Genomic DNA, 55,743 nt, shown 5'->3' on the forward strand with positions numbered 1-55,743 from the left:
CGTCCGGCTTGTGCTTGATGATGTATTTCGCGTAGACGCGCGCCTCGTCCTGGTAGGACGGCTGCCAACCCATGGTCCACGGATAGTCCTTGGGGTCGTTCCACTTCGAGGAGCCGGAAGCGACGAACAGCTGCGGCACCTGCTTCTCGTTCATGTATTTGCGGATCGCGGCGTTGGTCGAGGTGCCGAGCGAATTGAAGATCAGCAGCACATTGTCGCTCTCGACCAGCTTGCGGGCCTGTTCCACCGTCTTCGCCGGCGAATAGCCGTCGTCATAGGAGACGAAGCTGACCTTGCGGCCGTGGATGCCGCCGTGCTCGTTGAGCATCTTGAAATAGGCGGCCTCGATCCTGCCGATCACGCCATAAGCCGAGGCGGGACCGCTGTAAGGCATGATGTTGCCGATCCTGATCTCGCTGTCGCCGGCGCCGGTGTCGTAGGCCTTCTGGGCCATTGCGACGTTGCAGGTCGCCGCGATCATCACGAGCGCCGACGCGAGCGCGGTCAGCAACTGGCGTGCCGCAGTCATGGTTTCCCCACCTCGTACTTCTTGGTGCGCGTATTCAATACGATCGGCACAAAGCGTCAACAAAAAGCCCCCGCGACATTGGTCGCGGAGGCGTTGGTTTTGTTTCCGCAGTGCAGCGCAGCGTTACTGGGACGGAACGTCGCCGGAGATGATGTCGCCGAACAGCTCCCACTTCTGGCCCTTGAAGCGCTGCATCTGCAGCTGCGCGATCGGGGCGAAGTCGGTCGGCGAGGTGTTGATCTTGACGCCCGGCAGCAGCGTGTCGGGCGCAAAATCCTTCAGGCTCGCCGCCTGTTTCATGACGTTGGCGCGGGTGAGGTCGTCACCGCACATTTCGAGCACCTTGGCGAGGGTCTGGGCGGCGCCGTAACCGTAGACGATGCTGCCGTCGGTCTTGTCGGCGCCCGGCATGTACTTGTCGAGGAAGGCGATCCACTTCTTCATGCCGGGATCGTCGTTCCACTGCGGATCGGCGCCGTCCTTGGCATAGGCCGCCGACAGCACGCCCTGCGCATTGTCGAAGCCGGCCGGCTGCATCACGCTGCCGACCGAGGCCGACACGTTGGTGATGATCTGCAGCGGCTTCCAGCCGAGCTCGGCGGTCTTCTTGATGGTCTGCGCGCCGAACTTCGGCGTGGTGTAGATCAACAGCACGTCGGGATTGGCGGCCTTGATCTTGACGATGTGGCCGTCGATCGACGGCTCGGAGACCTCATAGCTCTCCTCCATGATGATGGCGGAGGATGCCTTGGCGCCGAAGCCGTCCTTGGTGCCCTTGAGGTAGTCTTTGCCGAAATCGTCGTTCTGATAGAGGATCGCGACCTTGGCGTCGGGCTTCTCCTTCAGCAGCCACTTGGCGTAGATCTGCGCTTCGCTCTGGTAGCTCGGCTGCCAGCCCATGGTCCACGGGAAGTTCTTCGGATCGTTCCACTTGGTGGCGCCGGTGGCGACGAACAGCTGCGGGACCTTCTTGGAGTTGAGATACTTCTGGATCGCGGTGTTCGACGGCGTGCCGAGCGGATTGAAGACGAACAGCACCTCGTCGCTCTCGACCAGCTTGCGCACCTGCTCGACCGCCTTCGGCGGCGAGTAGGCGTCGTCGTAGGAGACGAAATTGATCTTGCGGCCGTTGATGCCGCCCTGATCATTGATCATCTTGAAATAGGCTTCTTCGGTCTTGCCGATCACGCCATAGGCGGACGCCGGGCCCGAATAGGGCATGATATTGCCGACCTTGATCTCGGTGTCGGTCGCGCCGGTGTCGTATTTCTTCTGGGCGAATGCGGTCGTCGACGTCGCGGCAACAGCGACGACCGCCGCGGAAATCGCGGCGATCCGTAGAGTAGAAAGCATAGTATCTCCTGGTTCTATCTGGTCTCAGTTCTTCTTGAGCTTTGCGATCAGCTGCTGGGCAACGATCGCGACCTGCCTGGCGCCATGCGGCACGAGGAAGATGACGAGGAACAAGAGCACGCCGAACACCGCGCCCGACAGGCCCTTGGAAATGCCTTCGGCGATGTTGGGCACGAAGATGATGAAGGCCGAACCGACGATCGAGCCGGGCAGCCAGCCGACGCCGCCGACGACCATGCCGAGGAACAGCGAGATCGCGAGCTGAATGGTGTAGCCGTCGGGCGCGACGAACTGCACGGCGATGGCGCCGAGCCCGCCGGCGACGCCGGTGATGCCGGCCGAGACGCCGAACGCCAGCGTCTTGTACAGCGCGACGTCGACGCCCATGGCGGACGCCGCGATCTCGTTGTCGCGGATCGCCATGAAGGCGCGGCCGGAGCGCGAGCGCAGCAGGTTCACCGAGGCGATGTAGATCCCGATCGAGACCACCAGCGTGAAGTAGTACAGCCACATGTCCTGCGACATCGGCAGGCCGAACGGCGCGTCCGGCTTGGTGACGACGAGGCCCTGCACGCCGCCGGTCCAGTGCTCGAAATAGCCGAGCTTCAGGAGCTGCGGCATCGCGGTGGCGAGCGCGAAGGTCGCCAGCGCGAGGTAGACGCCGGACAGCCGCAGCGCCGGCTGTCCGAACAGGAAGCCGAAGCCGAAGCAGATGATGCCGGCGATCGGCAGCGTGAGGGCGTAGTTCATGCCCGCATGCTCCATCAGGATCGCCGATGTGTAGGCGCCGACGGCGTAGAACGCGCTCTGGCCGAGCGAGAACTGGCCGCTGCCGCCGGTCAGGATGTTGAGCGCCAGTACCGCCAGCGCGTAGATCAGCAACATCGTCATCTGGAAGATGATGAAGTTCTTGACCAGCAGCGGGATGATGACGAGCGCGGCCAGCACCACGAGGGAGGTGCCATAGCCGAGGGTCATGGCGCGCTTGGGAACGGCCTCGACGGCCGGGGCTTCTGTGACGACTTCTTCAGCGGCGCTCATGATCAAACTCGCTTGACGATGGCCCGGCCGAAGAGGCCTGCCGGTTTGACGACCAGGACGGTGACGATCAGCGCAAGCGCGATCGGGAGTTTCAGCTCATTGCCGACGCCCGGGATGTAGGTGCCGACGAGGTTCTCGAAGACACCGACGAGGAAGCCGCCGACCACCGCGCCGAACGGGCTGGAGAGGCCGCCGAGCACCGCGGCGGCGAAGCCGTAGATCAGCACGCCCAGCATCATGTTGGGCTCGAGGAACACCACGGGGGCGATCATCATGCCGGCGATCGAGCCGATCGCGGCCGCCATGCCCCAGCCGAGCGCGATCATCCACGAGGTGTTGATGCCGACCAGCCGGGCCGATTCAGGCAGCGAGGCCGCAGCGCGCATCGCAAGGCCGACCCGCGTGAATCGGAAGAAGAAGAACAGCAGCACCAGCATCAGCAGGGTGATGCCGATCATGCCGGCCTGGTGGGTCGAGATCAACTGGCTGCCGAGGAACGGCGAGGAGCCGAACGGCGTCGGATACTGCTTGATGGTGAAGTCCCAGATCAGGCCCGCCACCGAGTTGATGATGGCGTAGAGCGCGATGAAGCCGGCGACGTTGGTCAGCACCGGCGCCTTGGCCAGCGGCTTGAACAGCAGCCGCTCGATCGCGATGCCGGCCGCGAACGAGAACGCGACGGTGAGCACGAAGGCGCCCCAATAGGGCACGCCCCACTGCATCAGCTGCCACGAGATGAAGGTCGAGAACATCGCCATTTCGCCCTGGGCGAAATTCAGATGGTCGATCGCCTGGTAGATCATGACGACGGCGAGCGCCATGCAGGCATAGATCGCGCCGGTCGCAATGCCGGCCAGGACCTGGTTGGCAAAAAGCTCCATGGTGCCTGCTCCCTCAGTAGCCGAGATAGGATTTACGGACGTCTTCGTTGTTCGCGATGTCCTTGGCATTGCCCGACATCACGATCCGTCCGGTTTCGATCACATAGGCCTGGTCGGCGAGCTCGAGCGCCAGCTGGGCGTTCTGCTCGACCACCAGGATGGTCACCTTCTCCTCGCGATTGATCTTGCCGAGGATGCGGAACAGGTCGCGCACGATCAGCGGCGCGAGGCCGAACGACGGCTCGTCGAGCAGCATCAGCCGCGGCCGCAGCATCAACGCGCGCGCCACCGCGAGCATCTGCTGCTCGCCGCCGGACAGCGTGCCGGCCTGCTGGGTGTAGCGCTGCTTCAGCACCGGGAAGTGCTCGTACATCCGCTCGATGTCGGCGACGATCGCCTTCTTGTCGGAGCGGCTGATGGCGCCGAGCTGCAAATTCTCCTCCACCGTCATGTTGGTGAAGGTGCCGCGGCCCTGCGGCACGTGGGCGATGCCGAGGCGGACCACGTTCTCGGTCGAGCGGGTGCCGATCGGCTTGCCCTCGAACTCGATCGCGCCGGTCGAGCGCACCATGTTGCAGATCGCGCGCAGCGTCGTGGTCTTGCCGGCGCCGTTGGCGCCGAGCAGCGTGGTCAGCGAACCCTCGTTGAGCGAGAAGGACAGGCCGTGCAGGGCCTGCACCTGACCGTAATAGGCGCGCAGGTCCTTGACGTTGAGCATCGCGGTCATTGGTCCTTGCTCCCCAGATAGGCCTTGATCACATCCGGGTCGGCCTGGACCTGGGCCGGCGTGCCCTCGGCGAGCTTGCGGCCGAAGTTGAGCGCGACGACGTGGTCGGCGATCGACATCACGAGGCCCATGTGGTGCTCGACCAGCAGCACCGTCATGTGGCGCTCGTCGCGGATCTTGCGGATCAGGTCGCCGAGCACATAGACTTCCTCATGGTTGAGGCCGCCGGCCGGCTCGTCGAGCAGCAGGATCTTCGGATCTGCGGCCAATGCGCGCGCCAGCTCGACGCGCTTCTGGGTGCCGAAGGGCAGCCCCGAGACCACGGTGTGCGCGACGCTCTCGAGATCGAGATAGGCGAGGATCTCGTGCACCTTCTTGTTCATCTCGGATTCGCCGCGGCGAACCCAGGCGAGCTTCAGCGAGTCGCTGACGATGTCGCTCGAGGTGCGCGCATGGGCGCCGACGCGCACGTTGTCGATCACGGACAGGTTGGGAAACAGCGCAACGTTCTGGAAGGTGCGGCCGATGCCGATCTCGGCGATCTTGTGCGGCGGTCGCGTCAGGATGCTGGTGCCTTCCATCAGGATGTCGCCGGATGAAGGCTGGTAGAGTCGCGACAGGCAGTTGAACAGCGTGGTCTTGCCGGCGCCGTTCGGCCCGATCAGGCCGAGGATCGCACCCTTGTGCATGTCGAAGGTCACGCCATTCAGCGCGATGATGCCGCCGAACACGACGCTGACGTCGCGAACCGCGAGCAGAGGCGCATTGCCCTGCGCGAGCTGTGCCTGCGTCATCTCGTCTCGCCCGCCATCGTCACGCGGTGCGAGCGACCCAGCGATGTGCCTCGCCGGTCGTGATGGCGGATGTCAGATCCCCTCGGCCAAACGTGCAACTTTCCCTCCTACTCTGGACTTCTTGCCGTCTTCTTTTTTGGATTGCGGCGCTATCCCACCAAGCGCCAGTTCAATGTTCCTTACCATCGCGACAAGGCGAGGTCCAATGTCGTTGAGCAATCTGTCTTCCGTGAAGCGGAATGCCGGTGCTCCGCAATTGAAAGCGTAGGGACCGGTTCCGTCGTTCAGCTTCAAGGCCACGCCGACCGCGGCCACATCGTCCTGCCAGTCGCCGGTGGACATCGCGAAGCCGTGCTTCGCCACCGTCTCGCCGGAGCGCTCGATGCCGTCGCGCATCTTGGCCCAGCGGCTGCCATAGTGATCGCGCAACTCGCGCAGTAAAGCCGCACGGTCGTCCGGCTGCAATGACCAAATGTAGGCGCGTCCCATCGCGGTGGTCGCGATCGGCACCCGCGAGCCGACGTCGAGCTGCACGCCGAGCGCAAGGCCGTTCCGGCTCTGCCCGAAATAGATCATGCTGTGACGGTCGCGGCCGCCGATCGCGACGGCGCCGCCGGTCGCGCGCATCACTTCCTCTCGATACGGCTCGGACAAATGCCGAACGCCGAGATTGGCGAGCGCCGCGTAGCCCAGCGCCATCGCCGACGGCGCGAGCTGGTACTTCTCGAACCTTGGAACAGGTGTAAGGTATCCCAGCTTGGTCAGCGTGTAGGTCAGGCGGGAAATGGTCGGCTTCGGTAATTTGGTGCGGGCCGCAATCTCTTGATTGCCAAGCAGCCCGTCATTGGGCTGGAATGCGCGCAACACATCGAGGCCGCGGGAAAGCGCGACGACGAAGTTGCGATCAGTCGCTGCCTTCTTAACTGGACGTTTCATTCCCTGCCGCTTTGTCATGCTCGTTGACAACGCACGTGCTTCAAAATAACCCTCGCTGTCAAGATGTGGAATTTAATTTCGCAGTGCGAAATTAGTATGAAGCAGCCAGGAACGTAGCTTCTCGACGCAAGTCGCGCAGCTACTCAACACAAGTTCAAGAACAAGCATCCAGGGAGAGTCCCGGTGAGTGAAGTCGTCAAGCTCGAGCGTCGTGACAACATTGCCGTCATCACGGTTAACAGCCCCCCTGTGAATGCGCTGAGCGCAGCAGTGCGCGGCGGCATCTTCGATTGCGTGAAGAGCGCGGTCGCCGATCCGCAGGTGCAGGGCATCGTGCTGACCTGCGACGGCCGCACCTTCATCGCCGGCGCCGACATCACCGAGTTCGGCAAGCCGCCGCAGCCGCCCGGCCTCGCCGAGGTGCTGGCGCTGATGGACGAGTCGCCGAAGCCGATCGTCGCCGCCATCCACGGCACTGCGCTCGGCGGCGGCCTCGAGGTCGCGCTGGCATGCCACTACCGCGTCGCCGTCAAGGATGCGCGGCTCGGCCTGCCCGAGGTGAAGCTCGGCCTGCTGCCGGGCGCCGGCGGCACCCAGCGGCTGCCGCGCGCGGTCGGGCCCGAGCTGGCGGTCAAGATGGTCGTCGGAGGCGATCCGATCGGCGCGTCGGAAGCGCTCAAGGCCGGCCTGATCGAGGAGATCGTGGAAGGCCCCGCCGAAGGCGGCATCGCGTTCGCCCGCAAGGTCGTGGCCGAGAAGCGTCCGCTGCGCCGGCTGCGCGACGACGACAGCAAGCTCGCGGCGGCCAAGGCCGACCGCTCGATCTTCACCAACGCGGTCGCCGCGCTGACCAAGAAGGCGCGCGGGCTGGAGGCGCCGTTCGCCGCGGCCGACGCCGTCGGTGCCGCGATCGACTTCCCGTTCGATGAGGGCCTGAAGAAGGAGCGCGAGGGCTTCCTCAAGCTGATGAACGGCCCGCAGTCGAAGGCGCAGCGCTATGCGTTCTTCGCCGAGCGCGAGGCCAACAAGATCGCCGGCGTGCCCGACGGCACCAAGTCGCGCAACGTCGCGCGGGTCGCGATCCTCGGCGCTGGCACCATGGGCGGCGGCATCGCGATGTCGTTCGCCAATGCCGGCATTCCGGTCACGCTGATCGAGACCGGCGAGGAGCAGCTCAAGCGCGGCATGGGCATCATGCAGAAGAACTACGAGGCCACCGCGGCGCGCGGCGGCATCCCGGCCGATGCGCCGGCCAAGCGCATGGCGCTGATCAACGGCGTGGTCGGCATCGAGAACATCGGCGACGCCGATCTGGTCATCGAAGCCGTGTTCGAGACCATGGCGGTGAAGAAGGAAGTGTTCGGCAAGCTCGATCAATACGCCAAGCCCGGCGCGGTGCTCGCCTCCAACACCTCCTATCTCAACATCGACGAGATCGCGCAGGCGACCAAGCGTCCGCAGGACGTGCTCGGCATGCATTTCTTCTCGCCGGCCAACGTCATGAAGCTGTGCGAGATCGTGCGCGCCGACAAGACCGCGCCGGACGCGCTCGTCACCGCCGTCTCGATCGCGCGCAAGATCGCCAAGGTGCCGGCGGTGGTCGGCGTCTGCGACGGCTTCGTCGGCAACCGCATGCTGGCGCAGCGCGGCAAGCAGTCCGAGAAGCTGCTGTTCGAAGGCGCGCTGCCGCAGCAGGTCGACGCGGTCGTGACCAAGTTCGGCATGCCGATGGGCCCGTTTGCGATGGGCGATCTCGCCGGCCTCGACATCGGCTGGCGCTCGCGCAAGGACCGCGGCATCAAGTCGGAGATCGCGGACGCGCTGTGCGAGGCCGGCCGCTTCGGCCAGAAGACCGGCAAGGGCTACTACAAGTATGAGCCGGGCTCGCGCGCGGCGCTGCCCGATCCGGAGGTCGAGAAGCTGATCGACGAGACGCTGGCGCGGCTCGGCCGCAAGAAGCGCGTCGTCAGCGACGACGAGATCCTCGAGCGCATGATGTACCCGATGATCAACGAGGGCGCGAAGATCCTCGCCGAGGGCATCGCGGCGCGGCCGTCCGATATCGACGTGGTCTGGCTCTATGGCTACGGCTGGCCGATCTATCGCGGCGGCCCGATGTACTGGGCCGACACCGTGGGTCTCAAGCACATCGCCGATCGCCTGGCCTTCTACGCCAAGGAGACCAACGATCCCTCGCTCGAGCCGGCGCCGCTGCTCAAGAAGCTCGCGGATGAAGGCAAGACCTTCGCCTCACTCGCCGCGCCGTCGAAGGCGGCGTGATCTGCTTTGCGAGACGGACTCGGTGTTAGGGTTCCCTCTCCCCTTGCGGGAGAGGGTTAGGGAGAGGGGTGGCCGCATCGGGACTACCCGTGTGGACCCCCTTCCCCCAACCCCTAAGAGCGAGCTCCGCTCGTCTCGACCCCACAGGGAGGGGAGCCCGCGCAGCGGGGTCACCTCACGGAATCAAGAACCTTCATGACCTATCCCGGCGAACGATATTATCCCAAGGGCGTGCAGTGGAGCGACGAGATCACGCGCGGCACGCTGCCGGACCTGCTCTCGCGCGCCGCCGCTGAATTCGGCGCCCGCCCGGTGCTCGAATTCCGGGAACGGCCGATCAGCTACAGCGAGCTGGAAGCGCTGGTCGAGACCGCCGCTGCCGCCTTCCTGCGCGCCGGCTATGGCAAGGGCACCTCGGTCGCGCTGTTCCTCGGCAACTCGCCGGATCATCCGATCAACTTCTTCGGCGCGCTGAAGGCCGGCGCGCGCGTCGTGCACCTGTCGCCGCTCGACGGCGAGATCGCGCTGTCGCACAAGCTGTCCGATTCCGGCGCGCGGGTGCTGGTCACCAGCAATCTGTCCGCGCTGCTGCCGACCGCGCTGAAATTCCTCGACAAGGGCCTGCTCGACCGTCTCATCGTCTGCGAGGACGATCATTGGGGCAAGGTCGGCACACAGCAAGCCGCGTTGCGCGACGATCCCAGGATCGTCACGCGCAGCAAATTCATCGACGGCGCGTCGAAGCCCGCGCAATGGCCGGCGGTCGACGTCGAGGACGTCGCGCTGCTGCAATATACCGGCGGCACCACCGGCCTGCCGAAGGGCGCGATGCTGAGCCACGGCAATCTCACCGCGGCAGTCTCGATCTACGACGTCTGGGGCAGGCCGGCCCGCCTCGAACGCAACGCGATCGAGCGCGTGATCTGCGTGCTGCCGCTGTTCCATATCTACGCACTGACGGTCGTGCTGCTGTCGGTGATCCGGCGCGGCCACCTGATCTCGCTGCATCAGCGCTTCGACGTCGAGGCCGTGATGCGCGACATCGAGGTCAAGCGCGCGACGGTGTTCCCCGGCGTGCCGACGATGTGGATTGCGATCGCCTCGCTGCCCGATCTCGACAAGCGCGACCTTTCGTCGCTGGTGGTCGCCGGCTCCGGCGGCGCGCCGCTGCCGGTCGAGGTCGCCAATATCTTCGAGCGCCGCGTCGGCATGAAGCTGAAGAGCGGCTGGGGCATGACCGAAACCTGCTCGCCCGGCACCGGCCATCCGAAGGAAGGGCCGGAGAAGCCCGGCTCGATCGGCCTGATGCTGCCCGGCATCGAGATGGACGTGGTGTCGCTGGAGGATTCCACCAGGGTGATGCCGGTCGGCGAGGTCGGCGAGATCCGCATTCGCGGCCCGAACGTCACCAAGGGCTACTGGAACAGGCCCGCGGAAACCGCGGAGGCTTTCGTCGGCGACCGCTTCCTCACCGGCGACATCGGCTACATGGACGCCGACGGCTATTTCTACCTGGTCGACCGCAAGAAGGACATGATCATCTCCGGCGGCTTCAACGTCTATCCGCAGATGATCGAGCAGGCGATCTACACCCATCCTGCCGTGCAGGAAGTGATCGTGATCGGCATCCCCGACGATTATCGCGGCGAGGCGGCAAAGGCCTTCATCAAGCTGCGCGACGGCGAGACGACGTTTTCGATCGACGAGCTGCGGACGTTCCTCACCGGCAAGCTCGGCAAGCATGAATTGCCGGCGGCGGTGGAGTTCGTCGTCGAGCTGCCGCGCACCCCGGTCGGCAAGCTGTCGCGCCACGAACTGCGCCAGCAGCAGCCCAAGATACCTCAACCCACGCCAGAGCAGACTGCTGCGGGGTCGCGCTCATGACCGATGTGGCGCACCAAAATGTGCTGCCGTCGTCCCGGCGAAGGCCGGGACCCATACGCCGCGGCCTTGGCAAAGGGCACAAGCCGCAGTCGGCTTCTTCAACCAATCAAGGCCGGTGGTTATGGGTCCCGGCCTTCGCCGGGACGACCGAGTAGAGATACGAACCAAGATCATTCGTTCAAAGGAGGATCCGATGGATCTCGCTTTCACCAAGGAAGAGATAGCGTTCCGCGAAGAAGTGCGGGACTTCTTCAAGAACAACGTGCCGCCGGACACCCGCCGCAAGCTGCAGGAAGGCCGCCATCTGTCGAAGGACGAGATGGTCACCTGGTGGCGCATCCTCAACAAGAAGGGTTGGGGCACCACCCACTGGCCGAAGGAATATGGCGGCACCGGCTGGACCAGCGTGCAGCACTACATCTTCAACGAAGAGCTGCAGTCCTATCCGGCGCCGCAGCCGCTCGCCTTCGGCGTCAGCATGGTCGGCCCGGTCATCTACACCTTCGGCAACGAGAAGCAGAAGAAGGAATACCTGCCGCGCATCGCCAATGTCGACGACTGGTGGTGCCAGGGCTTCTCGGAGCCGGGCTCGGGGTCGGACCTCGCCTCGCTTAAGACCAAGGCCGAGCGCCGTGGCGACAAGTGGATCATCAACGGCCAGAAGACCTGGACCACGCTCGCCCAGCACGCCGACATGATCTTCTGCCTGTGCCGCACCGATCCGGCGGCGAAGAAGCAGATGGGCATCTCCTTCATCGTGTTCTCGATGAAGTCGAAGGGCGTCACGGTGCGCCCGATCCAGACCATCGACGGCGGCCACGAGGTCAACGAAGTGTTCTTCGACGACGTCGAGGTGCCCTACGAGAACCTGATCGGCGAGGAGAACAAGGGCTGGGATTACGCCAAATTCCTGCTCGGCAATGAGCGCACCGGCATCGCCCGGGTCGGCGTCTCCAAGGAGCGGCTGCGCCGCATCCGCGCGCTGGCGTCGAAGGTCGAGGCCGGCGGCCGCGCCATCATCGAGGATCCCGCGTTCCGCGAGAAGCTCACCGCCTGCGAGATCGAGCTCAAGGCGCTCGAGCTGACGCAGCTGCGCGTCGTTGCCGACGAGGGCAAGCACGGCAAGGGCAAGCCCAACCCGGCGTCCTCGGTGCTGAAGATCAAGGGCTCCGAGATCCAGCAGACCACCACCGAGCTTCTGATGGAAGTGATCGGCCCGTTCGCCGCGCCCTATGACGAGCACGGCGATGCCGGCTCCAACGAGAGCATGGATTGGACCGCGCAGATCGCCCCAAGCTACTTCAACAACCGCAAGGTTTCGATCTACGGCGGCTCCAACGAGATCCAGCGCAACATCATCAGCAAGGCGGTGCTGGGGCTTTGATTTCTCCTCCCTCTCCCCGCTCTTCGCGGGGAGAGGTGAAGGCGCCCCGGTTTCGCCAACGACTTTCAGTTTAAGGGAACGAACATGGATTTTGATCTGTCCGAGGAGCAGCGGCTTCTCAAGGAAAGCATCGACGGGCTTCTGACCGACGCCTACGACTTCGATGCGCGCAAGAAGTACATGAAGGAGAAGGGCGGCTGGAGCAAAGCCGTCTGGGGCAAGCTCGCCGAGCAGGGCCTGCTCGGCCTGCCGTTCGCGGAAACCGATGGCGGCTTCGGCGCCGGTGCGGTCGAGACCATGATCGTGATGGAGGCGCTCGGCAAGGCGCTGGTGGTCGAGCCTTATCTCGCGACCGTCGTGATCGCCGGCGGCTTCCTGCGCCATGGCGGCTCGGCCGAGCAGAAGGCGAAATACATCCCGGGCATCATCGACGGCAGCCAGACCTTCGGCTTCGCGCAGCTCGAGAAGAACTCGCGCTACGACCTGTTCGACGTCGTCACCACGGCGAAGAAGAAGGGCGACGGCTGGGTGATCGACGGCGAGAAGTTCGTCGTGCTCAACGGCGAGAACGCCGACGTGCTGATCGTCACCGCGCGCACCAAGGGCGGCCAGCGCGACAAGAGCGGCATCGGCGTGTTCCTTGTGCCGGCTGACGTAAAGGGCGTGACGAAGAAGGGCTATCCGACCCAGGACGGCCTGCACGCGGCCGACATCACCTTCACCAACGTCGAGGTCGGCGCGGACGCTGTGATCGGCGATGGCGAGAACGGACTGGCGCTGATCGAGCGCGTGGCAGACGAAGCCCGCATCGCGCTGTGCGCGGAAGCGGTCGGTGCGATGGATGAATCGCTGAAGGAGACCGTCGAGTACATCAAGACCCGCAAGCAGTTCGGCGTTGCGATCGGCTCGTTCCAGAGCCTGCAGCACCGCGCCGCCGACATGTTCGTGGCGCTGGAGCAGGCTCGCAGCATGTCGATGTTCGCGACCATGGCGTCGGACTTCGACGATGCCAAGGAGCGTTCATCGGCGGTCGCCGCGGCCAAGGTGCAGGTCGGCAAGTCGCTGAAGTTCGTCGGCCAGCAGTCGATCCAGCTCCATGGCGGCATCGGCATGACGATGGAGGCCAAGATCGGCCACTACTTCAAGCGGCTGACCATGATCGAGAATACGCTCGGCGACACCGACTACCATCTGCGTCGCGTCAGCGAGGGCGGCGGGCTGCTGGCCTGATCACGCTCCAACCGTCATTCCGGGGCTCGCGCAGCGAGAACCCGGAATCTCGCGCCATAACATCCGGATTCCGGGTTCGCGACTGCGTCGCGCCCCGGAATGACGTGTGAACCCCCAGGGAGGCAACAACAATGAAGAACACGCCATTCGATCTCACTGGCCAGGTCGCCGTCGTCACCGGCTCGAGCCGCGGCATCGGCCGCTCCTCGGCGGAACTGCTGGCGAAGCTCGGCGCCAAGGTCGTGATCTCCTCGCGCAAGGCGGATGCCTGCCAGGAGGTCGCCGACGGCATCAACAAGTCCGGCGGCGAGGCGATCGTGATCCCCTGCAACATCGCGCGCCGCGCCGAGGTTGAGGCGCTGATCTCGGGCACCATCAAGCAGTTCGGCAAGATCGACATCCTCGTCTGCAACGCGGCGGTGAATCCCTATTATGGCCCGCTGCTCGACATCACCGATGAAGCCTTCGACAAGATCATGGGCTCCAACGTGAAGAGCAACATCTGGCTCAGCGCCCTCGCGATCCCGCAGATGGCCGAACGCGGCAAGGGCTCGGTCGTGATCATCTCCTCGATCGGCGGTCTTCGAGGGTCGACGGTGATCGGCGCCTACGGCATCTCCAAGGCGGCGGACTTCGCGCTGTGCCGCAGCCTCGCCGGCGAGTGGGGGCCGAAGGGCGTGCGCGTCAATTGCGTGGCGCCGGGCCTGGTGAAGACCGATTTCGCCCGCGCGCTGTGGGAGGATCCGGACAATCTGAAGCGCCGCACCGCATCGACGCCGCTGCGCCGCATCGGCGAGCCCGACGAGATCGCCGGCGCCGTGGCTTATCTCGCCTCCGACGCCTCGACCTTCATGACCGGCCAGACCATCGTGGTCGACGGCGGCGTGACGACAGCCGCGACGTAGCCAGTCAGTCCACAAAATCAGTGTCGTCCCTGCTTTCGCAGGGACGACGGCTTGTGGCAGCGGCTTCTATCTCGGCCTCACACCTTCTCCAGCGCCCGCACCAGATCCTCGATCAGATCGTCCGGATGCTCCAGCCCGGCCGAAAGGCGAATAAAGCCCTCGCTGATGCCGAGTTCGGCGCGAGCCTCCGGCGCCAGCCGCTGGTGCGTGGTGGTTGCGGGATGCGTCACGAGACTCTTGGAGTCGCCGAGATTGTTGGAGATGCGCGCGATCTTCAGCGCGTTGAGGCAGCGGAAGGCGCCGGCCTTGCCGTCCTTCACCTCGAAGCCGACCAGCGTCGAGCCGGCGCCCATCTGCTTCTTCACCGTCGCGGCCTGCGGATGGTCGGCGCGGCCGGGATAGATCAGCCGGGTCACCTTCGGATGCGTCGCCAGCGCCTCGGCGATCTTCGCCGCATTCTCGGTCTGGGCGCGGACGCGGACGCCGAGTGTCTCGAGGCCCTTCAGCAGCACCCAGGCGTTGAACGGCGACAGCGACGGGCCGGTCTGGCGCATGAAGTTATGGATGTGCTCGGCGATGAAGGCTTCCGACGACAGGATGACGCCGCCGAGGCAGCGGCCCTGGCCGTCGATGTGCTTGGTCGCGGAATAGACCACGACGTCGGCGCCGAGCGACAGCGGGCTCTGCCAGATCGGCGTCGCGAACACGTTGTCGACGATCAGCCGCGCGCCGCCGCTGTGCGCGATCTTGGCGATCGCGGCGATGTCGAGCACATCGAGCGTCGGGTTGGTCGGGCTCTCCAGGAAGAACGTCTTGGTGTTCGGCCGCAGCGCGCGCTCCCACTGGGACAGATCGAGGCCGTCGACCAGCGTGGTCTCGATGCCGTAGCGCGGCAGCAGGTCCTGTACCACGTAGAGGCACGAGCCGAACAGCTGCTTGGACGCGACCACGTGATCGCCGGCCTTCAGCGGGGCGAGGATCGCGGTGGTGACCGCGGCCATGCCGGTCGCAGTCGAGCGCGCGGCTTCGGCGCCCTCGAGTTCGATCATGCGGCGCTCGAACATCGCAATGGTCGGGTTGGAATAGCGCGAATAGATGAAGCCGGGGTCCTGGCCCTTGAAGCGCGCCTCGCACTGCTCGGCGGTGTCGTAGACGTAGCCTTGGGTGAGGAACAGCCCCTCCGAGGTCTCGCCGAATTGCGAGCGCAGGGTGCCGCCATGGACCAGGCGGGTTTCGGGACGATAGCGGGTGACTTCAGACTCAGACATGTGACCTCCGACGCGGCCATCCCTTCGGGAAATGGCCACAAAAAAACCGGCCTGGAGTTACCTCCACAAGCCGGGATCACACTGTCCCCGGCCTGTTTAGCGACTTATTTAACGTGGCTGCAAGCCGGCCGGCTCAAATCACCACGGGATAAGTGGTGCTGATATTCCCTCGCGCCCTTTCCGTCAAGGCGGTCATCGGATAACCCGTAAAAGCCCATATTTTGAGGCTTGGATGGCCATCCAGGCATCATTTTGGGCCATTCCCGAGGGACCCGCGCCGTGTCGTTCACGCTGGAAGATGAATCCAACGGAATCCTGCCCGACCGCATGATCGCGGAGATGGCGGAGGCCGGCCTCATCCTGCCCGCCTATGACTTCGTCGAGAGCCAGATCCAGCCGGCGAGCCTCGATCTGCGGCTCGGCGACATCGCCTACCGGGTGCGGGCGAGCTTCCTGCCCGGACCGGACGCCACCGTCGCCGAGCGGATCGACCAGCTGAAGCTGCACGAGATCGATCTGTCCGACGGCGCGGTGCTCGAGACCAACTGCGTCTACATCGTGCCGCTGCTGGAGAGCCTGGCGCTGCCGCCGCAGATCGTCGCGGCGGCCAACCCGAAGAGCTCGACCGGCCGTCTCGACGTCTTCACCCGCGTGATCGCCGACGGCACCCGCCGCTTCGACATGATCGGCGCCGGCTATCACGGCCCGCTCTATGCCGAGATCAGCCCGAAGACATTTCCGGTGCTGCTGCGCGAGGGCTCGCGGCTCAGCCAGGTCCGCTTCCGGATCGGCGAAGCCATCCTCAGCGCGGATGAGCTCGATGCGCTGCATGCCGCCGAACGGCTGGTCGATGTCGACGATGCCGATCTCGCGCAGGGCGTCGCGCTCTCGGTCGATCTGTCCGGCGAGAACTCGAACGGCTTCGTCGGCTATCGCGCCAAGCGCCACACCGGCGTGGTCGATGTCGATCGCCGCGCCGGCTATGCCGTCGATGAGTTCTGGGAGCCGATCAAGGCGCGCCCCGACGGCAGCCTCATTCTCGATCCCGGCGAGTTCTACATCCTGGCGTCGAAGGAAGCGGTGCAGGTGCCGCCGGACTACGCCGCGGAGATGGTGCCGTTCGATCCGCTGGTCGGCGAATTCCGCGTCCACTATGCCGGCTTCTTCGACCCCGGCTTCGGCTATGCCGGCGCCGGCGGCAAGGGCGCGCGCGCCGTGCTCGAAGTGCGCTCGCGCGAGGTGCCGTTCATCCTCGAGCACGGCCAGATCGTCGGCCGCCTCGTCTATGAACGCATGCTGGAGCGCCCCGATGCGCTCTACGGCCAGCGCATCGGCTCCAACTATCAGGCCCAGGGCTTGAAGCTCTCCAAGCATTTTCGCGTGTAGCGATTTCTCTCCGCTGTCATTGCCCGCGAAAGCGGGGAATCCAGTACGCCGCGGCGTCTCGATCGAAAACGACTGCCTCTGGAATACTGGATCGCCCGATCGAGCCGGGCGATGACAGCGAGTGTGTGAATGTAATTCCGTAGCCCGGATGGAGCGCAGCGAAATCCGGGGCCGCTGTATCCGCAGATGCATCTCCCCGGATTGCGCTTCGCTCCATCCGGGCTACGATCATGCGCGTGAGAACACGGGAGCGAACATGACCGGAGAGCAGGACGCGCGCGAAGCGCAATGGCGGAAGTGGCGCAGCGTCGCCGATCTCTATCATGCCTTCTTCACCGGGCTGATCCTCACCGTGGTGACGCGGCGCGGCACTGCTGATGCCGCCGAGTTCGTCTTCCGTGTGTTTCGCCGTCAGCAGCAGGAGCGCTTCCTGCCCGGGCTGGCGAAGCTTGGCCTCGATCACCTGCCGCCGGCGGTCGCGGCCGCGCGGTATCACTATCTCTCCAACTGGATCGGCGGCGTGCATGTCGAATACATGTATGAGACCGACCGCAAGGCGTGGATCCGCTATCCGCCGCCGCGCTGGATCTGGAAGGGCACCGCGATCTGCGGCGTGCCCGGCGAAGTGTCACGCGCGATGCTGCGCGGCTGGCACGCCAACAATGGCGTCGCGCTCGGCGACCTCAGGCTCGGCTTCGTCTGCACCAAGCAGAGCGTCGACGGCCAGGATGGGCTCGAAGGCTATTACTGCGAATACGATCACCCGCTCGAGCTCGACCAGCGTCTCGTCTTCGCGCGCCATCTCGAAGCGCCGCTATTCGACCCGAACACCGCGCCGGCACTGCCGGTCGACAGCTGGCCGAAACCGCGGCTGGAGAAGGCCTATCGCAACTATGCGATGGAATATGTGAAGACGGCCGCGCCGGTGATCGTGCAGGTGTTCGGCCCGGAGGATGCGCGCTATCTGCTGCATCTCACCGGCAGACTGATTGGCATGCAGTATTTCGACGAGGTCGCGCACGCGCTCGGCGGCAGCCGTGGCCGTGCGGCGGAATTTGCGGCGTTCCTGCGCGTGCTGTTCGAGGCGCAGGATGATGTCGTCGAGATCAGCCAGTCGGAAGGCCAGTTCGAAATCCGCCAGCAGGGCTGGAAGCTCATGGCCGATGTTGCCGATTATCATCCGGCCTGCGCCAGCGTGCTGACGGGGCTGTTAGAGGGGCTGGCCGCCGGTTGCGGGCGGCATATTCCGGTGCATCTGAAGCCGAACGGCGCTGCCGGCGCGCCGTTGATCTGGTCGATCGGCTAGCGCCGAGGTTCATTCAAGTTCGCCTGCAATCGCGCAGGGCCCCCTTGCGTCCCGCGCACATGGAATCCCGCCTTGCCATGGTAGGGAAACACCATGGCGCGGCTCCTCAGATCGCGCGGGGAGTGGAAATGTCCGATCTCGGCCTCGCCGAAATACCCGTCGACGAAGAGGAGCGGCCGCTGCCGCCGCCGGTGAGCAAGCCGGCGCGCAATGCGTTGCTCGACGGGCCGATCCTGCGCACGCTGCTCCGGCTGGCCTGGCCGAACGTGATCGCGCTCTCCGCCGGCACCTGCGTGGTGATCGCGGAGACCTCCTATATCGGCCGGCTCGGCGTCGAGTCGCTCGCGGCGATGGCGCTGCTGTTTCCCTGCGTGATCCTCACCATGACGATGTCCGGCGGCGCGATGGGTGGCGGCGTCGCGTCCTCGATCGCGCGTGCGCTCGGCGCCGGCGAGATCGAGCGCGCCTCGACGCTCGCCGCGCATGCGCTGCTGATCGGTCTGACCTTCGGCGTCACGTTCATGCTCGGCATGCTGATCTTCGGCCCGCGTTTGCTCGAGCTGCTCGGCGGCCGCGGCAATGTGCTGGCGCAGGCGATCGGCTATTCGCAGATCTTCTTCGGCGGCGCGATCCTGCCCTGGCTGATGAACACCATGGCCGGCATCCTGCGCGGCACCGGCAACATGAAGCTGCCGTCGGCGATGATCCTGTCGTCGGCGTGCTGCCAGATCATCCTCGGCGGCACGCTCGGGCTCGGCCTCGGTCCGGTGCCGCAGTTCGGCATGCGCGGCGTCGCCGCCGGCTCGCTGATCGCCTATACGATCAGCATCAGCGTGATGGGCTGGTACCTGTTCTCCGGCCGCGCCCGCGTCGTGCCGAAGATCAGGGGATTGCGGGTGCAGTGGTCGATGTTCATCGACATCCTCAAGGTCGGCGCGGTGTCCTGCTTCTCGCCGCTGCAATCGGTGCTGACGATCTCGATCTTCACCCACATGCTGGCGCAGTTCGGCACCGCGGTGCTGGCCGGCTACGGCATCGGCGCGCGGCTCGAATTCATGCTGACCTCGGTCGCGTTCGCGGTCGGCATCGCCTCGGTGCCGATGATCGGCATGGCGGTCGGCGCCGACCGCATCGCGCGGGCGCGGCGGATCGCCTGGATCGCGGGCGCGCTGTCGTTCTGCTCGGTCGGACTGGTCGGCAGCTTCATCGCAGTATTTCCTGATCTGTGGGTCAACCTCTTCACCAGCGATCCGCATGTGCGGGCGACCAGCCACGAATATCTGTCGACCGCCGCGCCGATGTACGCCTTCATCGGATTGGCGATGTCGATGTACTTCTCCTCGCAGGGCGCGGCGAAGGTGATCGGCCCGGTGCTGGCGCAGACCGCGCGGCTGATCTTCATCGGCACCGGCGGCTGGTGGCTGTCGACGCATGAGGCGAGCGCGCAAAGCTTCTTCGCCCTCGCGGCCGCATCGATGGGCGTGCTCGGCGTGCTGTCCTGCCTCAGCGTGATCCTGACCCGCTGGGGCAAGCCAGCGCCGGTTACCAAGGTGCGGCCGGCGCTGTCTTGATAGGCACCCACGGTGTCGTCCCGGCGAAGGCCGGGACCCATAACCACCGAAGGTGATCGTTGCGCATCGCCCCGGCCACAGCTCGTTTCAACAACCTGACCCTGTGGTTATGGGTCCCGGCTTTCGCCGGGACGACGCGTGGGAGATTACGCCGCGCTCTTGGCCTTGGCCGACTGCGCCAGCGCCTGCTGCATCGCAGCTGCCCCCTGATCCATCTGCGCGTCGATATAGGGCGCGACCTCGTTCGGCAGCACGTCGGTGATCCACAGCACGCGGCAGCGTCCGTCGGCCTCAGTGAACACCTGGGCGGAGGCCGAGTGCTGGGTCAGGCGCTCGCTCTTGATCGCATAGACCAGCCGCCGCCGGCCGTCGTTGCAATCGACCAGCGTCTCGCGCGCCACCGAGCCGTTGGAGAACGTGACGATGCGCGCATCGCCGTCGAGCTTGGTGTCGGTCACGAAGCCCGGCGCCAGCCGCGTATGCACCGCGCCGAAATCGCGCAGCGCGTCCCAGACGTGGTCGGCCGGGGCGTCGATCGGGATGTCCTTGTAGATGGAAGCCATGGAGTTGAATCCTTTGTGAGTTGGACGATCGTCATTGCGAGGTGAACTTGTAGGGTGAGCAATGCGCAGCGTGCCCACCATCCGCGCTGTGCTCGTGAAGGTGGGCACGCTTCGCTTTGCCCACCCCATGATTCAGCGCATCGCGCGCACCTACGTGCACACCGCCTCGACATTGTTGCCGTCGGGGTCGATCAGGAATGCGGCGTAATAGGTCGGGCTGTAGTCCTTGCGGTGGCCCGCGGCGCCGTTGTCCTTGCCGCCGGCCTTGATGCCTTCGCCGTAAAATTTCTTGATCGCATCGTGATCAGGCGCGCGGAATGCGACATGGGCGCCGCCGTTTGCCTTGCCCTTGTGCAGATGCAGCCAGAGCGCGGGCTCGCCCTTGGGGCCGAAGCCGGCGCCGCTGTCGTCACGCGAGCACAGCACGAAGCCGAGCGGCGCCAGCGCCGCGGTGTAGAAGCGCACGCTGGCGTCGAGGTCGGCAACGCGCAATCCGATATGGTCGTACATGATGGGGTCTCCAGTCGTTGCGCGCGTCCATCGACGCGCGGCGTGGAGCAACCCTAGCTATTGCAGTGCAAGGCGTTCTTGGAAAATCTTGCGGTCGCCGCGCGAGGCCTGGCGGAACTTGAGCGGCGAGGCGCCGGCGGCGCGGTGGAAGCTGCGCACGAAATTGGAGAGGTCGCCGAAGCCGACGTCATAGGCGATGTCGGTGATCGGGCTGTCGTCATCGGCCAGCCGGCGCGCCGCATGGCGCAGCCGCGAGCGCACCAGATATTGATGCGGGGTGACGCCGAGCACGGCGGAAAACAGCCGCAGGAAGTGGAAGGTGCTGAGCCCGGCCTGCTCGGCGGCATCGTCGAGATCGATGGCGCGATGTGAATTGGCGTCGATCCACAACGCGGTCTCCACCGCGCGGCGGCGGTCGCGCAGCGTCGCCGTCAGCTTGTTCGCCTTGCGGTCGGACACCACCTCGACGAACCGGCTGGTCAATACCTGACCGATCTCATCGAGGCCGACGTCGCTGTTGCCAGCTGCTGCCGTTTGCGCGAGCTCGCCGAGCACCATCAGTTCCGGCAGTGGCGGCACCGAGCCGACCTGCCAGACCGCCGTGCGGTCGCCGATCGTCTCCACCAGCTCCGGATCGAGGAAGAACGACAGACATTCGTCGCCGACGACATGGTCATGGGTGCAGGTGTATTCGTCGCCGGGATGGCCGATCAGCATCGAGCCCGCCACCAATTCATGGAAGCGGCCGCGGCAATGGCAGCCGAAGCTGCCGCTGCGCACATAGGATACCGAATGGCTGGCGAACTGCTCGGTGAACGGCTTGTCGCCGCGTTCCGCGGTGCAACGAAACTCGTTCACGGTGATGCGATCGCGCTTCAGCAACGGGGTACGGTTCATACCCTCAATTTAGGGAGAGGGCCGCGGCGGTGCAACGGACAGCAGCGCGTCGAACAGCGTCTTGCTGGCGCTCGGCGGCGCGCCCTCGATCGAGAGCAGCCGGCGCCGCGAGACGCTGCCGCCATGCGGCGAGATCCGGTCGGCATAATGGCCCGCCTCGAGCACACGGTGGCAGGGCACGATGATCATGAAGGGATTGCGGGAGAACGCCTGCGCCACCGAATAGGTCGCGCCGGAGGCACGCAACGCGCTTGCCGCCTCGGCATAGCTGCGGGTCTCGCCGCGCGGAATGGTACGGGCAAACTCGTAGACGCGCTGGTTGAAGGCCGGGATGCCGGTCATGTCGAGCGCGACGCCGGTCAGGTCGCTGTCGCCGCCGCGCAGCGTCGCGGCAATGCCCTCGATCGCCGCCCCGATCTCGTCGGGCGGCCGCATCTCGCGCGCATCTGGGTAGATCTGGAACAGCCGCTTGCGGGTCTCGATCTCGCGCGGCTCGGGAAGCTGCACGCCGACTATGCCGAGCTCGCCCCATGCGATTCCGCATCGGCCGATCGCCGTGTCGAAAATGGAGTACCCACGCCCCGCCATTGAACGCCACCAACCCCTGCAAGGATCATAACATCATCGCCACCGCGCGCATCCGAAATCTTGACGATTGATTAAGCATGTCGCGGCCATTCCGGACCTTTCGCTGTGTGCGGCGGTCACACATCTCAAGTCACGCATCTTAAAGGCTTGCGCGCTATCCGTTCGTGGCCATGTCGCTCCCCGAGGCTCCCGCGCTCCCCGATACGATCGGCGGAACAATGACGAGAACGAGCGCCGATCCATCGTCCGGACGCGCGGGCGAAAAGAGTCTTGTGACGGCACGGATTCATCCGCTCGCGCTGCTGTTGCTGCTGGCGCTGGCGGTTCGCCTGCCGCTTGCGTTCTGGCCCAACACCATCCATCCCGACGAAATCTTCCAGTACCTCGAGCCGGCCTGGCGGATGCTCGGTCATGACGGCATCGTGACCTGGGAGTGGCGCTACGGCATTCGGGGCTGGTTCCTGCCGACCTTGATGGCAGGGCCGGTCGCGCTTGGGGACTGGGTGGCGCCCGGTGGCAGCGGGGCCTTCGTGGTGCCGCGTCTCGTCGCCGTGCTGGCATCGCTCTCGATCGTGGTGAGTGCGTGGTCGTTTGGCGCGCGGGTGTCGCGCACTCATGCCATCGTCGCCGCATTCGTCGCGGCGATCTGGTTCGAGATCGTGATGCTCGCGCCGCACACGTTGAGCGAATCGATCGCGACGGCGCTGATCGTGCCGGCGGCGTTGATGCTCACTGGCGCTCCGTCGCGCACGCGCCTGCTCGTCGGTGGCGCCATGCTGGCGATCGCGTTCGTCTGCCGCTTCCAATATGCACCGGCCACCGCCGTCCTCGTCATCGGCGTCTGCTGGCGCCACTGGCGAAATCTGCTTCCGCTGATTGCCGGCGGTGTCATTGCGCTGCTGGTCGCCGCGATGATCGATCTCGCCCATGGCGCGGTGCCGTTTGGCTGGCTGGTCGCCAATATCGAGCAGAACCTGCTGCACGATCGCGCCGCCGGGTTCGGCGTGTCGTCGATGATCACCTATCTGTCGAGCTTCTGGATCACCTGGTCGGTCGCGATCGTGCTGCTCGTCGCCGCGATCTGGCGCGGCTGGCGCCATGCGCCGCTGCTGCTGGCGATGGCGCTGACGGACATTCTCTTTCACAGCCTGATCGCCCACAAGGAATACCGCTTCATCTTCCTGTCGGTGGTCCTGCTGATGATCCTGGCGGCGCTGGGCTCGGCGGACTGGGTGCAGTCGCTGCGCGGAAAACGCGCATGGCGACCATGGGCGTTACCGGCGATCGCCGGCGGCTGGGCGCTGCTCTCGATCGCGCTCGCCGGCGCCAGCGAGCCGATGCGTGACCACTGGATGCGCGGCGTCAGTGCCGCGCGACTGGCCGCCGAGTTGCGCGGCGATCCCAAGCTGTGCGGCCTTGCGCTCTACAACGTCCCCTTCCATCTGCTGCCGGGGCGGGAGCGGTTGACAGGCCCGGCGCCGCTCTACGCGCTGATATCAGGCGATCCCCTGGCGAAAGGCCGCCTGCCGGCCACGCTGCAGGCCGCGAGCCCGGCCTTCAACCGCATCCTGGTGCGCGCGGATTCGGTGGACGATCTTCCGGCGGACTATACGCGGCGCGATTGTGATGCGGTCGGCAACGCCACGGCCTGCATCTACGCGCGCGCCGGCACCTGCGAGCCCATCGCGGCCGCAGCGCCGTTCACCATCAATGACGTGCTGGGACGGAGCGGCGAATAGCGGTGCAAGGAGCTGATATCGAGGACCAATCCCACGTGATCGCGACAATGCACGCTTGATCCGCCGCCATGGGCCGGGCTATGGTCCGGCAGGTCGCATTCGGTAAGATCGACCCAAGCGATTGAGATCGCGGGCGTAGTTCAATGGTAGAACGGCAGCTTCCCAAGCTGCATACGAGGGTTCGATTCCCTTCGCCCGCTCCATCGCACCCTCCATGCATTCGGATCGCACCGCATGCGTCGTTGCGCGGCTTGCGATGACGCGACGGGCCGCCTAGCTTCCGGCTGCCATTTCCACGCTTCCGCAAGGTCCCAATGTCGCAGCCGCTTCTGTTTCAGCCGATCACGCTTCGCGGCGTCGCGTCCTGGCCGAAGCAGGATGGCTGGTGGCTGGAGCGGCGCGAGCCGGGCCTGCGCAAGCTCGAGGGAGCGCCGCTGCCGTTCCGCAAGATGTGACACGAGGTTCGACATGACATCACAGGCACAACGTCCCTATCGCGGCGTCTTTCCGGTCGCGCCGACCATTTTCGACGCCAGCGGCAATCTCGACCTCGACGGACAGCGCCGCTGCATCGACTTCATGATCGATGCCGGCTCGCACGGCATCTGCATCCTCGCCAATTTCTCCGAGCAGTTCGTGCTGACCGATGCCGAGCGGGAGACCGTGATGCATGCGGTGCTCGAGCACGTCGCCGGCCGGATTCCCGTCATCGTCACGACGACACATTTTTCCTCGGCGGTGTGCGCCGCGCGCAGCCGGCAGGCGCAGGCCGCCGGCGCCGCGATGGTGATGATCATGCCGCCCTATCACGGCGCGACGTTCCGGGTCCCGGAAGCCGGCATCTACGACTTCTTCCGCGTGGTCTCGGACGCCATCAGCATCCCGATCATGATTCAGGACGCGCCGGTGGCCGGCACGCCGCTGTCGGTGGATTTCCTGGCGCGGATGGCGAAAGAGCTCGCCAATGTCAGGTACTTCAAGATCGAGGTGCCGATGGCGGCCGCCAAGCTGCGCGGCCTGATCGAGAAGGGCGGCAGCGTGATCGAGGGACCGTGGGACGGCGAGGAGGCGATCACGCTGATGGCCGATCTCGACGCCGGCGCCACCGGCGCGATGACCGGCGGCGGCTATCCCGACGGCATCCGCCAGATCATGGATCCGTTCTTCGCCGGCAAGCGCGAGGAGGCGATGGCCGCCTATGCGCGCTGGCTGCCGCTGATCAATTACGAGAACCGGCAATGCGGCCTATCGGCCTGCAAGGTGCTGATGCGCGAGGGCGGCGTCATCAAGTCTGACATGGTGCGTCATCCGCTGCAGCCGCTGCATCCGGCGACACGCGCCGGCCTGATCGAGATCGCGAAGTCGCTGGATCCGGTCGTGCTGCGCTGGGGGCGGTGAGCGTTTGAGATTAGGTCGGATACGACCGCGACGGCGCTGTGCTCCCTCGCCCCGTTCTTACGGGGAGAGGGTTGGGGTGAGGGGCTATGTCCGCGCATTGGGTGACAGACGCGTTCGCGGAGGCCCCGCACCCGGATTGCATCTTTGATGCAATCCGACCTCTCCCCGCAAGCGGGGCGAGGTGAGCTGCAGCTCGATCGAAGTAGACACTACGCGTCCCACGTCACCGGCAGGTCCAGCAACCCGCGGAAGGCCCAGCCGCCGATCCGCGGTGGGCGGTCCTCGACCAGGCGCAAATTCTTCAGCCGGCTGAAGATCAGCGGCAGCGCGACGTCGGCGACCATGGCGCGCGAGGCCCAGGCGCCGGCGCAGAAATGCGGGCCGGCGCCGAATGCGATGCTCTTGCTGGCGTCGCGGCGGATGTCGAAGGCGTCACCCCGCTCAAAATGCTTCTCGTCGCGGTTGGCCGAGCCGAACATCAGGAACACGCGCTCGTTGGGCTCGAACGCGACGTCGCGGATCGTCCACGGCTTTGCGATCCGCCGCGGCGACATCCCGATCGGCGAGATCCAGCGGGCGTATTCCTCGAACACCTGCAGCCACGGGATCGCGCCGCTCCGCGCCAACGCAAGCTGGTCGGGATGGGTCAGCAGCGCCCACACCGTGCCGGCGATGGCATCGCGCGGCTCATTCTGGCCGCCCGAGATCGCGAGCTTGATGTTGGCGCGGACGCTCTCCATCGGCATGTCGGTCTGCAGCATCACGCCGAGCAGGCTGAGGTCCGGCGTCTTGCGCCGCACGGGCACCATGTCGTCGATCGCGGCATCGATGCCGGAGGTCGCCGCATGGCAGCGCGCCTCGATCGCGGGATCGCCGGTATAGTTGGCGATGCCGTCGATCATGCCTTGCGACCAGGCGTTCATGTCCTGGAAGCGCATGTTGGTGAGGCCGGTGATGGATTTCAGGCATTCCGCCGAGAACGGCAGCGCGAAGGCCTGCACGAAATCGACAGCGTCCTCTCGCTTCAACTCGTCGAGGATGCGCCGCGCATGGCCTTCGAACTGCACGGTCCAGTGCGACCTCACCGTCTTCGGCGAGATCGCTGGGAAGATCGCCTTGCGCTCGTTCATGTGCGCATCGCCATCCTTGCGCATCATGTTGTGGCCCATCAGCTTGTTCATCAAGCCTTCGGGCTGATGCGACGAGAACACGTCGATCTGCTTCTCCGAGACGAAGATGTCGTCGCGGTTGCACAGCAGCGTGCTGCCAAGCTGCGGCACGAAGGCGATCGGCGCCTCTTTGCGCATGCGCGCCAGCGCCGGGTAGGGGTCCTGCCAGAAGGCGGCGACGTCGATCTCGAAACGGGGTGCGGTGCTCACGGCGTGGTCCTTTTGTCTCGCCGCAGGATAGTCCAGTCATGCGCGGTTTTCTGTCCCCACGCCTTGGGACAGGAGCGCCCCGATCAGTTCAGCGGCCGCGACGAGGCCACCAGCCGCAATGCGATCGCGAACAATTCGTTCTGCGAGGAAATGCCGAGCTTGTCATAGGCGCGCTTGCGGTAGGTGAGGGCGGAATGCAGGCCGATGCCAAGCTCGGCCGCGATCGCTTCCGAGCTGAGGCCGGAGAGGATGCGCAGGCACACCTCTTTCTCACGCCCGGTCAGGACGGTGAACGGCGCCGCGGTTTCGAACAGTGTCTTCAGCCGATCCATCGGATCGCTGTCCGGCGCGGCGTCGCGCTGGAAGTGCCGCGCCACGGCGGCGCTGACGGCGGGTGCGACCGCGGTCAGGCGCGCGATCTGGTCGCGGGTGAAGCGGCCCTGCGCGGTGATGCGATAGAAATTGACATAGAAGCAGGTGTCATCGACCCAGATCGCCGAAGCGAATTTGTCGACGATGTCGGAATCGTCGAAGAAGATCTTGCGGTAGCCGTCGCTGTACATGCGGCGGGCGAAGGTCGGCAGCACGATCGGCGCGGCCTGCGCCTGGCCCTCGAACACCGCGTCGCGGTTCGGATCGCTCTGGTGAAAATGCTCGGAATAGGCGATGCCGAGGTCGCGCCCGGTCGGGATGTTGCCGGCGTCGAGCAGGCACGCGGCCGAGCGCGGGCCGGCGAACGAGAACACCATGCAGTGCCCGACATCGGCGACCCGGCGCAGCGCGCCGATCAGGGCCTGCGGAAAGCCGTCGCGCCCGATCGCGAGCAACGCCGGCGTGATGTCGCTGACGACAGACGGCGTGAAGGCCCGGGCCTTCATGGTGTCCTCCCTTTGGTTGCGGGAAGACTATCAGCGACATCGCCGGGGTGGAAGCTGCCGATACAGCCGCACTCCCTGCGTCATTCCGGGCTGTCGCTCCGCGAGCCCCGGAATGACGGTCAGGGTTAAGCGCCCGGGACCTGATCCAGGAAGCCGGTGATGCTCCTGATCCGCCCTTCCTTCAGCACCGCGAAGTCGGTGCCCTTGATCGGGCTGTCGACACCGTCGGGGCCGAGACCCCAGGAGAAGCGGACATGGTCGCCGAAGCCGTTCGGCTCGCCGAGCAGCTTGAATGAGAAGTCGGGAAACTTCTGCTGCACGCCGGCGATCAGCGCGTCGACGCCCTCATGGCCGTCGCCGCTCATCAGCGGATCGACATAGCGCGCGTCTGAAGTCCAGTTCTCGCTCAGCATCTCGCGGCGCCGGCTCGGCGTGCGCTCGTTCCAGAGCTCGATGTAGCGGCGGGCGATGGTGGCGTGGTCGGTCATGGCGTTCTCCTTCGATGCGGCCGGATGGTTCGGCTGGAACGACTATCGAAGGTTCGCGGCGCGCGATCGATTACCTCGCAGGTCATCGTCCGCGTTATGGAGCGATCTTGAGCACCGCCTTCATGTTGGGATGATAGCGGCAGTAGTATTCAACCGTGCCGGCCTTGCCGAGGACCGAAGTGACCGTCTTCTTCGGCGCGATCGTGACGTCGAAGTCGCCGTTTTTTGCCGTGGCGGTGTGGGCAAGGATGTCCTTGTTGATCCATTCGATGGTGTCGCCGACCTTGGCCGATACCTCGGCCGGCGAGACCGCGAGATTCTCCATCACGATCTGGATGGTGGCCGCATGCGCCGGGACGGCCAGCGCACCGAGCGTCAGCAACATCAGCGTGAGATGGCGTCCTGGCGACATGGATGGCTCCTATTTCAGGCTGGCCGCGACATGCTCGGCATGCTGCTGGTGGCCCTGGAAGAGTTTCAGGCCGGTCTGCAGCAGGCTCTTCAGCTCGGGGTTGCTCGCCGCCGGAATCAACTGGGTCTCCAGCGCGCCGTTGACCGCCTTGTGGTAGGCGACCTCGTTGGCGATGTAGGCCTTGTCGTACTCCGCGCCCTTCAGCTTGCCGAGTTCGGCGAGCTTGTCGGCGGCCTGCTTCGACAGCGCCTTGCTGGTGTCGTTGTCCTCCGGCGTCACCTTCAGCTTCTTGACGAGGTCGAGCGCCTGCTTGTTCACGGCCTCATGGTCGCGCGCCATGTCCTGGGCGAACGCCTTGACCTCCTTGCTGGAGGCCTTCGCCTCGGCCTGCTTGGCGGCGTTGATGTCGATCACGCCGGCGGTGTAGGCGATGTGCGCGATCTGCGGATCGGTCGGCTTTGCGCCCTCTGCGAGCGCGGCGCCGCTCAACAGGCTCAGCGCGGCGGCTGCGATGCTCAAGCGAACGAACATGGTTTGATACTCCTGTGGCGTCCGGCTGGACGCCGGCGCTTGGTTGATTGCACAGGAGTTGGATGGCGCAGCCGCGCCGAGGTTCCCGGAAAATTTATCCGATGTAGCCGAGCCGTTTCAGCACGGCCTCGGTCAGGCGTTCACAGCGTTTGCCGGCGAACGGGAAAGCATCCATCACGACGGGGCCGATCTTGCGCTCGACATTCTCGCGTAGCATGGCGCGGGCGCGATGCAGCCGCGTCTTCACCGTCTCCGGCTTCAGGTCGAGGATCTCGGCGGTCTCCTCGACATTCATACCCTCGATCACGCGGGTGATGAAGACGAGGCGGAACGCCTCGGGCAATTCGTCGATCGCGTGTTCGACGACATGCTGGATCTCGCGCTGGGCCATGGAGCGTTCCGGATCGTCCGCTGACGAAAGGGGAAACTGGATGATTTGAGCGTCGAGACCACCGTGCGGCAGCTCCGACCATTCGACGGCGGGCGGTTTGCGGCGGACGCGGCCGAGCGCCTCGTTGATCGCGATCCGCGACAGCCAGGTCGACAGGCCGGACTCGCCGCGGAATCGGTCGAGATGGGTGAAGGCGCGGACATAGGTGTCCTGGACCACGTCCTCGGCCTCGCCGTCGTTGCGCAGGATGCCGCGGGCGAGGCGGAACAGTCGGCGGTTGTTGGCCTGCATGATGGCGCGCACCGCGGCCTCGTCGCGGGCCAGCGCGCGCTGCACCAGCTCAGCGTCGCCTGAGCCGGTCGGCGGAACGGTCGTTGCCTGGGCCTGACGCATGGCGGGATCACCCTCACGGTTCACGGGATACTGGCATTGGATGCGCTTCCGACGAACAGGTTCCCGAAAAAAAGGCGGCCGGCCGAAAAACGATTGATCCTGGATCCCTACGGCTTGATATAGGCCTCCGGATCGCCCCGCGCATGCGCCTCCATAGCGTCGAGGAAGCAGCGCACCTTGGCCGGGACGAATTGCCGCGCCGGCAGCAGGGCATGCACGTTGAGCGGCTCGCAGACATGGTCCGGCAGCAGCCGCTGCAACTCACCGGCCGCGACCGCGACGCGGGCGTAGGCCGCGGTGACCCGCAACACGCCGTGGCCGGCGAGCGCGGCCTGCAGGCGGACATGGGCGTTCGATGAGGTGAGGCGCGCCCGATCCACCGCAAGATGCTCGACGGCGCCGCCGGGTGCGGTGATCGCCCAGGGCGGATCGCTGGGCCCGGTCAGCAGCGGCAGCCGCCGCAGATCGTCCAGCGTGCGCGGCTCGCCGAACTTCTGTAGCAGGGCCGGCGCTGCGAACAGGCCGCGCTCGAGGGTGAAGACACGGCGGATCACGATGCCGGCCGACGGCAGCGGCGCCTCCAGCATCGCGAACACGATGTCGTAATTCTCGGCGACCGGATTGACGATGTCGTGCTCGACATCGATGCGGATCGCAAGCTCCGGATAGCGGCCCATCACCGCGCAGGCGACCGGCCCCGCATGGTGCGCGCCGAATTCGTAAGGCGCCTTGATGCGCAGCGTGCCGGCGACCGCGCTGCTCATCGCCAGCGCCTCGCTGTGGGTATCGTGCAGGGCGGCGAACAGCGGCCGCACCTTGCGATAGATGGTCTCGCCGGAATCGGTGAGGCGCAAATGCCGCGTGGTGCGCTCGATCAGCCGCAGCCCGAGATTGGCTTCCAGTCGCTGCACCGCAGCACTGAGGCTCGATTTGGGATGGCCGAGCACGCGCGCGGCGGCGGTGAAGCCGCCATGCTCGACAACCTCGCAAAACAGCTCCCAATCGCGCCATTCCATGGCCGATTGTCCATGCAGCGGTACAGTGTGTCCAGCCAAATCGGATTATCGGGATGACCGCAATCACCTAACCTCGCCGCGACAAATATTGCATCGGGAGGGTGACATGGCCAATGACGACGGAATTTTCCTGCGCAACACCTGGTACGTGGCGGCGTGGAATCACGAGCTGATCGACGGCAAGAAGGTCGCGCGCACCATTCTGGAGCGGCCGATCGTGCTCTATCGCGGCGCCAGCGGACAGGTGGTCGCGCTCGACGACCGCTGCTGCCACCGCGCCGCGCCGCTCTCGATGGGCCGCGTCGAGGGCGACGACATCCGCTGCATGTATCACGGCATGAAGTTCGCCGCCGACGGCAAGTGCATCCAGATTCCCGGCCAGGACGTCATTCCGGCCAAGCTCGGCGTCCGCAGCTATCCCGTGGTCGAGCGCTACAATCTGATCTTCATCTGGACCGGCGATCCGGAGAAGGCCGATCCGAAACTGATCCTCGACTATCCGCCGCTCGAGGACCCCAGATGGCGCGGGCTGCCGGGCTATATGCACTACAAGGCCAACTGGCTCCTGATCGTCGACAACCTCAGCGACTTCGCGCATCTCGCCTTCGTGCACACCAACACGCTCGGCGGCTCCGAGGAATACGCCTACAAGACCAAGCCGGTCGCGATCGAGAAGCTCGACGACGGTTTCCGCGTCGAGCGCTGGCATATGGGCGCCGAGCCGCCGCCGTACCACAAGAAGGTGATCCCGAACAAAACCGACAAGATCGATCGCCGCAACATCGGCCGTATGATCGTTCCCGGCATCTTCACGCTGGATACGACGTTCGCACCGGCGGGGCAGGGGGTGGAGAAAGGCGTCCAGGTCCCGGGCACGCGCTCGTATCGCAACGCGCAGTTCATGACGCCGGAGACGCGCTCGACCACGCACTTCTTCTGGAACTATCTGCACGATTTCGACATCGACAACCCGAACATCGCGCTGTCGCTCCGCCACAGCCTCGAGGAAGGCTTCAACGAGGACAAGGACATCATCGAGGCGCAGCAGCGCGTGTTCGATGCCGATCCGGACTATCAGCTGCTCGCCATCGGCGCCGATGCGCCGCTGACCTATTTCCGCTGGCTGTTCGCACGGAAGATGGAGGCGGAGAAGGGGACGGCGCGGGCGGCATAGAGCACTGCGTAGCCCGGATGCAGCGAAGCGAAATCCGGGACCTTGCTCGCCGAGAGACCGGTCCCGGATTACGCTTCGCTGCATCCGGGCTACGAGGCTTCGAATCGAGCGGCGTACTCCGCTTACCTCGCCCCGCGTGCGGGGAGAGGTCGGAGCGCAACGTCAGATGCGTTCCGGGTGAGGGGGTGTCTCCGCGAGTCCAACTGTAACCGTCTACGCGGAAGCGGCCCCTCACCCCAACCCTCTCCCCGTAAGAACGGGGCGAGGGAGCACAGTCCCGTTGCCGCGCGACTGAACCTCATCACGCTCAATCAAAATGACGAATGGCGCGGCTGCCCTCGGCTGCCGCGCCATTCGCAAGACAACAAAGTCGATCGCGGTTACTTCGCCGCGACCACCATGATCTCGACATTGTACTGCGGGGCCGCGAGCTTGGCCTCGACGGTGGCGCGCGCCGGCGTGTTGCCCGGCGAGACCCAGGCGTCCCACGCCGCGTTCATCTCGGGGAACGTCTTCATGTCGGTGATGTAGATGTTGGCGCTGAGCAGCTTCGACTTGTCGGTGCCCGCCTTGGCGAGATGGCTGTCGATGATCGACAGGATGTCCTTGGTCTGCTCGGTGACGCTGCCGCCCGCGGCCTTGCCGGCGACGACGCCGGCGAGATAGACGGTGTTGCCGTGCACGACGACCTGGCTCATGCGCGGGCCGGTTTCAAAACGCTGAATGCTCATTTGGGTCTCCACTGAATGGCGGGCACTTCTAGCCTGCCTGCGCGGCCGCCGCCACTGTGCAAATTGCAGCACGGCTCACGGAAATTGCCGGAAGAACGCCCAGATCGTCTCGGCGCCGTCGATGTCATGGTTCTGCGGCCCGAGGATGTTGTCGGCGAGGCGCACGAAACGCGCGTCGGGCGCGCTGCCGGGCATGCGATGCCCGCCGCCATTGACGCGGTAGAGCACGACATCGCGGCCCGCCGGGCAGCGTGAATCGATCCTGGTCACCGTCGATCGATCGGCGCGGTCGCGATCCTCGAGTTCGCTGCTGCCGGCGTCCTTGCTCTCGCAGCCGTTGACGCGGCGCCAGAACGCCAGCGTCTTCTCGGTCGACCAGAAGCCGTCGGCCGCGAAATGGCTGGTGCCGCGCCCGCCCTGATACGGGACCAGCGGATCGCTGGTGCCGTTCATCATCAGGAGCGGCACCGGTCGCGGCGGTTGGCAGGCGCGGGCGGAGCCGTTGGTCAGGTTCATGATGACGCTGGCCGCGGCGGCGAACAATTCCGGCCGCTTGCACAGCAGCGCCATCGTCATCGCGCCGCCGTTGGAGACACCGGTAACGTAGACCCGCTTCGGATCCGCGGTGCCGTCGTCGATGAATTTCTTGATCAGCTGCGCGATGAAGGCGATGTCGTCGGTGTCCTTCGGCGGTCCGCCGCTGGCGCGCTCCTCGTCGAGCCGCAGGTCGGCCCAGGCGCGGTTGAGCCCGTCGGGAAACAGCACGGCGAAATGCTCGCGCCTCGCGACCGCGGGCCATGACGTTCGCGACATCATGTCGGCGCCGCTCTGCGTCTTGCCGTGCAGCACGATCACCAGCGGCGCGGGCCTGGCATCCGGCAGCTGCACCCTGAATGTCCGCGTGGTGCCGTCGATCGAGATCATCTCGGCGCGCGCGGGCCCATAGCCGAGCGCCAGCGCGGCAACAGCCAGCATGCCGATCAGGCGCCATCGCATCGCCGAAACTCCGTCTGCGCGGCCGCGATTGCATCATGGCCGCGTGCGGGATTCAATCGGCGCCTGCGCTCCGGTACGTCACCTTTCAGCTGGGCGCATCGGCCCAGCGTTCGAACAGCGCGATGCGCTCGGGCGGCCACGCGCCGTCGCAGGGCATCGTCCCGGCCTGCAGCCGCGCCAAAATCTGCCGGCGATGCGCGCGTACATGCTCCTCGTTCCAGAGATCGAAGGCGAACAGCATCGAGTTCCGATCCATCGGCCGGAACAGCGGCCGGATATGCTGCTCGAACCGCACGGCCTCGCCGGGGCCGGGCATTGCCGGGCCGGCATCGCCGACGGCCGGTATCTCGTCGCCGCTTGCCGCCGGCCGGGCGCCCGGGGTGGCGTTGCAGACCCACCACCAGCGCGGCACCGGCATGTTCGGCGGCGGCTGGGCGCCGTGCGCGGAATTCTCCACCGCGATGCGCGAGCCCCATTCGATATAGGCGACGAAGGCGGCGCGGAATTCGGGATCGGACGGCAGACCGGCATCGTCGGCGCTCTGCACCATGTAGGTCGCCCACAGCGCGCGCTGCTCCGGCCGGATCTCCTTGCCGATATGCTGCGAGACCATCCGCTGATAGCCGCCATAGCGCTCGGTGTAGAGGCGCGGGCCGCCGAACACCTCGCTGAGCCAGGCCGCGACCCGTTCAGGGTGATCCGGCGACATCTCGGCGAACAGTGGCCCGAGCAGCGGGTCCTCCGGCACGTAGCGGCTGTAGAAGATGCGCGTCATGTCGAGCAGCGCCGGATAGCCGCCGGCCCATTCGAACAGCGTCGGCTCGCGCGCCGGATCGGGGACGGGATCACGAAATCCGACGCTCCAGTGCATGCCGCTGCAGAACGGCTTGTTCAGCGACGCGCCGCAGCGGCACAGGCTGGCATGCTCGTGCGAGGCACCGGCGTTCCGCGCGATCGGAGCGCCGTCCTCGTCGACCAATTCGATCGCACCCGTGATGCGATAGGGCCCGTCCTTCGACACCTCGATCTGCGGCGGCCGGTCGATGTCGGAGAGGTCGGCGTCGCGCGCCGGCCCGATGCCGATGCCGAGCGCGCCGGACGGGCAGCGACGCACCGCATTGATGAGATCGTCGAGCCGCGCGCCGCTCGGCGCGATGAACGGCTCCTCGCCGAGATGGAATACGGATTGCAGCCGGTCGGTGCAAAAGGCGGAATGCGCGCAGATGCCGCGATTGTCGAACACATGGGCCTGCTGTCCGGCGTAGATATCGAGCTTGTCCGGCACGCGCCGCAGGTCCTTTGCGCCGGTGAAGCCGCGCCTGACATGGCTGTCGTCGCAGAACGGCCTGGTCTGCGATTGCCCGCAGCGGCAGAGCCGCACCGGTGCTTCAGCCGTAACAGGCACGCCGAGATGATCGACGATCGCAATGCCGGGGTCGGGTTGGTAGGGTCCGTCGCGCCTGACCACGATGCGCTTGCGCGCGGTGCTGTCACCGCGCGGCGCTTCCGCTGAACTGCTCTCTGTCATGCCTTGCACTGATCCGTGAAATGTCCCAACCCGCGCAAAGCGTGCTTAGATGGATCGATGGCGGCGCTCAACGAACCAGATGGAAAGTGCCGCGGGAGAGGGCGATGATCCGCAAGACCAAGCGCAAATACGGCTGCCCGGTCGAATTCTCGATCGATCAGCTCAGTGGCAAATGGAAGACGGTGATCCTGAGCCGGCTCAAGGTGCGCCCGATGCGCTACGGCGAATTGCGCCACGACATCCCGCAACTCAGCGACAAGGTACTCACCGAGCGCCTGCGCGATCTCTGCAATTCCGGCTTCGTGAAGCAGGAGCGCTCCGGCAGCAATTCGCGCTATTGCCTGACCCGGCGCGGCGAGATGCTGAAGCCGATGCTGCAGGCGCTCTACGATTGGGGCGAGGCCAACGCCGACACGTTCGGCGTCCGCTTCCTCAGCGCGGAGGCGGAGTAGGGGGCGGGCTCAGCAATCTTCGTCGACGTGAAGTTCACCCCGACACCGACCACCTTTGTGCAACCGCAACAAACGTCGCGATGGGCCCAATTGCTGAGGACTGCACGGCGGTCGTTTCACACAGATTGACGCGACCAGCCGAACTGATCGCGTCAATCGAACGCTTTGATATCGTCACTCCCGCCGGACAAGACTTGCGGTCACCGCAAGCGCGTCGGTGACCGCAGCAGCCGGACGACAGTCATGCGCGGCGCGTTACTGTTGCCCTGCGCCAGCAACCTTGATTGTACCGCAGGCATTGTCGCCCTGCGAGTTGCTGTTACCCTGAGCATTGTCGTTGCCCTGATCGCCACTGCAAGGCGCGAACGAGACGCCGCGGTAGACTGTCTTGAAAGCGGGCGGCACGACCACATTGAACGCTTCGTTTGCCGGAAGCGCGGTCGCCGCAATCTTGTCCGTAATGGCGACAACCTGGTTCGGATCGGCTCCGGGCTCGACTGAATTGCTCACGGTCGACGTCACGGCGAAGATCGTCGCGGTACCATCGGAGTTCAGGCGGCCGGTGATGTTGCGCAAACCGCCGGCTGCCGAGTCAGTCGGATAGCCGTCCACATGGTATTGCGTGCCGAGGTTCAGGCCCTTCTGCAGCGTATAGGCAAGGCTCCACGCGCCATTGGCATAAACCCACTTCTGAAGACCCGCCGTCGGCGAGGTCGCCGCGTCGGCCAATACGCCGTCGCCTTCCTGAGCGACGTAAAGCGTCGTGGCATTCGCGAACCAGATGCCGAAGGGATAGAAACCGGTTGCGCCGGAGTTGACCGATGGATTGCTCGGGAAGCCCGGAAGAATGCTGAACGTCGTCTGCGAAGCCGTACCTGCCGTCGGCAGAACTCCCGGCTGGCTACCGACCTGATAGACCGTGTTGATGCCGTTGCTCCCGCTGCCCTTGGTCACGTACAGCGTGTTGTTGAAGATCGCGAGGCCGCGGAAATTGTCGTCCTTGCCGGACTTGTCCACGGCAAAGCCGAGTTGCTGAACCGCGAAGCCGAACTGGAAGCCGTTCTTGCTGCCCGGTGTACCCTGCTGGACGCCGACAACGGCGTCGGACGCATCGAGGCCGGGCGTCGCGAGCTGAACGCCGGTGCTATCGACGACCTGCACGGGCTGGGTGCCACTGCCATTGCCGGCGTTGCCAACCGTGAAGTACAGATTTGCCGCCGTGCCGTTCACCTTGTCGGCGCGGATCGCGCCGCGGCCGTTGTCTCCGCTATAGATGTTGACCTTTGTGCCCCGCATCGATCCATTGGCATCCAGCTCGGCCACGACGCGTGCATGTGCGCTGGTCACGGGATTGGTGGGATCGACATGGTTGGGCGAATTGGAATTGGAAACGTCCAGCGCGTTGATCGGGGCGTCATAGCCCATGAAAGTCACGGCTTTCCCGTCGGGCGACAGGTGGAGCGACAATTCGGACTTTGAGCTGAAGCTCGTCACCGCCACGGTCGCCGGGACAGTCACCGAACCAGCCTCACTGAGGCGGCCCCCTGCCAGATTGTATTTCTTGATCACGACGGGCGCCGTCACGCCGAAGTTGCCATCGACCGCGACGTTGTTGAACACGTCCGGATAGGTGCCGGCGGCCACCGCGATCCCGCCCGTCGGCAGGGTCTGGCCCACGGTGACAGTGGACTTCGTGCCGGCGTAGACAGCGCTGCTGACAAGCAATTGGTTCGGATTACCAGCGCTCTGGGAAAATGCCGGTTGCGCGGCGAAAAGCGCTGCCGATGATAACGCCGTTCCTGCAATAAAGCGGGTGATTGTTTGCTGCACGATCTTCTCCCTTTTCAAGCTTTTGAAGCGGGCCCCTCTTACGTGGCCAACTACAACGTTCTCGTGACAGGCAGCCGAGCACACGAGAAATTCAAATCGGGATATGTTGGCAATCGCTTCGGCAAGCTTCGCGCGCGATATCGCACAGGCGACGCCGGCGATCGCTACCTTCGTTTGATCGAAAGATTTCTGTCGGGAAACATTGGCAATCCAGACCGCCGCAGACGGCGGTTGGATTTTCAACCGCGAGTTCAGAGAGGGACCAACTGCGCGGGTTAGTATGGCGCTGCCTGCAAACTGAATCGAAGCCGTCGATGTTTGCCTGCTTCCAGTTGTAGACCTATGACGGAAAAATCGGCTACCGGGCCTCGGCGACCCTCGGTCCGGATGACAGCACCTGCGCGTTGGTTGCCGGCGGTCGGTTCGACGGTGATGTCGGCTCAGGTGCGCGGGAGGCAGCGTCGGGCGGTGCTCCCTGGAGTTGTCGACGGGCGGCGGATGCCGGCAGCACGATCACTTTCGCTCCGATCTTCACCCGCTCATAGAGGTCCATGACGTCGTCATTGGTCAGGCGGATGCAGCCGGACGAAACCCGCTTGCCGATCGTATCGGGCTTGTTGGTGCCGTGAATGCGATATTCGGTCTCGCCCAGATACATCGCCCGCGCGCCGAGCGGATTGCCGGGGCCGCCTGCCATGAATCGCGGCAGATAGGGCTGACGCGAAATCATCTCTGCGGGCGGGCGCCAATCCGGCCACTCTGTCTTGCGGGCCACGGTCTGTTCACCGGACCATGTGAAACCTTCGCGGCCGACGCCGATGCCGTAACGCATCGCCTGCCCGCCGTTCAGGACGAGATAGAGGAACGTGTTCTCGGTATCGATGACGACGGTGCCCGGCGTCTGGTGGCTGGCGTAGTCAACCACCTGCCGAACGAATCTTCCAGGTGCGTCAGCGGCTTTCGGTGTTTCGATCCGGGGCGCCGGCAGCGGCACCGGCACGGGCGCCTGCACAGCAACAGGAGCCGGCGCTGGAGCCGGCACTGATGCATGAACCGGAGTTGACACGTGGGCCGGAGTTGACGGTGCAGGAACCTGATGCGCAGCCGACTTCCGTACCGGTTGAATGCTCGCCGGGCGATACAGCAGGCCGTATCCCAATGCGGCAGCGGCGATGACGCCAACTGCAACTCTTCCGACCACCGGCAGTGCGAGCGTCTCCGTCTTCGCACGTTTAGCCCGCTTACCCATTCGTCTTTCCCCAGATCCTTGCCTGGACGGGGTATCGCAGCAAATTCTAACAAACTGCGAAGCGATTTCGCTCGGGCCAGAAACCATTCAGCATCGTTAACGGCAGCCCCGGCGAGTTGTGCACGTTCTTGGGTAGCTCCGCGGCTCCGGTCACTGATCCAGGCGCCCGACACACGCTGCTTCCGCCGGCAGCGCCGCGTCCGCAGATAGCACAACCTCATTGATGAACTTCGCAGCTCCTCCAGGAAGGGAGGCGGCGGATTGCAGCGCCACCACGAGGTTGCGGTCCGGAATGTTCAAGATGAGCTGGCTCTGGAAGCCGGCCGCGAAATGGGTCTGCCACCCCTCGCGTATCGGCTTTGTCCACCACAGGTACCCGTAGCCGGCGTTTGCCGGCTCACCGCCGTCGATGTGCTTGCGCGTGGAATCGAGGACGTAGGCTTCCGAGACCACCTGCCGCTCACGCCACCGGCCGTGCTGAAGATAAAGCAGACCGATCTTCGCCATGTCCCTGGCGGTAAACAGCAGTCCGCTGTATCCGGGCAAGTTTCCATCCCGGTCGACAGGCCAGTAGTAGCGATCGATCTGCAGCGGCGCGAACAGTTCGTTCCTGGCAAACTCCGCGATGTTGCCGCTGACCGCGCGCCTCAGGATGACCGCAATCAGATTGGTCCCCTCATTGTCATAGTGAAAATGCGTGCCGGGGGGATGCTCGACCGTGCGCCTGATCATCCAGACGCTGGAATTCCAGACGCCCGGCACCTCCGCCATCTCCTGCGGCGCGAAGCCCGACGACATCGTCAGGAGGTCGCGCAACGTGATATCGGCCGCGCGCGGATCGATGCTCCCTTCGGTCGCCTCAGTGACCAGTTCGGGCAGCTTCTGATCCAGCCGCAACAGGCCCTTGTCGATGGCAATGCCGACCAGAATCGACAACACGCTCTTCGTCACCGAATGCACCGGCCAAAGCCCATCGCGCGAATTGAGGGCGTAGTATTCATGAAGGATGCAGTTGCCGCGCGCCAGCACCAGCGACCTCGCCGACGGGTACTGCGCGGCGATTGTCGCCGAGAGCCCGGCAAGTGTCTCGGCCGTCGATGCCGTGGCTTGCTGTGCCGTGGCCGGCCGGGCCGAAAACCCCGCGGCGATGACGAGCGAGACGCCGACTGCCGCCATCAAAGGTCGCGCGCTGCCCATCGCTTCCCTCCGCCGTTCGGTATGCCTCCAGATTGCCGAGTTGGGGCGATCCGGCAACGATTGTCGCCGGCCGCCCTGTCGAGTGAACGGCCTAGCCGTGAAGTTGCGCGTTCAGGCCGTCCCAATTTCCCTTGCGCCTGGTTGCCTCGAGCGCGCCGCTCTGGGAGTTGCGGCGGAACAGCAGGCCCTTGTGGCCCGAGAGCTCCTTGGCTTTCAGGACCCGGCCGTCTTCCAGAAGAACGCGCGCGCCTGCCGTGACGTAGCAGCCCGCTTCGACGATGCAATCGTCACCCAATGAAATGCCGATGCCGGCATTGGCGCCGATCAGGCAGCGCTCGCCGACCGTGATCCGCTCCTTGCCGCCTCCGGACAGCGTGCCCATGATCGATGCGCCGCCGCCGATGTCGCTGCCGTTTCCGACGACCACGCCGGCGCTGATCCGGCCCTCGACCATGCAGGCGCCGAGCGTGCCCGCGTTGAAATTGCAGAAGCCTTCATGCATGACGGTCGTGCCCGCAGCGAGATGGGCGCCGAGCCTGACGCGATCGGCATCGGCGATTCTCACATCCGCAGGCGTCACGTAATCGGTCATGCGCGGAAACTTGTCGACGCCCGTCACCTCGAACGCCACGCCACGCTTTCGTGCGGCGATCCGCGCTTGCGGTACGCGCGCGCTTTCACAGGGACCTGACGTCGTCCAGGCAACGTTCGGCAACACGCCGAAAATTCCGTCGAGGTTCAGGCAATTCGGTAGGACCAGCCGGTGGCTCAGCAGATGGAGCCGAAGATATGCGTCGTGCACATCGGCCGGCGCGGATGCAAGAGAGCCGATCTCGGTGCGGACCGGAACGATGTCGACATTACGGATGTCGTCATGCCCGGCATATCCGTCCGCCGACTGCCCCAACGCTTTGACGATCTCGTCGTTCGTCAGCCGAGCCGTCGCCGCCTTGCCGGCTTCCGCTACCAGGCGCAGCTGAAGAAACCAGGAATCCAGCACGCGCCCATCGGCCGCAATCGTCGCAAATCCCTCGCCGCTCGCGCCCCTCAGTTCCATCGCCATTTTGTATGTCTCACCCTAGGTTCCCAAAGCTCATGAATAAGCGAATTTTCGTGGAAATAGCAACTTCCGGGCTCTCGAACGCGCCCGCTTCGGGGTCAAAAGCGGCTCTCACGGCGAGGCGGTTGTGACGGGAATCCTGAAGCCGACCATGAACCCGCTCAACGTCCGGAGCGACCCATCGATACGCGGATTTTTCAATCTGAATTCTACTCGTCCCGCGGTCGCTCTCTCCGTTGGGAGAAAATCAACATGGCATCTCCTGGGAAAATCCTGGAGTACGGATCGCAGCCGCCGGATACGATTGCGGCAAAGTTATTCAACTTTCAGGTCGGCAAGTTCGCCATCAAGCCGGAACATTCCAAATGGCTGACTGATGTCGTCGTTCCGAAATTGAGGGCCGGAGGAAGCCTTACGATCATCGGGCTCGCAAGCCGTACCGGCAGCGACGATTTCAACATGCAGCTGTCGCGCAACAGGCTGCAGGCCGTCATCGATCTGCTGCGCAAGCAAGTGCCCAACGATTTCAAGGTTGCGCTCGAGGTCGCGAAAGGTGAGCGCGCGGCCATGTTCGCAGGCGAACGGGACGGGGTGGAAAACGAAACCTGGCGTGGTGTCATCCTCTCGGTCTGGAATAAGCCAAACCCGCCACCGCCTCCGCCGCCACCGCCGCCTCAACCGAGACCTCAATTATATCCGGCGGAACGCAAATTCTTCAAACGTTGGCTCGGCTTCGGCGTCAAGTCCGGCGGACAGTTGCTGATCGGCGGCGTCGAGAGCACCACCGCGTATGTCGTCAACCTCGGAGATCTGGAGACCTTTGATCTCCAGATCGTCAGCAGCCGGTGGGGACTTGGTCTTGGCGGCAGCGGCGGAGCCGTTGCCGTGATCGGCTTTGGTTTCAGCGTTCCCTATGAGCTGGACCATGAATCCCTGAATGACTGGGGCATCAATGTCGCATTCACCGAAAAGCTGATCTCGAAGGGGGCACTGCAATCGATCCATGCCAGCAAGTACTTCATCGATGGCTTGAAGAACGGCAAGTACGTGGCGCCCGCGCTCAATGCGCGAAGCACCTTTACGGCGATCGGCTTGCTCCAGAACGTGAGAAATGCGCTCCACACGCTGTACGGCGGATTGGAGGCAGCCAAGGGCTCGGGCGTCATCGTGCTCGACCTGCCGCTTCTGGGTGTCGGACTCGAATTGTCCGCCTTCGTCACGCGAGGAAAGATGTACGTTTCGAATCCTTCGCACTGGATCGAGCCGAGCTAGGGGCTCGGACGAGACTCGCCAAGACTCGTCGCTAGCGCAGAGCGTCAGTCACGATTGCTAAACGGGGTAGCGCCACCGCAGAGCGCGACGGACGACAAGCAGCGCCAAAGCGTTTGCCGGAAGGCTGATCCAGAGGATCGTCGGGACTGGCAGCGTGAGGCATGCGTGGATCAGGTAAATGATCTGCCCGAGCAGACCGGCAAGCAGCGCAACTCTGGTCCAGCCCAATCGCGTTCGCGGGACCCAATCATCGGACTCGCCGATTAGATATGCCGCGATCCAGGAGGCCATGCTCTACTTTGGGCAGCTGGTCATTCGCGGGCAGTTAAAAATGATCTTCGATATTGATCAAGCCGGCCTTGGGTCAAACCGCGAATTCTCGTAAACGGTCTGCAAACCTTGTTGCGAAAGAGCCGGTAACTGGCGCGGCCGGCCTCGTGCTACAATGGTGTGCATGTTCCGCACTCGCATCGGCCGCACCTTTATGAAGGCCCTCGTCGTTGGGGGCGCGGGTTTCATCCTTGTGTTCTATAACCTTTATCTGTTGATTGGGCTGATTGCACTCAACTTGGCATGCATTCCCATGGCTTCAGTCGCCAAGCGGCGCGGATGGGGAGCTGACGGGCGTCTTGCAAGGTATCTCAGTCGTCCGCGATTCGAAGACGCAGGCCGCCGCGCAAGTTAGCAAGGTGACCGAAGCTCCGTTGCGGGGCAGAAGTCAACATCAACCGAAATCGGCGTCAATCGGCTTCGGGCCAGAAGCTGCCCCTACCCGAAAGCTCTAAATCCACAGCCTGTCGCGCGATTGAGCGCTGTCCAGTTGGCAAGTGTTAAGGTTCGTTGAGCACAATCTGACGGTGTGTGGGCGCAATCGACCAAGTCTTTGACAGGCGCCGACCTCGTTGGATTGGATGGAGCCATCCGAGATGCAGGATGAACAATGGCCGCCTGAGAGCCTGATCGAAATGATGGGCAAACTGAGCGCTGGAGACATGTCCGTACTCGTCGGAGCGGTAGCGGAGCGCGCTTCGATGTCGACGACTGTTGGAAGCCGCAACCACGAATTCTGGTGCAAGCTCGCTGAACACGGGCTGTTGAAGGAGGATGATCGTATTCCGATCGCGAAGCTGGCAGACGTCCGCATCTTCTCTGTCGTCAAAGAAGACGTTGCACGACTTGAGAAGCTCCTGGAAACGTATCGTACCCAGGTGATGCGCGCGAAGATGGGCCAATTCTTTGCGGCTGAATGTGAACCGTTTGCCGCGAAGATGGTGGAGCACATCAAGGCTTGCGGGGGTGGTACGCCCGACTTCGTCATCTTGACGGGCTTCCTCCTTGCATCACTTTTGGCGAAGGGCTACCCGCAACAAGAACCCGCACAAATCATTCAACCGATTGCCGACCTTGCGCGAAAGCGGCTTGCGGGTGAGGTATGACCGGCGGAGGTTTTGGCATCGGTATTTTTGTGGCAGCGCTGGCCAACTACCTTTGCAAGCGCGAAGTCCAAATCACCAAGACTCGGACAATAATGCGGAGCGAACGTCCAAAGCTCTATTGGGGCTTGATCTCACTTCTCTGCGTTATCATTGCGGCTCTGCTGATATTCGTCTTCGTTCCGTGGCACGGTTAGAGATGTTTGAAGGCAAACTCCAATGGACTTCCCTTGAGTGATGCGCGCGACATGGAGGCTCAATGTGAGAACGCGATGACGAGAACCAAATGGCTGAATATCGCGGTCGCTTTCGCTCTGATCTCGCGACCGACGATGGCTGCCGTGAATGACGAGCAAGACGACAGGTTTTCGGTTCGTCCGTTCACCTATGTACCATCGTTGGATACCGCGCCGGTCGATATTCAGATACGCGGCACGCGGTGGCGGGTGCCCAGAAATTTTTTGGAAACTGCGACCCTGGTCAGGTCGGAAGCTCCCGGGTGGTCAGCAGCCTTACGGATCGTCACGACGCTTTCGACCTTGACCGGAGCAACTCCAAAAACGCTGCGTTGCTTCAAATCTCTCAGCGCTGAAATATGCCCTGACGGCATCGTCATGCTGGTCCACCGGCCCAGTGTCAGCGCGGAGCGCTGGAACCGGCCCGCTCTCATCGAAGCAGCAAGCGATCCGAGAGACGATCTTTTTGGCCTGACCAACGTAAAGGCGCAGGTGAGCCTAGGCCGGCAAGACGTTTACGTGTTCTTTGGGGGCTCGTTCGAGAAATCGCCCGTGATCGCATGTCGCCCGGTGGGCGGCATGGAATTGTTGCAGGACTGTAGTGTTCGCCTTGAGATCGGCGGTGTTCCTCTGAGATACAGCTTCGCACGAAGCCAACTGCCGTACTGGCGGCGTATTCACGACGGCGTGGTCTCGATCGTAAGATCGTTCGAAACGAAAGACGGACGGTGAGTCCTGCACGTCGAACTGGAGACAAAGGCAACGTCTACCGCTGGGGCCGCACGTCCGCTTCGGGTCACATGCGGCTTCGACCTCGGGCGCGGCACCCGGCCGCGGATGCGCGCGCCTGCCGCGACGTAGCAGCCTGCTTCGACGACACAACCGTCGCGCCCCTCAGTTCCGTCGCCATTGAATGCCTCACATCGCACATCCTGCGCGCTCGCTCAATTTCGGAATAATGAAAAAATACCCCTGAGTTGCCCGACGCGTCAAGCGCTTTCCGACTGCCGCCGGCCGCCGGCTACTTTGCATGGGGTTGTTTTCGCAGTTTTGCGGACGCGTACTATCCCACCGCCTTCGCCGCCGCCCGTCCCGCATTGCGGCCCGAGAACAGGCAGCCGCCGAGGAAGGTGCCCTCCAGCGAGCGATAGCCGTGCACGCCGCCGCCGCCGAAGCCGGCGGCTTCGCCGGCCGCGTAGAGCCCGCGGATGATCTGGTGATCGTTGCCGAACACACGGGAGTCGAGATCGGTCTCGAAGCCGCCGAGCGTCTTGCGGGTGAGGATGTTCAGCTTCACCGCGATCAGCGGGCCGTGTTCGGGATCGAGGATGCGATGCGGCTTGGCGGTGCGGATCAGTCTGTCGCCGATATAGCGGCGCGCATTGTGCAGGTTCATCACCTGCGCGTCCTTGACGTAGGGGTTGGTGATCTCGCGGTCGCGCGCCTCGATCTGGGCCTTGATGTGGTCGAGCTGCAGGAGGTCGCTGCCGGCGAGCTTGTTCATGGCCGCGACGAGATCGGCGAGGTTGTCGCGCACGATGAAGTCGATGCCGTGCTGCTTGAACGCCTCGACCGGCGCCGGCGCGCCCTTGTTGGTGGCGCGCTTGATCGTCATGCGCCAGCTCTTGCCGGTGAGATCCGGGTTCTGCTCGGAGCCGGACAGCGCGAACTCCTTCTTGATGATGCTCTGGGTCAGGACGAACCACGAATAGTCGTAGCCGGTGCCCATGATGTAATGCAGTTGTCCGAGCGTGTCGGAGCCCGGGAACAGCGGCGCCGGCAGCCGCTTGCCGGTCGCGTCGAACCACATCGATGACGGGCCGGGCAGGATCCGGATGCCGTGGCGCGGCCAGATCGGGTTCCAGTTCTGGATGCCCTCGACATAGTGCCACATGCGGTCGCGGTTGATCAGCCGCGCGCCGGCCGCCTCGGTGATCCCGATCATGCGGCCGTCGACATGCTCCGGCACGCCGGAGATCATGAATTTCGGTGGCGCGCCGAGCCGCTGCGGCCAGTTCTGCCGCACCAGGTCATGATTGCCGCCGATGCCGCCGGAAGCGACGATGATTGCCTGTGCGCGCAGCGTGAAGTCGCCGACGACGTTGCGCGAGGAGCTCTTGCCGCGCTCGACGCTATCAGGTTCCAGGATCACGCCGCTGACGCCGTCGACCGCGCCGTTGCTGACGCTGAGCGCATCGACACGATGGCGAAACCTGAAGATCAACCGTCCGCTCTTCGCCGCCTCGCGCGCGCGTCGCTCGAACGGCTCGACGATGCCGGGGCCGGTGCCCCAGGTGACGTGGAAGCGCGGCACCGAATTGCCGTGGCCCATCGCATCATAGCCGCCGCGTTCGGCCCAGCCGACGACCGGGAAAATACGGTGTCCCATCGCGCGCAGCCAGTCGCGCTTCTCGCCGGCGGCGAAGCCGACATAGGCCTCGGCCCATTGCCGCGGCCAGTGATCCTCCTCGCGGTCGAAGCCCGCGGTGCCGATCCAGTCCTGCAGCGCGAGGTCGAACGAGTCCTTGATGCCGAGCCGGCGCTGTTCCGGTGAATCAACGAGGAATAGGCCACCGAACGACCAGAACGCCTGGCCGCCGAGGTTTTGCTCCCCCTCCTGGTCGAGCACGATGACGCGCTTGCCGGCGTCGGCGATCTCGGTCGCCGCGACCAAACCCGCGAGTCCCGCGCCAACCACGATCACATCTGCATCGTCAGCCATTTGATGTTCCCCCAGACCCGCATTGATTGAAGACTGCGGCATCGCACGCGGTCAACGTCAAAGGGCGCTTGCCTGTGGCGGCGCGGCCTCAAACGGTTGCGGCATGTTGTTCCAGTTTGGGACCTATCAACAGGTCACTGCAGCGCGCGCGCAACACCCAATTTGAATTTGTTTTGACCGGCTTCGCTCGTCTGGACAAAAATCGTCTGTCGCAACACGCTCACGCCCATCTTGCATCACAAGACAAACAGATTCGGTTTCGACTGGGGCTGGTCAAAATGAAGTTGATGACGGGGTTGCTCGCTGCGGTTCTCCTGCTGGCGGGAATGGGGGCGTCGCAAGCTGTGGTCAGGATCGCCGACGATCGCGGCGGCAAGATCGGAACCTACGTCGACAGATTCCAGGACCTGCGCACCTCGGGCGAGACCGTCATCATCGACGGGCTCTGCGCCTCGGCCTGCACCATCGTGCTCGGCAAGGTTCCGCACGACCGGATCTGCGTCACCTCGCACGCCACGCTCGGCTTTCATGCCGCCTGGGATTACGGCGATGACGGCCGCGCCGTCACCAATCCCGAAGCGACCCACATGCTCTATCTGATGTATCCGCCTGCGGTGCGGAAATGGATATCGGCCCGCGGCGGGCTGACCCGGCGGATGATCTTCCTGCGCGGCAAGCAATTGCAGGCGCTCTACCGGCCGTGCTTCTACGACGCCCAGGCCTCGGCGAACAAACCGTCCTCGCGCTGACTCGCTGGCCGATTCGCTTCGGTGCGTATTTTAGGGCAGGGCCGGGATTGCACGTCCTCGCCATGATTTGACGGCACGTGGTGGCCATGATGCTTGCCGCCAGCGGGAACCCGGCCTATCTCAGCCCCATGGTTCAGCCGATGTCAGCCCAGCCTCACGATGTCGCCGCTCCGGCGCAGGGCTGGGTGGCGTCGGCGATCCTGTGGGGCGCTGCCGGGATCGGCGGGCTGGTCCTGCTTGCCGCCGCCGCGCTCTGGTTCCACTTCGGGACCGCGGTCTTCTTCGAGATGATCGCCGCCGGCGTCTCCGCCTGCTTCTGACAAGGACGTATCGACATCATGCCCCGGACCGCTCGCCCGCTGGTGATCTTCGCCGCCTTCGCCGCCAGCCTCGCGGTCGGCCTGTTCATCACGCTGTGGCTGGTCGGCGGCCTGCGCACGGTCGCCGCGCCGTCGGCGATTGGCGGGCCGTTCCAGCTCACTGACCAGACCGGCCAAGCCGTCACCGAGAAGGACCTCAAGGGCAAACCGACGCTGATCTTCTTCGGTTTCACCCATTGTCCCGACGTCTGCCCGACCTCGCTGTTCGAGATCTCGGAGGTCTTGAAGGCGATGGGCAAGGATGCGGACCGGGTGAACGCCTATTTCGTCTCGGTCGATCCCGAGCGCGACACCCAGGGCGCGATGAAGGACTACCTGTCCAGCTTCGATCCGCATTTGAAGGGCCTGACCGGCGATCCCGCCGCGATCGCCAAGGTGCTGTCGGCCTATCGCGTCTACGCCAAGAAGGTGCCGCTCAAGGATGGCGACTACACGATGGACCACACCGCGCTGATCTATCTGATGGACCGCGACGGCAATTTCGTTTCGCCGTTCAACCTGAAGCGCACGCCCCAGGAGGCGGCGACCGACCTGAAACGGTACCTCTGATCGCCGTTTCGAGGGCAGAATTAACCTAATCGGCGCTCGCCTCAGGCGCCGGATGGTCTATAAGGCCGTCCAATTTCCTTGAAATTGCTGGTTTATGCCGATTCAGTCCGCCCGATCCCCTGCCGTCCGCTCGCGCCAGCGCCGTCTGGCCGCGGGGCTGATCGTGGCTGCACTGCTGGCCTCAGGGGTATCCGCAACGGCGCAGACGCAACCCCCCGCCGCCAAGACGGCGCCCGCTCCAGCCCCGTCCGCAACTCCGGCCCCAGCGCCGGCGGTTCCGGCATCGCCGCCCGCAGCGGCCTCGCCGCCGACGCAGCTTCCTCCGAAGCCCGCCGCCCAGGCCGCGCCGCAGGCGGTGCCGGGCTTCTGGGACCCGCGACGCCGGCCGGAACGGCCGGATCTGTCGCGGCTCACCGTGATCCGCTTCCTGACCGAGACCGACTATCCGCCGTTCAACTTCACCGGCCCCGACGGCAATCCGGCCGGCTTCAACGTCGACCTGGCGCGCGCGCTCTGCGACGAGATCAAGGTCACCTGCACCATCCAGATGCGGCGCTTCGAGACGCTGGTCGATGCGCTCGCCACCAACCGGGGCGATGCCATCATCGCCTCGATGGCGGTGACGCCGCAGCTCCGCGCCAAGGTCGATTTCACCGATCCCTATTACCGTGCGCCGGCGCGCTTCGTGTCGCGCCGCGACGGCGTGATGCCGGAGATCCGCCCGGAATATCTCGAGGGCAAGAAGGTCGGCGTGATCGGCGGCACCTCGCACGAGGCCTACCTGAAGGCGATGTTCACCGACGCCGAGATCCACGCCTATCCGAACGATGACGCCTTGCGCGCAGCGCTGCGCCGCGGCGAGGTCGACTTCATCTTCGGCGATGCGATCTCGCTGGCGTTCTGGATCAATGGCACCGACTCGGCCGAATGCTGCGCGTTCTCCGGCGGCCCCTTCGTCGAGAGCCGCTATTTCGGTGAGGGCGTCGGGATCGCGGTCCGCAAGGGCAACGACCTGCTGCGGCAGTCGCTGAACTGGGCGCTGTTCCGGATCTGGGAAAAAGGCCGCTTCACCGACCTGTGGCTGCGCTACTTCTCGATCAGCCCGTTCTGACCACGTCATTCCGGGGCGATGCGTAGCATCGAACCCGGAATCTCGAGATTCCGGGTCTGGTGCTTCCGCACCATCCCGGAATGACGACGACCTCCACTTGTTTTGCATTTTGCCGCGAAAGCGTTAGTTTTGCGGCCTTTTTGGAGAGAGCCTGAGGAAATGTCCGTGATTGATCCTGCCGCCAGCCCGAGCGACCTGCGCGCGCTCGCCGAACAATCCAACGCCTGGCCGTTCGAGCAGGCGAAAGCGATTGTGGCGCGGCTGAAGAAAAATCCAAAGGACGAGGTGCTGTTCGAGACCGGTTACGGCCCGTCGGGCCTGCCGCATATCGGCACCTTCGGCGAGGTGGCGCGCACCACGATGGTGCGCCATGCCTTCCGCGTGCTCACCGAGGACAAGATCAGGACGCGCCTGCTCGCCTTCTCCGACGACATGGACGGCCTGCGCAAGGTGCCTGACAACGTGCCGAACAAGGAGCTGCTGGAGCAGAATCTCGGCAAGCCGCTCACCAAGGTGCCCGATCCGTTCGGCACCCATTCGAGCTTCGGTGCGCACAACAATGCGCGGCTGCGCGCATTTCTCGACCAGTTCGGCTTCGACTACGAGTTCGCGAGTTCGACCGAATATTACACCTCCGGCAAGTTCGACGCCGCGCTGCTGCGCATGCTGGAGCGGATCGAGAAGGTGATGGCGATCATGCTGCCCTCGCTGCGCGAGGAGCGCGCGGCGAGCTACTCGCCGTTCCTGCCGATCTGCCCGCGCACCGGGACGGTGCTGTACGTTCCGGTGACGGCGCACGATGCCAAGGCCGGCACGATCTCCTACGAGGACCCCGACAGCAAGGAGAGCATCACCGTTCCCGTCACCGGCGGCCATTGCAAGCTGCAATGGAAGCCGGACTGGGCGATGCGCTGGTACGCGCTCGCCGTCGACTATGAAATGGCCGGCAAGGACCTGATCGACTCGGTCAAGCTGTCGGGCAAGATCTGCGCGGCGCTCGGCGGCACGCCGCCGGAAGGCTTCAATTACGAGCTGTTCCTCGACGAGAAGGGCCAGAAGATCTCGAAGTCGAAGGGCAACGGCCTGACCATCGACGAATGGCTGCGCTACGCCTCGCCGGAGTCGCTGTCGCTGTTCATGTATCGCGAGCCGAAGGCGGCGAAGCGGCTGTATTTCGACGTCATCCCGCGCAATGTCGACGAGTACCAGCAGTTCCTCGACGGCTTCACGCGGCAGGAAGCGCGGCAGCAGCTGCAGAACCCGGTCTGGCACGTCCATTCCGGCAAACCGCCGCAGGCCGACATGCCCGTCACCTTCCAACTGCTGCTGACGCTGGTGTCGTCGTCGAATGCGGAGAATGCCGCGACGCTGTGGGGCTTCATTGGCCGCTATCGCCCCGGCGTGACGCCGCAGACGCACCCGAAGCTCGATGCGATGGTCGGCTACGCCATCAACTACTATCGCGACTTCGTGGCGCCGACGAAGCAGTTCCGCGAGCCGACCGAGGGCGAGCGCGCCGCGCTGCAGGATTTGCGCGATGCGCTGGCCAACATGCAGGCAGGTGCGAGCGCGGAAGACATCCAGAACGTCGTCTACGAGATCGGCCGCCGCGAGCCGTTCCTCGACATGGTGAAGAAGGGCAAGGACGGCCGCCCCGGCGTCTCGCTCGACTGGTTCAACATGCTGTACCAGGTGCTGCTCGGCCAGGAGAAGGGCCCGCGCTTCGGCTCCTTCGTCGCGGTCTACGGCGTGCAGAACGCCGTCAACATGATCGACGGCGCGCTGGCGCGGTCGTCGTGACGGTCGGGTAGGCGGGCACGCTCTCGCTTTGCCCACCCTCCCTTCTGCGTAGCCCGGATGCAGCGAAGCGAAATCCGGGAGTCGCGCGCGCGGTCCCACTGCCCCGGATTGCGTTTCGCTCCATCCGGGCTACGGGTGCTAGAACGGATTGGTTCGGCGGCAGGCGGAGACGATCGCTTCGGCGGCCTGATTGCCCTGCACCCCTGATAATTCCCGCACGAGGCAGACGTAGTAACCCTTGCTGCGTTCGTTCAACAGCGAATCGCCGTTGAGCGCGAGCCAGTTGCAGGCAGAACGGATGGTCTGCACCGCAAAGGCGGACCGCGTATCCCGGATGGCCGACAGCTCGCAGCGCGCCTGCGCTTCCGTGGCGGAATCCGCCATCAGGGACGTTGCGGACGAGGTGAGCGTTGCCACCGCCATGGTCGCTTGAATGGCAAGCCGTCTCACGGTCTCTCGGGACATCAGCCGCTCCAATTCCAGTGTGGCGTCTCTCATACACGAGATGCCGGCCGACACCAGCGTGACCAACGGTCGATGAACAAGCGTAGCCCTGATGCAGCGAAGCGAAATCCGGGAATCTCGCCAGCGGTCTCATTGCCCCGGATTACGCTTCGCCGCATCCGGGCTGCGGCTGCGGCTTAGCGTCGCAAAAACCGGATAGCTGATCCCCGGCATTTTCACCGTCGGTTGGCGGCGGATTGCGCTACACTCCCTCCCATAAAATCAGCACGGCCTCCGTCGAGCGGCCGGCATACATGGGAGCACGCGCATGCAGTTCAGGGTTTCGCCGTCGTCGCTGCGGAATGATACCAGCGCCGAGGAATGGCAGGCGCGGGTCGATCTCGCCGCCGCGCATCGGCTCGCCTACATCCACGGCTTCTCCGAAGGCATCTTCAACCATCTCACCTTCGTGGTGCCCGGCCGCACCGACCGCTACTACCAGATCCCGTTCGGCATGCACTGGTCGGAGGTGACGGCGTCGTCCTTCATGGAAGTCGGCATCGACGATGCCGAGGTGAAGCGCGGCGAGGGCGAGGTCGAGCGCTCCTGCTTCTGCATCCACGCGCCGATCCACAAGGCGCTGCCGCAGGCCAAGGCGGTGTTCCACACCCATATGCCCTACGCCAGCGCGCTGACGCGGCTGGAAGACCCGCGCATCAAGGAGATCGGGCAGACCGAGGTTGGGCTGTCGGAGGCGATCGCCTATGACGATCTCTACACCGGTCCCGCGCTCGATCCCGCTGAAGGCGAGCGGCTCGCCAATGTGATCGGCGACAAGACCATTTTGTTCATGGCCAACCACGGCATCTCGACGGTCGGCGAGACCGTCGCCGACGCCTATGACCGGCTCTATTACATCGAGCGCGCCGCGCAGGTTCAGATCTACGCGATGTGGACCCGGCAGCCGCTGAAGCAGTTGCCGGCGCATGTGGTCGAGAAGACCAAGCGCGACTACCGCGATGATCACCTCTACACCGGCCCGACCCCATCGCAGCGCCATTTCGATGCGCTGAAGCGGATGCTGGACCGGAAGGAGCCGGACTACGCGACGTAAGTTGCGGCATATTCCGCCGTCGTCCCGGCGAAAGCAGGGACCCATAACCACAGGGTTGAGTTGTTAGAGCAGGCTGTGGCCCCAGCCTGCTCTCGCATGATGAGCGGTGGTTATGGGTCCCGGCCTACGCCGGGACGACACCGGCTTTGTGATCACGGCTTTCGCCTCGATTACTGGCTCGCCCACACGATGCGCGCGATCCACTCGACCTGCTCGGCCTCGAGCGTGCGGTCGGGATGCACGGGGTTAAGCGAGCCGAGCTCGAGCACCTTGGCGGTGCGGCGCTTCAGCTCCTTCACCATCACCTCGCCGCCCGTGGTGCGCACCACGACGCGGTCGCCGCGGCGGATCGGTGTGCCGGGCGAGACCACGATGATGTCGCCCTCGCGATAGGCGGGCCGCATCGAGTCGCCCTCGATCTCCAGCGCATAGGCGTGCTCGTCGCCCGTCGCGGGCAGCGCCACCTCGTCCCAGCCTTTGCCGGAGGGGAAGCCGCTGTCATCGAAATAGCCGCCGGCGCCGGCCTGGGCGAAGCCGAGCAGCGGCACCGACTGGCCGCCGCGCGGACCCTCGCCGAGCAGCTGCACGAAGGTTTCCATGGTGGCATTGGTCGCGGCCAGCGCCTTGGAGACCGACTCAGTGGACGGCCAGCGCTCGCGCCCGTCACCGGTGATGCGCTTCGACTTGTTGAAGGTGGTCGGATCGAGGCCGGACGCCTTGGCTAGTCCCGATGGCGATAGCCCGGCGCGTTCGGCAAGCCGGTCGAGCGCGGTCCAGACCTGGGCGTGGGTCAGGGGGCGGGGAGCTTTGGGTTGTTTGACCATCGAGCGCATCCCGGAGCAGCTTCTAGGAATTATTACGCACTTATATACTTGACAAAAGTGCAATTATTCCTAGGTTACTCCCATTGAGGTCATTTCTCAATTGGCGCGCCCGAATTGCATGTTTGGTTGAGTATGCAAGTGCACTGTGAGGAACAGTGCAATCAAACGAAACTTTCTGGCCAGAGCTTCCGACACTCGGCTTCGATTCGTACCAAGACGCCTTGAACTTCGCTGAGCATTGCTCTGAGTACAGCAGGCGGGTCGCTACGGCTGACCCGAGGTTCTTCGTCGTCGAAGCCTATTCGGAAGGCAAAGCTGTGTGCGTCGCGGAAGTCTCCGCTTCCGGTATCGATTTCGATCTCGTATTTTTCAGGGTTCCAGCGGTGGCTCGTCTGCAAAATGATGCCGGGCGTCAAATGAATCTGGAGGTCTTGGGTGCCGATGGGCATCAGGATCGCGTGCTTCCTGGAATTACAAAGCCGGTTCAAACTCCAGAGGAAGTTGTTAGCTCCCTTGTATGGCTTAAAGGTCGGAATGAGGGCTTGGATTTCTTCCGGCGCTTCCTTCGTCAGCCCCTTGATGCGGTTGGCGAGGAACGTTTCAGCTTTGGCGAAGGGGAAGTAGGCGAACTCGGTGACGGGGCGTCTGCTGGCAATACACGAAGCGTAGATGGCGTGGTCAAGAACGGCCCGCAGGTTATTGATAATGTCGAAGACGATACTTGGCGTATCGTCAAAGAACGCTTTGTCGAAGATGATCTTCAATCGATTGTTTCTTCCATCTGCATCTCTCTCGACAGAACAGGGCCTTTGTTTCTCATTAGCGAATGCGGCGACCCTCGCTTCAAAGTCACGCAAGTGGTATTTTGCCCGCTCTAATGTTCGCTTTGGGCTATAAAACGGATCAGGCATGGCAAAATCCGATCTTGATGAAACAAAGAAGTTGATGGGCGCGCTCGTGCGGATGAAGCCGAAGCCGCACGATGAAATGAAGATTGGCAACTCTAAGGCGAAAAAGACTAAGAGTCCCGCGAAGAAGCGCGCCTCTTCCACGCGGAAAAACGCTTAGCAGCCTGCTTTTTGTGCCTGATCTTAGTGAGGTATGCGGTACGTCAGACGCTTGCCCTCAATGCCCTTCATGGCGAGCGCCGTCCGTTCCCCATCGGTAACGCCTAGACCGGAACGGTTGTGTTGTGGCGGAATTCAAATTCGGCAAGATAGCGCTTCAAGTGCTGCTCGCCGCAGAACGTGTAAGTGCCGCGCATGCCGCGCTTGAAGATGCCAAAGAAATTCTCGATGTTGTTCGTGGTATAGCCCGCGTCATTCACGTAGGTCAGCGTAGAGTGCTTCACCTTCTGGTGGTTGCCGAACTCCTTACCGAGAATCTTGTAAAGCTGGCTTTCGTCCGTAACGAGCGTGGCCTTGCGCTCAACGTTCGTGAAAAAGGATTTCCTGAATCCTTTCCGCCGTTGCAGTCTTGTCGATATGGAACGTGCGAACGGTGCCGGTGTTCTCGTCCACCAGCGCAAAGATGGAAGCTTTATTCTTGAGGCCCTTCTTGTAGCCCTTGGCGCGCTTCGACGTATTGAGGTGATATGTCTCATCGGCCTGCACGGCGCCGCCAAGCGTGCCCATGGGGCCGGGCTTGAGATCGGTCATCGCTTCGCGGAGGCGATGCATCATGAACCAAGCAGTCTTGTAAGTGACGCCGATGCTGCGATGGATTTCGTGAGCCGAAACGCCGTTCTTGCCTGAGTTCATCATGTGCGCCGCCATCCACCATTTGGTGAGCGGCACCTTGGAGCGCTCGAACACGGTGCCGACCGTGACGGTAAACTGACCCTTGCAGTCGTTGCAGTAGTACAGGCCCGGACGATGCGATTTCTTGGTGCCCTCGACCTTCGCCAGTTTGTCAGGATCGGACGAGCCGCAGTGCGGGCAGATCGGTCCATCGGGCCAGCGCACCGCCTCAAGGGCTTCGCGGGCCCTGTCTTCGTCCTGAAACATGGGGTCTTGGAATGTGGCGGTCATGGAATTGCTCCGGCAATCCCTGTATCATAGGACTATATCCACTTTTGTCAAGTATATAAGTGCGAATTATTACCTGAAAGCGGCGGTTTGCGCAATTCTGGCGTCAGGTGTGGCGCGGCGCCGCTTGAGTTGCGCCCCGGCCGTCGATACGGTCGCCCGCGCCATCAGGCCTTTTCCCCATCGATCCGGAAAAAGCACAAGAGA

At 64.4% G+C, this 55,743-nt stretch carries 52 protein-coding genes, 1 tRNA gene, 1 pseudogene and 1 riboswitch (1 of these 55 only partly in view); of the genes and pseudogenes, 23 read left to right on the forward strand and 31 right to left on the reverse strand.

Translation table 11 applies throughout. The annotated features are described in order from the left end of the window. The 7 genes from JQ633_RS06375 to JQ633_RS06405 all read right to left on the reverse strand — a co-directional run. Positions 1-529: the 5' portion of an ABC transporter substrate-binding protein gene (locus JQ633_RS06375; RefSeq protein ID WP_211983598.1), read on the reverse strand. It extends 698 nt beyond the left edge of the window; 529 of the gene's 1,227 nt are visible here — the first part of the coding sequence; the start codon lies at positions 527-529; its stop codon lies beyond the left edge, outside the window. Between the two features lie 123 nt (positions 530-652). Continuing rightward, positions 653-1,882 carry an ABC transporter substrate-binding protein gene (locus JQ633_RS06380; protein WP_211983605.1) on the reverse strand — a complete coding sequence of 410 codons (1,230 nt, stop codon included), beginning with the start codon at positions 1,880-1,882 and terminating at the stop codon, positions 653-655. A gap of 24 nt (positions 1,883-1,906) precedes the next feature. Continuing rightward, positions 1,907-2,923: a branched-chain amino acid ABC transporter permease gene (locus JQ633_RS06385; protein WP_211983607.1), complete on the reverse strand. Its 1,017-nt coding sequence runs from the start codon at positions 2,921-2,923 to the stop codon at positions 1,907-1,909. 2 nt (positions 2,924-2,925) lie between these two features. Further along, complete coding sequence (locus tag JQ633_RS06390; protein ID WP_211983609.1) at positions 2,926-3,804, reverse strand: branched-chain amino acid ABC transporter permease; 879 nt, start codon at positions 3,802-3,804, stop codon at positions 2,926-2,928. 13 nt (positions 3,805-3,817) lie between these two features. Further along, the gene (locus tag JQ633_RS06395) at positions 3,818-4,531 is read right to left on the reverse strand and encodes an ABC transporter ATP-binding protein (protein ID WP_211983611.1); all 714 of its coding nucleotides are present in this window, start codon (positions 4,529-4,531) and stop codon (positions 3,818-3,820) included. Then, the gene (locus JQ633_RS06400; RefSeq protein ID WP_211983613.1) at positions 4,528-5,325 is read right to left on the reverse strand and encodes an ABC transporter ATP-binding protein; all 798 of its coding nucleotides are present in this window, start codon (positions 5,323-5,325) and stop codon (positions 4,528-4,530) included. The genes JQ633_RS06395 and JQ633_RS06400 overlap by 4 nt, the downstream gene beginning before the upstream one ends. 72 nt (positions 5,326-5,397) lie before the next feature. Further along, complete coding sequence (locus JQ633_RS06405) at positions 5,398-6,261, reverse strand: IclR family transcriptional regulator (protein ID WP_211983615.1); 864 nt, start codon at positions 6,259-6,261, stop codon at positions 5,398-5,400. 183 nt (positions 6,262-6,444) lie between these two features. On the opposite strand from JQ633_RS06405, the gene JQ633_RS06410 reads away from it, so the two are divergent. The 5 genes from JQ633_RS06410 to JQ633_RS06430 all read left to right on the forward strand — a co-directional run bounded on the left by JQ633_RS06410 (position 6,445) and on the right by JQ633_RS06430 (position 13,944). Further along, complete coding sequence (locus tag JQ633_RS06410) at positions 6,445-8,541, forward strand: 3-hydroxyacyl-CoA dehydrogenase NAD-binding domain-containing protein (RefSeq protein WP_211983617.1); 2,097 nt, start codon at positions 6,445-6,447, stop codon at positions 8,539-8,541. Positions 8,542-8,736: 195 nt separating this feature from the next. After that, on the forward strand, positions 8,737-10,425 hold the full coding sequence (gene pimA, locus JQ633_RS06415) for a dicarboxylate--CoA ligase PimA (RefSeq protein WP_211983619.1): 1,689 nt from the start codon (positions 8,737-8,739) through the stop codon (positions 10,423-10,425). Between the two features lie 193 nt (positions 10,426-10,618). Beyond that, the gene (gene pimC, locus JQ633_RS06420; RefSeq protein WP_211983628.1) at positions 10,619-11,809 is read left to right on the forward strand and encodes a pimeloyl-CoA dehydrogenase large subunit; all 1,191 of its coding nucleotides are present in this window, start codon (positions 10,619-10,621) and stop codon (positions 11,807-11,809) included. Between the two features lie 84 nt (positions 11,810-11,893). Next, positions 11,894-13,039 (forward strand): pimeloyl-CoA dehydrogenase small subunit, encoded by a 1,146-nt coding sequence (pimD, locus tag JQ633_RS06425; RefSeq protein ID WP_211983630.1) that lies wholly within the window; start codon positions 11,894-11,896, stop codon positions 13,037-13,039. 131 nt (positions 13,040-13,170) lie between these two features. Next, positions 13,171-13,944, forward strand: coding sequence for an SDR family NAD(P)-dependent oxidoreductase (locus tag JQ633_RS06430; protein WP_211983632.1), 774 nt, complete (start codon positions 13,171-13,173; stop codon positions 13,942-13,944). Between the two features lie 77 nt (positions 13,945-14,021). Here JQ633_RS06430 and JQ633_RS06435 read toward each other — a convergent pair whose 3' ends face one another. Further along, the gene (locus tag JQ633_RS06435) at positions 14,022-15,212 is read right to left on the reverse strand and encodes an O-succinylhomoserine sulfhydrylase (RefSeq protein ID WP_211983634.1); all 1,191 of its coding nucleotides are present in this window, start codon (positions 15,210-15,212) and stop codon (positions 14,022-14,024) included. Positions 15,213-15,287: 75 nt separating this feature from the next. Beyond that, a riboswitch (SAM riboswitch) is annotated at positions 15,288-15,367 on the reverse strand. Between the two features lie 124 nt (positions 15,368-15,491). Here JQ633_RS06435 and JQ633_RS06440 point away from each other — a divergent pair. The 3 genes from JQ633_RS06440 (at position 15,492) to JQ633_RS06450 (ending at position 19,475) form a co-directional block, all read left to right on the forward strand. After that, on the forward strand, positions 15,492-16,598 hold the full coding sequence (locus tag JQ633_RS06440; RefSeq protein ID WP_211983636.1) for a 2'-deoxycytidine 5'-triphosphate deaminase: 1,107 nt from the start codon (positions 15,492-15,494) through the stop codon (positions 16,596-16,598). Positions 16,599-16,854: 256 nt separating this feature from the next. Next, positions 16,855-17,904, forward strand: coding sequence for a hypothetical protein (locus JQ633_RS06445; protein ID WP_211983638.1), 1,050 nt, complete (start codon positions 16,855-16,857; stop codon positions 17,902-17,904). A gap of 128 nt (positions 17,905-18,032) precedes the next feature. Further along, positions 18,033-19,475 carry an MATE family efflux transporter gene (locus JQ633_RS06450; protein WP_211983640.1) on the forward strand — a complete coding sequence of 481 codons (1,443 nt, stop codon included), beginning with the start codon at positions 18,033-18,035 and terminating at the stop codon, positions 19,473-19,475. 146 nt (positions 19,476-19,621) lie between these two features. Here the strand turns inward: JQ633_RS06450 and JQ633_RS06455 are convergent, their stop codons facing one another. The 4 genes from JQ633_RS06455 to JQ633_RS06470 form a co-directional block, all read right to left on the reverse strand. Beyond that, entirely contained in the window at positions 19,622-20,038 is a 417-nt protein-coding gene (locus JQ633_RS06455) for an SRPBCC family protein (RefSeq protein ID WP_211983642.1), read from the reverse strand. A gap of 150 nt (positions 20,039-20,188) precedes the next feature. Next, a complete protein-coding gene (locus JQ633_RS06460) occupies positions 20,189-20,548 on the reverse strand; it encodes a VOC family protein (RefSeq protein ID WP_211983644.1) in 360 nt (119 codons plus the stop codon). A 57-nt stretch (positions 20,549-20,605) separates the two neighbouring features. Beyond that, the gene (locus JQ633_RS06465; RefSeq protein WP_211983645.1) at positions 20,606-21,445 is read right to left on the reverse strand and encodes a helix-turn-helix transcriptional regulator; all 840 of its coding nucleotides are present in this window, start codon (positions 21,443-21,445) and stop codon (positions 20,606-20,608) included. A gap of 9 nt (positions 21,446-21,454) precedes the next feature. Continuing rightward, complete coding sequence (locus JQ633_RS06470) at positions 21,455-22,033, reverse strand: methylated-DNA--[protein]-cysteine S-methyltransferase (RefSeq protein WP_211983647.1); 579 nt, start codon at positions 22,031-22,033, stop codon at positions 21,455-21,457. A 218-nt stretch (positions 22,034-22,251) separates the two neighbouring features. On the opposite strand from JQ633_RS06470, the gene JQ633_RS06475 reads away from it, so the two are divergent. The 4 genes from JQ633_RS06475 to JQ633_RS06490 all read left to right on the forward strand — a co-directional run bounded on the left by JQ633_RS06475 (position 22,252) and on the right by JQ633_RS06490 (position 25,170). After that, on the forward strand, positions 22,252-23,772 hold the full coding sequence (locus tag JQ633_RS06475) for a 4-amino-4-deoxy-L-arabinose transferase (protein WP_249158871.1): 1,521 nt from the start codon (positions 22,252-22,254) through the stop codon (positions 23,770-23,772). 129 nt (positions 23,773-23,901) lie between these two features. Continuing rightward, positions 23,902-23,975: transfer RNA gene (locus tag JQ633_RS06480), tRNA-Gly, on the forward strand. A 111-nt stretch (positions 23,976-24,086) separates the two neighbouring features. After that, the gene (locus JQ633_RS06485) at positions 24,087-24,227 is read left to right on the forward strand and encodes a hypothetical protein (RefSeq protein WP_211984207.1); all 141 of its coding nucleotides are present in this window, start codon (positions 24,087-24,089) and stop codon (positions 24,225-24,227) included. 13 nt (positions 24,228-24,240) lie between these two features. Then, a complete protein-coding gene (locus tag JQ633_RS06490; RefSeq protein WP_211983648.1) occupies positions 24,241-25,170 on the forward strand; it encodes a dihydrodipicolinate synthase family protein in 930 nt (309 codons plus the stop codon). Positions 25,171-25,379: 209 nt separating this feature from the next. Here the strand turns inward: JQ633_RS06490 and JQ633_RS06495 are convergent, their stop codons facing one another. The 7 genes from JQ633_RS06495 to JQ633_RS06525 all read right to left on the reverse strand — a co-directional run bounded on the left by JQ633_RS06495 (position 25,380) and on the right by JQ633_RS06525 (position 30,658). After that, on the reverse strand, positions 25,380-26,549 hold the full coding sequence (locus JQ633_RS06495) for a cytochrome P450 (RefSeq protein WP_211983649.1): 1,170 nt from the start codon (positions 26,547-26,549) through the stop codon (positions 25,380-25,382). An 83-nt stretch (positions 26,550-26,632) separates the two neighbouring features. Then, entirely contained in the window at positions 26,633-27,427 is a 795-nt protein-coding gene (locus JQ633_RS06500) for a helix-turn-helix transcriptional regulator (protein WP_211983651.1), read from the reverse strand. 125 nt (positions 27,428-27,552) lie between these two features. Further along, a complete protein-coding gene (locus JQ633_RS06505) occupies positions 27,553-27,915 on the reverse strand; it encodes a nuclear transport factor 2 family protein (RefSeq protein WP_211983653.1) in 363 nt (120 codons plus the stop codon). A 94-nt stretch (positions 27,916-28,009) separates the two neighbouring features. Then, entirely contained in the window at positions 28,010-28,327 is a 318-nt protein-coding gene (locus tag JQ633_RS06510; RefSeq protein WP_211983655.1) for a cupredoxin domain-containing protein, read from the reverse strand. Between the two features lie 9 nt (positions 28,328-28,336). Further along, the gene (locus JQ633_RS06515) at positions 28,337-28,858 is read right to left on the reverse strand and encodes a DUF4142 domain-containing protein (protein ID WP_211983657.1); all 522 of its coding nucleotides are present in this window, start codon (positions 28,856-28,858) and stop codon (positions 28,337-28,339) included. Between the two features lie 94 nt (positions 28,859-28,952). Next, the gene (locus tag JQ633_RS06520; RefSeq protein ID WP_211983659.1) at positions 28,953-29,642 is read right to left on the reverse strand and encodes an RNA polymerase sigma factor; all 690 of its coding nucleotides are present in this window, start codon (positions 29,640-29,642) and stop codon (positions 28,953-28,955) included. A 107-nt stretch (positions 29,643-29,749) separates the two neighbouring features. Continuing rightward, entirely contained in the window at positions 29,750-30,658 is a 909-nt protein-coding gene (locus JQ633_RS06525; RefSeq protein WP_211983660.1) for a LysR family transcriptional regulator, read from the reverse strand. Between the two features lie 106 nt (positions 30,659-30,764). On the opposite strand from JQ633_RS06525, the gene JQ633_RS06530 reads away from it, so the two are divergent. Then, on the forward strand, positions 30,765-31,832 hold the full coding sequence (locus JQ633_RS06530; RefSeq protein WP_211983662.1) for an aromatic ring-hydroxylating dioxygenase subunit alpha: 1,068 nt from the start codon (positions 30,765-30,767) through the stop codon (positions 31,830-31,832). A gap of 380 nt (positions 31,833-32,212) precedes the next feature. Here the strand turns inward: JQ633_RS06530 and JQ633_RS06535 are convergent, their stop codons facing one another. The 3 genes from JQ633_RS06535 to JQ633_RS06545 form a co-directional block, all read right to left on the reverse strand. Further along, positions 32,213-32,563 carry a RidA family protein gene (locus tag JQ633_RS06535; protein ID WP_211983664.1) on the reverse strand — a complete coding sequence of 117 codons (351 nt, stop codon included), beginning with the start codon at positions 32,561-32,563 and terminating at the stop codon, positions 32,213-32,215. Positions 32,564-32,638: 75 nt separating this feature from the next. Beyond that, positions 32,639-33,559, reverse strand: coding sequence for an extracellular catalytic domain type 1 short-chain-length polyhydroxyalkanoate depolymerase (locus JQ633_RS06540; protein ID WP_211983666.1), 921 nt, complete (start codon positions 33,557-33,559; stop codon positions 32,639-32,641). An 85-nt stretch (positions 33,560-33,644) separates the two neighbouring features. Beyond that, positions 33,645-35,087 carry a CDGSH iron-sulfur domain-containing protein gene (locus JQ633_RS06545; RefSeq protein ID WP_211983668.1) on the reverse strand — a complete coding sequence of 481 codons (1,443 nt, stop codon included), beginning with the start codon at positions 35,085-35,087 and terminating at the stop codon, positions 33,645-33,647. Between the two features lie 104 nt (positions 35,088-35,191). On the opposite strand from JQ633_RS06545, the gene JQ633_RS06550 reads away from it, so the two are divergent. Next, on the forward strand, positions 35,192-35,539 hold the full coding sequence (locus JQ633_RS06550; RefSeq protein WP_211983670.1) for a winged helix-turn-helix transcriptional regulator: 348 nt from the start codon (positions 35,192-35,194) through the stop codon (positions 35,537-35,539). A 255-nt stretch (positions 35,540-35,794) separates the two neighbouring features. Here the strand turns inward: JQ633_RS06550 and JQ633_RS06555 are convergent, their stop codons facing one another. The 4 genes from JQ633_RS06555 to dapD all read right to left on the reverse strand — a co-directional run bounded on the left by JQ633_RS06555 (position 35,795) and on the right by dapD (position 40,878). Continuing rightward, positions 35,795-37,612 carry a hypothetical protein gene (locus tag JQ633_RS06555; RefSeq protein WP_211983672.1) on the reverse strand — a complete coding sequence of 606 codons (1,818 nt, stop codon included), beginning with the start codon at positions 37,610-37,612 and terminating at the stop codon, positions 35,795-35,797. 115 nt (positions 37,613-37,727) lie between these two features. After that, positions 37,728-38,618, reverse strand: a complete 891-nt coding sequence (locus JQ633_RS06560) for a L,D-transpeptidase (protein WP_211983674.1) — start codon at positions 38,616-38,618, stop codon at positions 37,728-37,730. A 150-nt stretch (positions 38,619-38,768) separates the two neighbouring features. Continuing rightward, the gene (locus tag JQ633_RS06565) at positions 38,769-39,815 is read right to left on the reverse strand and encodes a serine hydrolase domain-containing protein (RefSeq protein ID WP_211983676.1); all 1,047 of its coding nucleotides are present in this window, start codon (positions 39,813-39,815) and stop codon (positions 38,769-38,771) included. Between the two features lie 91 nt (positions 39,816-39,906). Continuing rightward, positions 39,907-40,878 carry a 2,3,4,5-tetrahydropyridine-2,6-dicarboxylate N-succinyltransferase gene (gene dapD / locus JQ633_RS06570; protein WP_211983678.1) on the reverse strand — a complete coding sequence of 324 codons (972 nt, stop codon included), beginning with the start codon at positions 40,876-40,878 and terminating at the stop codon, positions 39,907-39,909. A gap of 249 nt (positions 40,879-41,127) precedes the next feature. Here dapD and JQ633_RS06575 point away from each other — a divergent pair, with 249 nt between their 5' ends. From JQ633_RS06575 to JQ633_RS06585, 3 genes are all read left to right on the forward strand, one after another. Then, positions 41,128-42,147, forward strand: coding sequence for a hypothetical protein (locus tag JQ633_RS06575; protein WP_249158873.1), 1,020 nt, complete (start codon positions 41,128-41,130; stop codon positions 42,145-42,147). Positions 42,148-43,073: 926 nt separating this feature from the next. After that, the gene (locus JQ633_RS06580; RefSeq protein WP_211983680.1) at positions 43,074-43,583 is read left to right on the forward strand and encodes a hypothetical protein; all 510 of its coding nucleotides are present in this window, start codon (positions 43,074-43,076) and stop codon (positions 43,581-43,583) included. A gap of 269 nt (positions 43,584-43,852) precedes the next feature. Beyond that, the gene (locus JQ633_RS06585) at positions 43,853-44,548 is read left to right on the forward strand and encodes a hypothetical protein (RefSeq protein ID WP_211983682.1); all 696 of its coding nucleotides are present in this window, start codon (positions 43,853-43,855) and stop codon (positions 44,546-44,548) included. Positions 44,549-44,879: 331 nt separating this feature from the next. Here JQ633_RS06585 and JQ633_RS06590 read toward each other — a convergent pair whose 3' ends face one another. Further along, the gene (locus JQ633_RS06590) at positions 44,880-46,538 is read right to left on the reverse strand and encodes an FAD-binding dehydrogenase (protein WP_211983684.1); all 1,659 of its coding nucleotides are present in this window, start codon (positions 46,536-46,538) and stop codon (positions 44,880-44,882) included. 278 nt (positions 46,539-46,816) lie between these two features. On the opposite strand from JQ633_RS06590, the gene JQ633_RS06595 reads away from it, so the two are divergent. From JQ633_RS06595 to JQ633_RS06615, 5 genes are all read left to right on the forward strand, one after another. Next, positions 46,817-47,287 (forward strand): hypothetical protein, encoded by a 471-nt coding sequence (locus JQ633_RS06595; RefSeq protein ID WP_211983686.1) that lies wholly within the window; start codon positions 46,817-46,819, stop codon positions 47,285-47,287. 140 nt (positions 47,288-47,427) lie between these two features. Continuing rightward, positions 47,428-47,607: a hypothetical protein gene (locus tag JQ633_RS06600; protein WP_349631527.1), complete on the forward strand. Its 180-nt coding sequence runs from the start codon at positions 47,428-47,430 to the stop codon at positions 47,605-47,607. Positions 47,608-47,625: 18 nt separating this feature from the next. Then, complete coding sequence (locus tag JQ633_RS06605; RefSeq protein WP_211983688.1) at positions 47,626-48,216, forward strand: SCO family protein; 591 nt, start codon at positions 47,626-47,628, stop codon at positions 48,214-48,216. Between the two features lie 94 nt (positions 48,217-48,310). After that, positions 48,311-49,327 carry a transporter substrate-binding domain-containing protein gene (locus tag JQ633_RS06610; protein WP_211983690.1) on the forward strand — a complete coding sequence of 339 codons (1,017 nt, stop codon included), beginning with the start codon at positions 48,311-48,313 and terminating at the stop codon, positions 49,325-49,327. A 159-nt stretch (positions 49,328-49,486) separates the two neighbouring features. Further along, entirely contained in the window at positions 49,487-51,127 is a 1,641-nt protein-coding gene (locus JQ633_RS06615) for a lysine--tRNA ligase (RefSeq protein WP_211983692.1), read from the forward strand. A gap of 138 nt (positions 51,128-51,265) precedes the next feature. On the opposite strand, the gene JQ633_RS06620 is transcribed toward JQ633_RS06615, so the two are convergent. Further along, positions 51,266-51,592: a VF_A0006 family four-cysteine protein gene (locus JQ633_RS06620; RefSeq protein WP_249158875.1), complete on the reverse strand. Its 327-nt coding sequence runs from the start codon at positions 51,590-51,592 to the stop codon at positions 51,266-51,268. Between the two features lie 307 nt (positions 51,593-51,899). Here JQ633_RS06620 and JQ633_RS06625 point away from each other — a divergent pair, with 307 nt between their 5' ends. After that, a complete protein-coding gene (locus tag JQ633_RS06625) occupies positions 51,900-52,685 on the forward strand; it encodes a class II aldolase/adducin family protein (RefSeq protein ID WP_211983694.1) in 786 nt (261 codons plus the stop codon). A gap of 170 nt (positions 52,686-52,855) precedes the next feature. Here the strand turns inward: JQ633_RS06625 and JQ633_RS06630 are convergent, their stop codons facing one another. From JQ633_RS06630 to JQ633_RS06640, 3 genes and pseudogenes are all read right to left on the reverse strand, one after another. Continuing rightward, a complete protein-coding gene (locus tag JQ633_RS06630; protein WP_211983696.1) occupies positions 52,856-53,509 on the reverse strand; it encodes a S24 family peptidase in 654 nt (217 codons plus the stop codon). Between the two features lie 161 nt (positions 53,510-53,670). Continuing rightward, positions 53,671-54,561 carry a hypothetical protein gene (locus JQ633_RS06635; protein WP_211983698.1) on the reverse strand — a complete coding sequence of 297 codons (891 nt, stop codon included), beginning with the start codon at positions 54,559-54,561 and terminating at the stop codon, positions 53,671-53,673. A gap of 39 nt (positions 54,562-54,600) precedes the next feature. Beyond that, positions 54,601-55,539: pseudogene (locus JQ633_RS06640) on the reverse strand (IS1595 family transposase). Between the last annotated feature and the right edge of the window lie 204 nt (positions 55,540-55,743).

It is taken from the genome of Bradyrhizobium tropiciagri, assembly GCF_018130505.1.
Taxonomy (GTDB): domain Bacteria; phylum Pseudomonadota; class Alphaproteobacteria; order Rhizobiales; family Xanthobacteraceae; genus Bradyrhizobium; species Bradyrhizobium tropiciagri_B.

Excerpts from the sequence above, each read along its gene's own strand:
- JQ633_RS06380 (WP_211983605.1), bottom strand. The coding sequence starts at position 1,882 with ATGCTTTCTACTCTACGGATCGCCGCGATTTCCGCGGCGGTCGTCGCT.
- JQ633_RS06385 (WP_211983607.1), bottom strand. The coding sequence starts at position 2,923 with ATGAGCGCCGCTGAAGAAGTCGTCACAGAAGCCCCGGCCGTCGAGGCC.
- JQ633_RS06390 (WP_211983609.1), bottom strand. The coding sequence starts at position 3,804 with ATGGAGCTTTTTGCCAACCAGGTCCTGGCCGGCATTGCGACCGGCGCG.
- JQ633_RS06395 (WP_211983611.1), bottom strand. The coding sequence starts at position 4,531 with ATGACCGCGATGCTCAACGTCAAGGACCTGCGCGCCTATTACGGTCAG.
- JQ633_RS06400 (WP_211983613.1), bottom strand. The coding sequence starts at position 5,325 with ATGACGCAGGCACAGCTCGCGCAGGGCAATGCGCCTCTGCTCGCGGTT.
- JQ633_RS06405 (WP_211983615.1), bottom strand. The coding sequence starts at position 6,261 with ATGAAACGTCCAGTTAAGAAGGCAGCGACTGATCGCAACTTCGTCGTC.
- pimA (WP_211983619.1), top strand. The coding sequence starts at position 8,737 with ATGACCTATCCCGGCGAACGATATTATCCCAAGGGCGTGCAGTGGAGC.
- pimC (WP_211983628.1), top strand. The coding sequence starts at position 10,619 with ATGGATCTCGCTTTCACCAAGGAAGAGATAGCGTTCCGCGAAGAAGTG.
- pimD (WP_211983630.1), top strand. The coding sequence starts at position 11,894 with ATGGATTTTGATCTGTCCGAGGAGCAGCGGCTTCTCAAGGAAAGCATC.
- JQ633_RS06430 (WP_211983632.1), top strand. The coding sequence starts at position 13,171 with ATGAAGAACACGCCATTCGATCTCACTGGCCAGGTCGCCGTCGTCACC.
- JQ633_RS06435 (WP_211983634.1), bottom strand. The coding sequence starts at position 15,212 with ATGTCTGAGTCTGAAGTCACCCGCTATCGTCCCGAAACCCGCCTGGTC.
- JQ633_RS06445 (WP_211983638.1), top strand. The coding sequence starts at position 16,855 with ATGACCGGAGAGCAGGACGCGCGCGAAGCGCAATGGCGGAAGTGGCGC.
- JQ633_RS06450 (WP_211983640.1), top strand. The coding sequence starts at position 18,033 with ATGTCCGATCTCGGCCTCGCCGAAATACCCGTCGACGAAGAGGAGCGG.
- JQ633_RS06455 (WP_211983642.1), bottom strand. The coding sequence starts at position 20,038 with ATGGCTTCCATCTACAAGGACATCCCGATCGACGCCCCGGCCGACCAC.
- JQ633_RS06460 (WP_211983644.1), bottom strand. The coding sequence starts at position 20,548 with ATGTACGACCATATCGGATTGCGCGTTGCCGACCTCGACGCCAGCGTG.
- JQ633_RS06465 (WP_211983645.1), bottom strand. The coding sequence starts at position 21,445 with ATGAACCGTACCCCGTTGCTGAAGCGCGATCGCATCACCGTGAACGAG.
- JQ633_RS06470 (WP_211983647.1), bottom strand. The coding sequence starts at position 22,033 with ATGGCGGGGCGTGGGTACTCCATTTTCGACACGGCGATCGGCCGATGC.
- JQ633_RS06475 (WP_249158871.1), top strand. The coding sequence starts at position 22,252 with ATGACGAGAACGAGCGCCGATCCATCGTCCGGACGCGCGGGCGAAAAG.
- JQ633_RS06485 (WP_211984207.1), top strand. The coding sequence starts at position 24,087 with ATGTCGCAGCCGCTTCTGTTTCAGCCGATCACGCTTCGCGGCGTCGCG.
- JQ633_RS06490 (WP_211983648.1), top strand. The coding sequence starts at position 24,241 with ATGACATCACAGGCACAACGTCCCTATCGCGGCGTCTTTCCGGTCGCG.
- JQ633_RS06500 (WP_211983651.1), bottom strand. The coding sequence starts at position 27,427 with ATGAAGGCCCGGGCCTTCACGCCGTCTGTCGTCAGCGACATCACGCCG.
- JQ633_RS06505 (WP_211983653.1), bottom strand. The coding sequence starts at position 27,915 with ATGACCGACCACGCCACCATCGCCCGCCGCTACATCGAGCTCTGGAAC.
- JQ633_RS06510 (WP_211983655.1), bottom strand. The coding sequence starts at position 28,327 with ATGTCGCCAGGACGCCATCTCACGCTGATGTTGCTGACGCTCGGTGCG.
- JQ633_RS06515 (WP_211983657.1), bottom strand. The coding sequence starts at position 28,858 with ATGTTCGTTCGCTTGAGCATCGCAGCCGCCGCGCTGAGCCTGTTGAGC.
- JQ633_RS06520 (WP_211983659.1), bottom strand. The coding sequence starts at position 29,642 with ATGCGTCAGGCCCAGGCAACGACCGTTCCGCCGACCGGCTCAGGCGAC.
- JQ633_RS06525 (WP_211983660.1), bottom strand. The coding sequence starts at position 30,658 with ATGGAATGGCGCGATTGGGAGCTGTTTTGCGAGGTTGTCGAGCATGGC.
- JQ633_RS06530 (WP_211983662.1), top strand. The coding sequence starts at position 30,765 with ATGGCCAATGACGACGGAATTTTCCTGCGCAACACCTGGTACGTGGCG.
- JQ633_RS06535 (WP_211983664.1), bottom strand. The coding sequence starts at position 32,563 with ATGAGCATTCAGCGTTTTGAAACCGGCCCGCGCATGAGCCAGGTCGTC.
- JQ633_RS06540 (WP_211983666.1), bottom strand. The coding sequence starts at position 33,559 with ATGCGATGGCGCCTGATCGGCATGCTGGCTGTTGCCGCGCTGGCGCTC.
- JQ633_RS06545 (WP_211983668.1), bottom strand. The coding sequence starts at position 35,087 with ATGACAGAGAGCAGTTCAGCGGAAGCGCCGCGCGGTGACAGCACCGCG.
- JQ633_RS06550 (WP_211983670.1), top strand. The coding sequence starts at position 35,192 with ATGATCCGCAAGACCAAGCGCAAATACGGCTGCCCGGTCGAATTCTCG.
- JQ633_RS06560 (WP_211983674.1), bottom strand. The coding sequence starts at position 38,618 with ATGGGTAAGCGGGCTAAACGTGCGAAGACGGAGACGCTCGCACTGCCG.
- JQ633_RS06565 (WP_211983676.1), bottom strand. The coding sequence starts at position 39,815 with ATGGGCAGCGCGCGACCTTTGATGGCGGCAGTCGGCGTCTCGCTCGTC.
- dapD (WP_211983678.1), bottom strand. The coding sequence starts at position 40,878 with ATGGCGATGGAACTGAGGGGCGCGAGCGGCGAGGGATTTGCGACGATT.
- JQ633_RS06575 (WP_249158873.1), top strand. The coding sequence starts at position 41,128 with ATGGCATCTCCTGGGAAAATCCTGGAGTACGGATCGCAGCCGCCGGAT.
- JQ633_RS06580 (WP_211983680.1), top strand. The coding sequence starts at position 43,074 with ATGCAGGATGAACAATGGCCGCCTGAGAGCCTGATCGAAATGATGGGC.
- JQ633_RS06585 (WP_211983682.1), top strand. The coding sequence starts at position 43,853 with ATGACGAGAACCAAATGGCTGAATATCGCGGTCGCTTTCGCTCTGATC.
- JQ633_RS06590 (WP_211983684.1), bottom strand. The coding sequence starts at position 46,538 with ATGGCTGACGATGCAGATGTGATCGTGGTTGGCGCGGGACTCGCGGGT.
- JQ633_RS06595 (WP_211983686.1), top strand. The coding sequence starts at position 46,817 with ATGAAGTTGATGACGGGGTTGCTCGCTGCGGTTCTCCTGCTGGCGGGA.
- JQ633_RS06600 (WP_349631527.1), top strand. The coding sequence starts at position 47,428 with ATGTCAGCCCAGCCTCACGATGTCGCCGCTCCGGCGCAGGGCTGGGTG.
- JQ633_RS06605 (WP_211983688.1), top strand. The coding sequence starts at position 47,626 with ATGCCCCGGACCGCTCGCCCGCTGGTGATCTTCGCCGCCTTCGCCGCC.
- JQ633_RS06610 (WP_211983690.1), top strand. The coding sequence starts at position 48,311 with ATGCCGATTCAGTCCGCCCGATCCCCTGCCGTCCGCTCGCGCCAGCGC.
- JQ633_RS06615 (WP_211983692.1), top strand. The coding sequence starts at position 49,487 with ATGTCCGTGATTGATCCTGCCGCCAGCCCGAGCGACCTGCGCGCGCTC.
- JQ633_RS06620 (WP_249158875.1), bottom strand. The coding sequence starts at position 51,592 with ATGTCCCGAGAGACCGTGAGACGGCTTGCCATTCAAGCGACCATGGCG.
- JQ633_RS06625 (WP_211983694.1), top strand. The coding sequence starts at position 51,900 with ATGCAGTTCAGGGTTTCGCCGTCGTCGCTGCGGAATGATACCAGCGCC.
- JQ633_RS06630 (WP_211983696.1), bottom strand. The coding sequence starts at position 53,509 with ATGGTCAAACAACCCAAAGCTCCCCGCCCCCTGACCCACGCCCAGGTC.